The sequence below is a fragment of the Nonomuraea sp. NPDC004580 genome (assembly GCF_040609855.1).
GTDB lineage: Bacteria > Actinomycetota > Actinomycetes > Streptosporangiales > Streptosporangiaceae > Nonomuraea > Nonomuraea salmonea.
In genome coordinates, this window is the sequence record NZ_JBEXLH010000001.1 from 113,909 (window position 1) to 170,488 (window position 56,580).

Consider the following 56,580-nt stretch of genomic DNA (forward strand, 5'->3'; position numbering starts at 1 on the left):
CGTGCCGATCGCCCTGGCGGGTCTCGGCGGCCTGTGGGCCGAGCGGGCCGGCGTGGTCAACATCGGTCTCGAAGGCATGATGGTGCTCGGGACGTGGTTCGCCGGCTGGGCCGGATACCAGTGGGGCCCGCTGGCCGCGCTGGCCGCCGGGCTGCTCGGCGGCGCGCTCGGCGGGCTCCTGCACGCCATCGCGACCGTGACGTTCGGCGTCGACCACATCATCAGCGGCGTCGCCATCAACCTGCTCGGTCCCGGCATCACCCGCTTCCTGTCGGAGGTGCTCTACAAGGAGGGCACGCCCGCCGCCGAGGCGGGCGCGGGCATCACCAGCTCGCCCGCGGTCAGCGGGGACACGCTCACGATCAGCGTGCCGCTGCTGTCCTCGGGGCCCGACCTGCTCGGCAGGCTGGAGAGCACCCACTGGTTCCTGGTGGCCGACGTCGCGGGCGTGCTGCGCGGGCTCACCCACCAGATGAACCTGCTGGTGGTCCTGGCCGTGCTGCTGCTGCCGCTGACGTTCTTCGTGCTCTGGCACACCGCCTTCGGCCTGCGGCTGCGCTCGGCCGGTGAGAACCCGTGGGCGGCCGAGTCGCTGGGCGTCAACGTCTATCGGATCAAGTACGTCGCCGTGGTGCTCTCCGGCGCCTTCGCCGGGCTCGGCGGCGTGTTCCTGGTCTTCGTCTCCGACAAGTACGTCGAGGGCCAGACCCAGGGCCGCGGCTTCATCGGCCTCGCCGCCATGATCTTCGGCAACTGGCGTCCCGGCGGCCTGGCCGCGGGCTCTGCCCTGTTCGGCTACGCCAACGGCCTGCAACTGCGCAGCGCCCAGACCGTCACCACGTTCTTCCTGTTCGGCGCGGTGCTGCTGCTGGCCTACCTCGTCCTGCAGATCCGCCGCCTGACCGCGCCCGACCGGCCCGCCGAGCTGGCCGCGCCGGGCGTCAGGCAGTATGTGGTGATGGCAGGGGCCGTCGTGGGCGCGGCCGTGCTGTTCTGGCTCTGGCTGGTCATCGACGAGCTGCCGAACGACTTCGTCTTCATCACGCCACACGTGCTCACGCTGCTCGTGCTCCTGATCGCCTCCCAGCGGCTGCGGATGCCCAAGGCGGACGGCGTGAGCTATCGCCGGGGGGAACACCATTGAGCATCGACTGGGACGGCCTGCGCGACGAGGCCGCCGAAGCCATGCGGCACGCGTACGCGCCGTACTCGAAATTTCCCGTGGGGGCGGCGGCGCTGGTCGACGACGGCCGGATCGTCACCGGCTGCAACGTCGAGAACGCCTCCTACGGCGTGGGCCTGTGCGCCGAGTGCGGCCTGGTCTCGGCGCTGCAGCGTTCGGGCGGCGGCCGGCTGGTCGCCTTCACGTGCGTGGACGGCCACGGTGAGCTGCTGATGCCGTGCGGGCGCTGCCGCCAGCTCCTCTACGAGTTCGGCGGCGAGGACCTGCTCGTCGAGACCGAGGACGGTCCCAAGCGCATGGCCGAGATCCTGCCGTACGCGTTCGGCCCGCAGGACCTCAGCAGGAGCTCCTGATGGACGCCATCGAGGTCATCAGGGCCAAGCGGGACCGGCGTGAGCTGACCACGGCGCAGATCGACTGGGTCATCGACGCGTACACGCGCGGTGAGGTGGCCGACGAGCAGATGTCCGCGCTGGCCATGGCGATCCTGCTGAACGGCATGGACCGGCGCGAGATCGCCGACTGGACCCTGGCGATGATCCGCTCGGGCGAGCGCATGGACTGGTCCGCGCTCGACCGGCCCACCGCCGACAAGCACTCGACCGGCGGGGTCGGCGACAAGATCACGCTGCCGCTGGCGCCGCTGGTGGCGGCCTGCGGGGCGTATGTGCCGCAGCTGTCCGGGCGCGGGCTCGGCCACACCGGCGGCACGCTCGACAAGCTGGAGTCGATCCCCGGCTGGCGGGCCTCGCTGTCCAACGCGGAGATGCTGGACGTGCTGCGTGCCGCCGGCGCCGTCGTCTGCGCGGCCGGCTCCGGCCTCGCCCCCGCCGACAAGAAGCTGTACGCCCTGCGCGACGTCACCGGCACCGTCGAGTCGATCCCGCTCATCGCCTCGTCGATCATGTCGAAGAAGATCGCCGAGGGCACCGGGTCGCTCGTCCTCGACGTCAAGGTCGGCTCGGGGGCGTTCATGAAGACCGCGCCCGACGCCAGGGAGCTGGCCGAGACCATGGTCGCGCTCGGCACCGACGCGGGCGTGCGCACGGTCGCCCTGCTGACCGCCATGGACCGGCCGCTCGGCCGGGCCGTGGGCAACGCGCTGGAAGTCGCCGAGTCGGTCGAGGTGCTGGCGGGCGGCGGGCCCGCCGACGTGGTCGAGCTCACCGTACGGCTGGCCCGCGAGATGCTGGAGGCCGCCGGGATCACCGGGGCCAAGGACCCGGCCAAGGCGCTGGAGGACGGCTCCGCCATGGACGTGTGGCGGCGAATGATCTCCGCCCAGGGCGGCGACCCCGACGCGCTGCTGCCGCGGGCGGCCGAGACCATGACGGTCGAGGTGCCCGCCTCCGGCGTGCTGACCAGGCTCGACGCGTACGCGGTGGGCCTGGCCGCCTGGCGGCTGGGCGCGGGAAGGGCGCGCAAGGAGGACCCGGTGTCGTTCGGCGCGGGGGTCGTTCTGCACGCCAAGCCGGGCGACCTGGTACGCCAGGGTCAGCCCCTCATGACCCTGCACGCCGACGAGACCTGGCGCTTCGAGCGCGCTCTGGAGGCGCTGGAGGGCGCGTACGAGGTGGGCGAGGTGGCCGGGCAGCAGTTGCCGCTCGTCATCGACCGCATCACTCCCTGAGCGCACGACCCACCGGCTCCCGGTGGGTCGTGCGTCACGAGCGCCGGGACGCGAGGGACAGCCTGGTCCTGGTGAGCAGCGCCACCAGGGTCGCGAGCAGGGGCAGCCCCACCACGACGGCGGCCAGGAACGGCCAGGGCAGGGCGAGCGTGGCCGGGTCGCCTGAGCCCTGCGACGTCATCGGCCGGCTGAGCGCCACGCCCGTCACCCCTCCCGCCGCCAGCCCGATCAGCGCGCCGAGACCGGCGATGTAGAGCGCCTGCCAGGCCACGACCATCCGCAACGTCCTCGGCGGGGCGCCGATCGCCATCATCGTCGAGCGCTCGGGCCGCATGTCGGCGGCGGCCAGGCCGGTGGCGGCCAGCGTGCCGCCGAGGACCAGCACCAGAGCGCCCACCAGCCAGCCGCCCAGGCCGGTGCTCGGCAGGTGCTGGTAGCCGTCCTCCATGGCCACCGTCACGCGGGAGGTCACCTCGCGCAGGTCGCCGGCCAGCGTGTCCGGCGGCCGGTGCATGGCGTAGAGCTGGCGTTCCAGGGTCGTGAAGCCGGCCTGTTCGACCAGGCCGCGCGGCAGCAGCGCCCCGCCCTGGTGCTCGTCGGCGGGGGTGGCCGCCACCGCGGGCACCTCGAAGGTGCGCGGCGGGCCCGACGTCGAGCCGGCCCGCAGCCGCAGCTTGCCGTCGCGCACCGCGGCCGGGTCGAACACCACGGCCTTGCCGCTCGCCAGCGCCGCGGCCGCCCGCGGGTCGTGGCGTCCTTGAAGCAGCGTCAGCAGGGGCTGGTCGCCGACGGCCACCGTACGGCGGACGCGCGTGCCGTTCCAGCGCACCGAGTAGCGCAGGGCGTAGCGGCGGCCCTGGGCGTCCTGCACCTGGTAGCCCGAGGCGAGCGGCACTCCTGGAAGCCCCCGTACCGCCTCGGCGCGCAGCCTGGTCCAGGTCTTGTCGCTCATCACGCCGCCCCAGACGGCCAGCGTGCCGGTCGGGCGCGCCGAGGTGTAGGCGCGCCGCTGGTCGACGTACTCGCTCTGCGCGCTGATGCCCACGGCGACGACCGCGGCCGTGACCGCCGTGACGGCCGCCACCGCGCTCGCCGTCCTGGAGCGGTGGCGCACCGCGTCGCGGACGGCCACCCGCAGCGACACCGGCAACCGGCCGGCCACGCGCCCGGTCAGGCCGATCAGCCACGGCGTCAGCACCACCAGGCCGATCATGATCAGCAGCGCGGCGGTCCACACCGTCGCCGGGTCCTGCTGGCGGCGGGCCAGTACGGTCGCCACCAGCCCGGCCAGCACCAGCACGCCCCCGGCCGGCGGCCAGCCGCGCCGGATGGCCACGGCGGGCGGGCGGCCGGCCAGCACGCTCACGGTGTCCTGCCGGGCCGCCTGCACGGCGGGTACCAGCGCCGCCACGATCCCGGAGACCAGGCCCAGCACGGCGACACCCAGGACCGTGAGCCACGGCACGTCCAGCGGGCCGACCTGCCCGCCCCAGTGCGCCCCGATCTCGGCGGCCAGCCCTCCCGCGCCGACGCCCAGCGCCGTCGCCACCAGTGTGGCCGTGCCGCCGAGCACCACGCCGTCGGCCAGCACGATCAGGCGCAGGTGCCCGGCCGAGCCGCCCTGCGCCGCGATCTCGGCCAGCTCCCGCCGCCGTCGCCGCAGCCCGACCGCGAAGGCGGGGCCGGCCAGCAGCACGGTCTCCAGCACCAGCATGATCACCATCGCGCCGAGCGCGACCGTCTGGGGCAGGCCGCGAACCGCCGTCCTGTCGGGCACGTTCGTGAGCATGTCGCGGGAGGTGACGTGGATGCCGGCGGTGTTCAGCGCGGCCACGTCCGTCCAGGTGACCGGGGCGGGGGTGTCGACGAGCCAGGCGGCGCCGTACTCGATCCGGTAGTGGATCCGCTCCGACGGCACCAGCGGGAGATCGGGCCCGACGACCTGCCGCAGCGTCGGCCGGTACGGATGCCCGACCACGCCCACCACCTTCAGCGGCGTCGCGCCGGTCGGCCGCAGGAGGTCGCCGGGCCGCAGGCCGGTGGCGGGGGTCACCGCGACCTCGCCCGGCCCGGCGGGCAGCCGGCCCTCGGCCGGTGTCAGCATGCCCTTGGTGAGGGGGTCGCGCAGGTCGGTCTCCAGCGCGTCCATCCGCCCGGTGCCCAGCTCGATCTCGCCGGCGTTGCAGGGGATGACCCGGGTGCCCGGCGCGAGCAGCGCCGCCACCTCGGCGGCACTGCGCTCGGGGATGGTCCGCTTCTCGCCGTTCCCCTGCCAGGTCGCGCCGCGCGGGTCCTGGTGGATCGTCGTGCCTTCCGGGAACTGCACGAGGCGGGCGTCGGCCGTGCCCAGCTCGGTCCCCACCATCTCGGGCCCGGAGACGTTCCCGGTCGCGAACCAGGTGGCGACCCCCGTGATCACCAGGACGGGCAGCGCGATCATCACCATGATGAGCGCGCTTCGCCCCTTGGACCGCCACGCGCTGCGGCGGGAGATGCGCAGCGCGGCGCGCATCGCGCTCATCGGGCGCTCTCCAGCGGCACGTCCGTGGACTCGGCGAGCAATCCGTCGCGCAGGAACACCACCCGATCGGCCCAGCCGGCGTACCGCGGCTCGTGGGTGACGAGCAGCACTGCGGCCCCCGCGTCGCAGCGCGCCCGTAACGTGCGCAGGATCTCGTCGCCGGTACGCGTGTCGAGCGCGCCGGTCGGCTCGTCGGCCAGCAGCAGCCGCCGCTCGCCGATCAGCGCGCGGGCGATCGCGACCTGCTGGCGCTGGCCGCCGGACAACTCCTCGGGGAAGCGGTCGGCCAGGTCAGCCCCCTCGACCTCCGCCAGGGCGGCCATGGCCTCCTCGCGGGCCCGGCCTGAGCGCACGCCGTCGAGCTCGCGGGGCAGCATCACGTTCTCCGCCGCCGTCAGCGACGGGATCAGGTTGAGGTCCTGGAAGACGTAGCCGACGCTGCGCCGCCGCAGCGCCGCCAGGTCGCGCACGGTGGCGAGGTCCTGCCCGTCGAGGTGCACCGTCCCCGACGTGGGCCGGTCGAGGCCGCCCGCGAGGTTGAGCAGGGTCGACTTGCCGGACCCCGACGGGCCCATGACTGCGACCAGTTCCCCCAGCCCCACCTGAAGGCTCACGCCTTTCAGCGCGTGCACGGCCGCCGCCCCTTCGCCGTGCACCCTGGCCACATCGGCCAGTTGTACGAACGTCATCGCTCCTCCATCGACCGACATGCGTACTAAGTATGCATACTCGGTATGCACGCCTCAAGCGGAACGCACGAGCCTGACGGAAGACATGACGAAGGCCCGCCTTCGTAAGGAGGGCGGGGAGTGCGGGGTGCGGAGGTCAGCTCCTGAGGGCGGGGGCTTCGCTGAAGATCTCGGCGAGGACGGCGCGGTGGGTGGGCACGGCCTCGGCGTGGCGGGCGCGGCCCTGGTCGGTGATGCAGACGTAGACCCCGCGCCGGTCGTCGCGGCAGACGTCGCGTGAGACGAGCGCGGCCTTCTCCAGGCGGCCCACCACCCGCGACAGCGCGCTCTGGCTCAGGTGGACCTCGTCGCACAGCTCCTGGATGCGCAGCTTGCGGTCGTGATGGACGATCCGGTCGAGCACCTCGAACTCGCTGGGTCCCAGCCCGTGCCGCGCGCCCAGCTCGCGCTCCAGCGCGCACATCGCCTTGGCGTGCTTGGCCAGGACGTAGTGCCAGGTCTCGACCACGTCGTCCGCGTCCATGTCGCGGAGGTTACCACCAGCCCAACTCTCATGCAACGGCATTAAATGCGCTTGCATTAGATGCGAGTGCATGTATTGTTCTGGCTCATGACTTCTCCTTCTTCGCGCTGGGCGGCCTTGGCCGTGCTCTGCGCAGTGATCTTTCTTGACGCGCTTGACGTCTCGATGGTGGGTGTCGCGCTGCCCGCCATCCAGCACGACCTGGGGTTGACCACCTCCTCGCTGCAGTGGGTGGTCAGCGGCTACGTGCTCGGCTACGGCGGGCTGCTGCTGCTGGGCGGCAGGACCGCCGACCTGCTCGGGCGGCGCAGGGTGTTCCTGGTCGCCTTGGGCGTCTTCGCCGTGGCGTCGTTGCTGGGCGGTGTGGTGGACGACGGCGGGTTGCTGATCGCCGCGCGGTTCGTGAAGGGCGTGGCCGCTGCGTTCACCGCCCCGGCCGCCTTGTCGATCATCACGACCACGTTTCCCGAGGGCCCGCAGCGCAACAAGGCGCTGAGCTTCTTCACCGCCTCGGGCGCGAGCGGCTACTCGCTCGGCCTGGTGCTGTCGGGGCTGCTGACCGAGATCGGCTGGCGGTGGACGCTGCTGATGCCGGTGCCCGTCGCGGTCATCGCGCTGATCGCCGCGCTGAAGGTGCTGCCGCGCGGCCGTGAGGAGCGGGCCGAGGGCGGCCACGACCTCGTCGGCGCCGTGACGATCACCGGGTCCATGCTGCTGCTGGTCTTCACGGTCGTGCAGGCTCCCGAGGCCGGATGGGCGTCCGTGCGGACGATCGGCTCGCTCGCCGGGGTGGCCGCGCTGCTCGGGCTGTTCGTGTTCACCGAGCTGAAGGTCCGCCACCCGCTGGTGCGGCTGGGCATCCTGCGCTCCGGGCACATCGTGCGGGCCAACCTCGGGCTGGTCATCCTCATGGGCTCGTACGTGGCCTTCCAGTTCGTGGCCATGCAGTACTTCCAGAACCTGCTGGGCTGGTCGGCGCTCGGCACCGCGATGGCGTTCCTGCCCGCCGGCGTGCTGGTCGCGCTCACCTCGACCAAGATGGGCGACTTCGCCGACAGGTTCGGCACCGGCAAGCTCATCGTGATCGGCGCGGCGGCGCTGGCCGGCGGCTACGCGATCTTCCTCGGCATCGACCGCACCCCCAGCCTGGGCGGCATGGTGATCCCGGGTATGGTCCTGCTGGGCATCGCGTTCGCGCTGTCGTTCCCCGCGCTCAACATCCAGGCCACCAACGGCGTGGACGACGACGAGCAGGGCCTCGCCTCCGGCCTGCTGAACACCTCGGGGCAGGTGGGCGGCGCGATCGTGCTGGCCGTGGTGACCGCCGTGCTCACCTCAGGCGGCGGCGAGACGCTCTCGATCGGCTCGCTGCGCGCGGCGATCGTGGTGTCGCTGGTGCTGGCGCTGGCCGGGCTGGCGATCTCGGCGACGGGGCTGCGGGCGCGCAAGGCGGTCCCGGCGGCGGAGCCGGTGCGGACCTACGAAACGGTGTAATGTTCGCAAACCATTCAGTGGCCCTGGCCTGACATCAAAGAGGTTAATTCTCTGCTAACAGTGCCCGAATGTGACGTCGTGTCCGTTCTTGCCATATTACGATCCCTTTGATCATTCACAGGGGAGAGTGCTTCGGTGGCCGACGCGTTCGAGGCGACGATCGACGAGATGGCACGGGAGATCGACCGGCAGGTCGCCCGGCTGCGGGAGACGTACGCGGAGTACAACGCCGTCGAGCGTACATCGCGCTCGAAGGACGGGATGGTCAGCGTCACCGTCGGCCCCCACGGGCGGCTGCGCGGCATCGAGCTGAACCCGCGCGTCTACCGCAGCCTGTCGCCGTCCGAGCTGGCCGAGGCCATCATGCGGCAGGCCGAGGCGGCGGCGGGCGAGGTCGCCGAGCGGAGCAGGACGCTCATGGAGCCGCTCATGCCGGACCCCGAGCTCCTCGACGGGGTCTTCGGAGAGGGGCTCGACGCGTTCCTCCCCGGCCCGCAGGAGGGATCCCGGTGAGCGACGGATTCACCGTACGGGCGGCGGCGCTGCGCCGGCACAGCGGCGTCTACCAGGAGCTGAAGAGCAACGCCGAGGAGGCGAGGACCGCCCTGCGCGCCGCCTTCGACCTGGACAGGAAGACGCTCGGCGACGACATGTACGGCGCCGAGCTGGCCAAGAAGCTGCCCGGCATGGAGCAGGCCATCGAGGACGCCTTCAAGGACTACCTGGACGACCTCGACGACCTCACCTCCGGCCTGCACGTCTCCAGCCGCAACTACGAGGCCGCCGACCAGCCGCCCGCGCGCCGCTACTGAGCGATCATGGGCTTCGACGGGTTCCTCACGCCCGACTGGGCCAAGCCGTACGTGGGCTGGGCCGTGGGCATGGACTGGCCGGAAGGCGACGAGAGCGGCTGCTTCCGGATGGCCGACGCGTGCATCACGGCCGCGTACCGGATCGTCGAGGGCACCGACGCCCACCTGCCGGGCAGCGCCCGCCTCATCGGCGCCGACTGGGACGGTGACGCGCACCTCGCCTTCGTCGGCCACGTCAGGAAGACGGCCGACGAGAAGGTGGCCGATCTCGTCGAGCGGCTGGTCAACACCGCCGTCGCGCTCAACGGCGTGGGCGTGCAGATCCAGTACGCCAAGTACATGATCGAGGCCACCGTGTGGCTGCTGCTCGCGACCCTGGTCGTGCTGCTGCACCTCGCCATCACCAACCCCGCGGCCCTGGGCCTGATCCCGCCGCGCGTGCAGATCGCGCGGCTGACGGTCGCGCAGATCGCCCGGCGGACGCTGCGCAACATCGCCATCTTCGCCGGGATCATGGGCGGGATGGACGCGGGCATTCAGGCGCTGCAGCTGACCAACCGCAGGGACGAGTTCGACGTCAAGCAGCTCGCGATCTCGGCGGCGAGCGGCGGCGCGATGGGCGGCATGATGGGGCTGATGTCGGGCGCGTTGTCCCGGCTGGCCACGCCCGCCCTGCGGGCCGGGCTGACCAGGGCGGAGATGTCCACGTTCGAGAAGCTGCTCGCCGCGGCCGACTCCTCCCTGTACGGTCAGGCCGCCCAGTACGCCGTCACCGGCGGCCTCACCACGGCCGGCACCATGCTGGCGCAGGGGCACTTCAGCTGGGAGATGCTGGCCAAGGGCATCACGTCCAGCGCACTCGGCGCCGACGGCCAGCACCTGGTCAGAGGTCTGCCCGCGGACACCCCACCGACGACCTCAGGCGGCCTTCCCCCCACCCCCGACCCCGGGAGCCCGCGCCCGAGCTCCGGCGCGGGGGAGCCGGCCTCCGCTACCCCGGGCCCGCGCTCCGGCGTCCCCGATCCCGGCCCGGCAGCGGGCGGCGGTGAGCCCCGTTCCGGCGGGGCGGCGCATCAGGCCGGGCAGGTCCCCGCGACCACGCTCGCGTCGAACCCGGACCCCCAGCCCGCCCACCAGCAGGCGGGCCCGCAGCAGCCGAGCACCCACGCGCCCACGCCGACACAGGCGCCGGAGGGCGGCGTTCCCGCGCCTCGGGCGGAGGGAGCCGTCCAGGCGGCGCGCTCCGAGGGCGGCGTCTCAGCGGCACGTCCGGAGGGGGCCGCCTCAGCGGCGCGTCCCGAGGGCGGCGCCTCGGTGGCGCGGCCTGACGGGACCGGGCAGGCGGCGCGGCCGGAAGGGGCGGCGCGGCCTGATGGGAATGAGCCGGCGCGGGGGCCTGTGCGGCCGCCGCGTACCACCGAGATCGGGGCGCTCGGGGAGACGGCCGTGCATGACGTCAAGGTGCCGCAGGACGCCAAGGCGGCGGCGCGGACGCTGGCCGACGGGATCGAGGGCGCGACGAAGAGGGAGCGGGCGGCCGTCCGCGACTGGCTGGAGCAGGCGCTCGCCGACGGTGACCGCGACGCCTGGACCGAGCGCCTGGCGAAGGGCGCGGCCCTGGACGTCGGGGACAAGGCGATCTACGTCAAGCTGCGCCCCGAGGGGTTCACCCACGTGGAGCACCCGGACCTGGCGCCGGAGAAGCCGGTCGCGTTCGGCGGCGACGGCGTGGAGGGCAAGTCGGTACGCGCCACGTCAAGGGAGGTGAGCGCCGGCCTCGTCCGCAACCTGACCGAGTCGCCTGACGCGGCCGAGGAGTCGACGGCGCTGCCGCGCACCGGACTGCTCGACACCTCAAGGACCACGCACACCAGCAGCATCGAGCTGATGAGCGGCCACAAGGTCATCAGCCCCAAACACGACTACTTCCTCGCCGACGTCGCCGTGGACGTCTACCGCGACGGCACGAAGCTCGCGACCGCCGGCAAGATCCAGGACCTGGCGGTGACCCTGCCCTTCCCCGAGCAGTTCACCAGGGAGGGTCCGCCGCGCCCGTCCGACCACCCGCCGGCCCGCCCTCGCCACGAGGTGCCGCAGGGGGCGGCGGGCAGGTTCCGCGACCACGGCATCACCGTCAGTGGCCTCGACCTGACGCCGCTCGTGCTGGAAGTGCAGCGCCGCGCGCTCGCCGAGGGCGTGCCCGCCCGCGAGGTCGTCAAGATCATCGACCACCTCACCTCGACCATCCTGCACGAGCAGGGCATCAAGAACCGCAGCCAGGCGCTGCTGTCGAGCGGGGCGGTCACGGAGGCGGTCAGGTTCAGGACGTCGGCGCTGCGGTCGGCGGAGGAGTCGATCAGGATCACCGGCGAGGTGACCAGGATCGAGCGGGTGGACGGCGACGGGCGACCGCCGGTGGAGGGCATGCTCCGCGACGACCTCGGGCGGCGCAGCGCGGAGGGCGTGGCGTACCGGCAGGGCAGGGACCTCAACCTGCACGTGGGCGGCAGGCTGGGCGTGCGCGCCGGCCACTGGGCCGAGGCGATCGGGCGCGGCATCGTGGGCTTCGGCTTCGGCTCCGACCACGTCGCGACGGCGAACCGGGCCCACGGCAACCACACCGTGGTCACCAGCCGGGCCGACCTCACCATGTACGACGCCCACCTGCGCCTGAAGGTCGAGACGGAGACGATGGGCACGTTCACCGTGGACGTGCCGGCCGAGCTGGCCCTGCCGACGCGCGACGCGCCCGGCCTCGAACGGGACGTCTTCGGCCACGACCTGCATCCGCCCGGCGAGTTCAACAGGATCCAGCGGGAGCTGGCCGGCCTGCACCGCGAGATGGAGCGCGTACGCCAGGAGTTCGCACAGGACGCGACGGGCTACGACCCGCACCCGCTGGAGCCCAGGACGCTCGCCGCCGGTCGCGGGCCAGGACTCGGCACCGGCATCAGGGTCCACGCGGACGCGCGGCTGTTCGCCGAGCTCCGCCAGGCCGTCGAGGGGGCGCTGCCGGACCTGCCGCAGAACATCAGGCGGCAGATCGTCCGCGACCTGGAGCTCAGGTACGGGGGCGCCGCCCTGGAGGCTGACCTGACGTACGCGCTGCACGGCATCAGGTACGAGACGACGATGGCCGGCCACACGGTCGAGGTCGTGGCGCAGGGCGTGCTCGGCCACCGGCACGAGGTCGGCGCGACGGCCGTGACGATCAACGAGCGCAGGATCACCTCATGGAACGGCACCAGCCAGCGCGAGGTCTCGCACGGCGTGCGCGGCGAGGTGGCCGCCGTGGCGCGGGTGGACGTGGGCAGGGCGCTCAGGACCGGCGTGCCCGAGGGCGTGCTGAAGGTGGACGCCCCCAACATCGCGGGCATCGCGAGCGGCTCCAAGGCCGAGACGGTCGCGGTCGGCGCGGGGCACACGCGATACGACCGCACGGAGGCGGGCGGCGGCTTCACCTTCACCAGGGACCTGGCGTTCGACGTCCAGCTCCGGGTCTCGAAGGACGGCGCGGTGGTGGCCGACACGTCGTGGCGGGTGGACGGCAGCCGGGCGGAGATCGTCGTCCCCGAGCCGCACCTGCAGGAGACGCCGCTGCTGGCCGGCGACGTCACGACCGTGGGCCGCATGGAGCGGCTCGACGGGCCGCCCCGCGACGTGTGGGCGCACGACGACCGGCTGCACGCGATCGTCCGCCTGGGCGCGATGCCGGACCTGGCGCGGGCGGTGGCTTCGGTGCACGCCGCCTTCGCGGACGTGCCGGCGCCCGCGGGACGCCTGGACGTGCCGGTCACGATCGAGAACGTCGTGGACGTCATCACCCTGGAAACCATGATCACGTCGCATCCCGGCGGGCTGCGGCACGTGGTGGCCGAGCACGGCGGCCGGCGCTACGAGCTGCACGTGCAGGCCGACGTGGCGGGGCTGGCGTACGTGAAGTCGGAGACCGGGGTCGAGCACGAGGCGTACGCGAACAGCAACTCGCGCGTCGTCGAGGGGGAGCGGGGCGCGCGCGGCGTCGGCGGGCACGCGCGGGCCGGCGTGCGGGTCACGCTCGGCGGCTCCCCCGAGGGCGGCCACCCGGTGGCGGGGACCGAGCACAAGGTGCTGGCCCGGGTGGGCGGGCACGCCGCCGCCAAGCGGATGTCCATGGAGAGCTCCTACCGGGGCGGCGGGGACATCAGCCGGGTCACGTACGGGGACGGCGGCGCCTCGCACTGGTACCGGGGCGACCTGGTGCTGACCGTGACGCCCAGCAGGACTGCCGGGACGGTCGTCGAGCACGGGGAGCCCGTTCACCTGCGCGTGTCCGACATCATGGACGTCGTGCTGCCCGACGAGGTGGCCCGCCGCCACGACCTGGACGTCCCAGAGCCTCCCGCGCCCGAGCCGGCACACGCCCCGGAGCAGGCCCCCGAACAGGCCCCCCAGCAGCCCGGGGACGTCGCTCGTACCTATGTGGCGCCCGAGGCGGCGATGAGCACCGCTTCCGTGCACCACCTCGACGCGCGCGGCGTCCTGCCCGCGATCGTGGAGACGTTGCGCGGCGAGGGGCTGCTCTTCCCCGGCCAGGAGCTCACCGCCCACCCGGTGGCCGAGCAGCTGCGCGGCCACTTCGGTCAGGAGGCGCTCGGGACGAAGCTGGGCGAGCTGCGCGGGAACGGCGTGACGTCCTGGCTGTTCGTCACCGACGAGGCGGGCCGGGTCACCGAGCGCGTGGGGATCAGGGTCACGGCCAGGCTGGGCGACGGGGTGCACGTCGGCGAGCGGCCCGACACGGGGCTCATGCTGCGCAGCGAGCGGCTCGGCGGCGAGCTGAACCTCCAGGAGAAGGGGTCGGATCGCGGCAAGGAGGTGCTCGCCCGCTACATCAGGACCTCGGACGGCGACATCGCCGGCGGCGAGGCCGGGGCCACCACCTCCCGCGACGGTCACGCCGTGGACGCTCGCGGCACCAACGTCAAGGACATCAACCGTTTCCAGACCCGGGAGGCGCCGCAGGAGTTCCGGCATCCGGTCACGTACGACATCACGCTCGAACGCTCCAAGGTCAGCCCCGTCATGGAGCCGGTGCAGGGCGCGGCCCGCGGCGTGCTGCTCAAGGCGGGCGAGCTGACCGGCCACGACGGCGCGGTACGGCTCTTCGACCGGCACGTCGGCGTCACCACGACGTCCGGCGCGGTGGCGCACGGCGAGGTCGGCCTGCTGGTGGCGGGCCACCTGACCACGGAGGTCCCGCACGGCACGCCGGTCGCGGCGCACACGGAAATCGTCGCCACCCGGCCGCGCTGGGCGGAGCAGGGCGGGCCAGGCCCGCTGACCGCCATGCTCGGCGACGCGATGCCCAAGGGGGACGTCAGCCAGGTCGCCTTCCCCGCCGCCAGACTGGTCGAGGAGTGGGCGCCGCTGGCCACGGTGCCGCCCAGGCTGCGCGGCGAGGCGCCGGCGGTGGCCGACCGGCCCGGCGGGTTCGAGCTGTCCCGGCAGGACGGCATCGCGCTGACCGAGGCCACCAAGGAACGGACCATGCGGGCACACCTCGGGTCCCTGCTGGGGCACACGTACGAGCTGCCCGGCGTCGGCACGGTCGGCATCGAGGTCACCGGTGCCCGCGAGATCGCCGACGCGCGGGTCAAGCAGCGCGTCTACGCGCAGACCCTGGACACGGCAGGGCACGGCCAGGGCGAGGGCCGCGGCCTGGCCGCCCGCGCCGGGGTCTCCGGCAACCTGCGCAACCCGTCGGACGGGGGCGCGGACTCCGGCGGCGGGCACGAAGGGCCGCCGACGGTCGGGTACGGCGGCGTCGGCGGCGCCTCCAAGACCAGGGAGGAGGCCGGGTCGCGCAACGGCGACGTGCTCGAACGCAACTACCTGGAGCAGGAGCACGTCAACACCTACCTGGAGTGCGACATCCAGGTCGTGGTCAGGGGCAAGGGGACGCCGCTCGTGCTCGACGTGGACCGTGGGCTCTACCTGCGGCTCACGCCGGAGGGTCGTGCCGCGCTGGAGGAGGCGCATCCGGGAGTCGTCGGACGATGAGCGCTTGCAGGCTCGTACGCTGGGCAAATACCGATCATGCGCCCGTCGAGTGTCCGCCTGCTGCTCCCGCTCGTCCTGCTCAGCGTGCTCACCGCGTGCGGCACCGCGCAGCAGGCCACGCTGCCGCAGAGCCCGTCCTCCTCTTCCGGGCCGGCCGCGCAGCCGGGCCCGACGCGTACGGCCGAGGTGGAGGTCGATCGGGGCGGCATGGAGCCGGCGGTCGTGACGAACGTACGGTACGCGGCTCACGACACCTATGACCGGCTCGTGGTCGATCTGCGGGGCGGCATACCTGGATATGACGTGAAATGGGTGGACGGGTTCGTCCAGGACGGCTCGGGCAAGCCCATCAGCGTACGCGGCGGCGCGTACCTGCAGCTCACGCTCTTCCCCGCGCACGCCCACGACGACGAGGGCGAGCCCACCTGGGGCGGCGGCCCCGTCTACGCCGCCGGGCTCGGCAACCTCACCAAGGTCGTCAGGACCGGTGACTTCGAGGGCCGCGTCGGGATCGGGCTGGCGCTCGACCGGCGGGCCGGGTTCCGGATCACCGAGCAGGGGTCGCCGGACCGGCTCGTGCTCGACGTGGCACACTGACCGACGTGGTGAGAAAGATCGAGGGGGCCTCGCGCATCCCCGTACCCGGTGGCAAAGTGATCGACGAGCACGTGGGCCGCGTCAACAGCGGCGACGAGGCGGTGTCCATCGCCCACATGACCGCGCCGCCCGGGTGGGAGGAGCCCGCGCAGACGCCGGCGTTCACCGAGTACACCGTGGTCCTGCGCGGCACCGTGCTGGTCGAGCACGCCGAGGGCACCACGCAGGTCGACGCCGGGCAGTCGGTGGTGACCTCGCCGGGCGAGAAGGTCCGCTACAGCGTCGGCCCCGAGGGCGCCGAGTACATCGCGGTATGCCTGCCCGCCTTCACCCCGGACGCCGCCGGCCGCGACTGACGGGTCCTGCGGGGGCGAGTGGAAGACGGGTTGTCCTCATATCATGGCCTGATGAGCCCCACGCTTGACGAGATCCGGCGGGCTCCCAAGGTGTTGCTGCACGATCACCTCGACGGCGGGCTCCGCGCCGAGACGATCGTCGAGCTGGCCCGGGAGACCGACTACGGCCGGCTGCCCACCCACGACCCCGACAACCTGCGCCAGTGGTTCGAGGAGGCGGCCGACTCCGGCTCGCTCGAACGCTACCTCGAGACCTTCGACCACACGGTCGCCGTCATGCAGACCCGCGAGTCGCTCGCCAGGGTCGCCCAGGAGTGCGCGGAAGACCTGGCCGCCGACGGCGTGGTCTACGCCGAGGTGCGCTTCGCCCCCGAACAGCACACCACCCGGGGGCTGAGCCTCGACCAGGTGGTGGAGGCGGTGCTCGACGGGTTCGAGCGCGGCTCCCAGGGGCGCGGCATCCGCGTCGGCACGCTGCTGACCGCCATGCGCCATCAGGCGCGCTCCCGCGAGATCGCCGAGCTGGCGGTGCGCTACCGCGACGGCGGCGTGGTGGGCTTCGACATCGCGGGCGCCGAGGCCGGCTACCCGCCCACCCGCCACCTCGACGCGTTCGAATACCTGCAGCGGGAGAACGCCCACTTCACCATCCACGCCGGCGAGGCGTTCGGGCTGCCGTCGATCTGGCAGGCCATCCAGTGGTGCGGCGCCGACCGGCTCGGCCACGGCGTGCGCATCATCGACGACATCTCGGTCTCCGATGACGGCACGGCCAAGCTGGGGCGGCTGGCGGCGTACGTCCGCGACAAGCGCATCCCGCTGGAGATGTGCCCCACCTCCAACCTGCAGACCGGCGCCGCCGCGTCGATCGCCGAGCACCCCATCGGGCTGCTGCGGCGCCTGCACTTTCGCGTCACGGTCAACACCGACAACCGGCTGATGAGCTCCACCACCGTGTCGGACGAGTTCCGCAAGCTGGTCGAGGCGTTCGGCTACGGCTGGGACGACCTGCAGTGGTTCACGGTCAACGCGATGAAGTCGGCGTTCCTGCCGTTCGACGAGCGGCTGGCGCTCATCAACGGCGTGATCAAGCCCGGGTTCGCACAGCTCAAGTGGCAGCCGTGAAGCAGACCTACCGCTCCAAGACCGCCTACGTCCTGGCGTGGGTCTGGCTGGTGTTCGTCGCGCTCAACGTCGTCGACCTGGTCGTCCGCTTCAGCGGCAAGGCGTCGCTGGTGGCGCTGGCCGTGCTCGCCGTGCTGACCGCGCTGGTCTACGCGGTCGCGCTGCGGCCCGCCACCGTGCTCACCGAGGAGGGGCTGGTGGGGCGCAACCCGTTCCGCACCACGTTCCTGCCGTGGGCCTCCATCGAGGACGTCGGCGTCTCCCACTCGATCAACGTGCGCTACGGCGAGGACCAGGTGCTGCGGCTGTGGACGCCGATGAGCAGCGCGCGCGAACGGGCCAAGGCGCAGCGGCGCGGCACCCCCGCCCAGCAGCGGGGGCGCTTCGCCACCGAGCCGGCCCTGTCGAAGGGCGAGCAGGCGGCGGCCGAGGCGTTCGCGGGCAAGACGCACGCCGACTGGGTGGGCGACCAGATCCGCGACCGCGCCGAGTCCGCCAAGCGCCGCTCCAAGGAGGCCGGGCCCGCCCGGGTGACGTGGTCCTACGACTCGATCGCGGCGCTGGTCGTCGCGCTCGCTCTGGTGGCCGCCGCGGTCGTCGCGTAGCGTGCGATGAGTTTCGCGGGCCCGGCCGGTCTGACAGGGGAAAAGGAGGTTTCATCTATGCCTGAGATCGTGGAACTCCCCGACCGTCCGTACGTCGGGGTACGCGGCGCCATCACCATGAACACCATCCCGGTCATCGCGGACCGGATCGGCGAGATCGCCGGCTGGCTGCTGGGACGCGGTGCCGCCATCGCCGGGGCGCCGTTCCTGCGTTACGAGAGCTTCGACACGGAAGGCGACGGGCTGGTGATGCAGGCCGGGGTGCCGGTCGCGGGGCCGGTGGAGGTCGAGGGCGACTACTTCGCCGGGGTTCTGCCCGCCGGCCGCTACGCCACCCTCACCCACCGCGGCCACTTCGACGGCCTCATCGAGGCCACCCGTGTCCTGCTGGCGTGGGGCGAGGAGCAGGGCCTGAAGTGGGACATGACCGAGGGCGACGGCGCCGAGCACTGGGGCTGCCGCCTGGAGCTCTACGCAACGAACCCCCGCGAAGAACCCGACCCCGCCAACTGGCTCACCGACCTTCAAATCCGCCTGTCCTAACCTCACGAGGCGGTCAGTGCCCCCGCAGGAACGCGAGGTCCTCGTCCCACGAGTCGTAGATCTCGCCGTGTCCGGCCGCCCTGGCATGGGGTTCGAGGTCGTTGAGCAGCGCCCGTACGGCGCTGTCGGCCTCAAGGGTCAGGGCGGCGGCCAGCAGGGGCAGGAGCGCGTCGGCCGCCCACAGCGGCGCGCCCAGCGGATGCCGCCGCAGCTCCCACTCCAGGTACCGACCGCGTACACGTCATGGTCGGAGTGCGAGGTGGCGGTGCCCTCGCGGGCGTGCGAGCCGCTCAGCACCAGCCCGAGCACCTCCCGGTCCGCCAGGGCCCGGTCCAGGAAGCGCTCGAACTCCGTCACCCCAGCCCCAGCCGCGCGGCGAGATCGGACTTGACGGCCTCAAGCCGCCGCGCGGCATCCGCGCGCGCCTCGCCCGGCGTCGTGGTGACCGGCACGACCACCTCCAGGTAGCACTTGAGCTTGGGCTCGGTGCCGGACGGCCGGACGACCACGCGGGCGTCGTCCGCCAGCCGGTAGCGCAGCCCGTCGGTCGGCGGCAGGCCGCCGTCGCCGCGCGCGAGGTCGTCGGCGGCGGTCACCTCAAGGCCGCCGAGGCCGGCGGGCGGCTCGGCCCGCAGCCGGGACATGGCGTCGGTGATGAGCGACAGGTCGGCCACCCGGAAGGAGAGCTGGGTGGTGGCGTGCAGGCCGTAGCGGCGGGCCTGGTCGTCGAGCAGGTCGAGCAGCGTACGCCCGTCGCGCTTGGCGGCGGCGGCGATGCCCGCCACGGTCAGCGCGGCGCCGATGCCGTCCTTGTCCCAGACCGGCAGCCCCGCGTCGGACCCGACGCTGTAGCCGATGGCCTCCTCGTAGCCGAACACCAGCCCTGGCCCGGCCTTGATGATCCACTTGAAGCCGGTCAGCGTCTCGCCGTACCGCACGCCGTGGGCTCGGGCGATCTTGGCGAGCAGGGTGGAGGAGACGATGGTGGTGGCGACCATGCGGTCGCCGGTGGTGTGCGTGATGACGTGCTCGGCCAGCAGGCCGCCGACCTCGTCGCCGGTCAGCATCCGTACGCCGCCGCCCGGCAGCGGCACCCCCACCGCGCACCGGTCGGCGTCGGGGTCGTTGGCCAGCACCAGGTCCGCGCCGATCTTGCCGGCCAGCGCGGCGGCGAGGTCCATCGCGCCCGGTTCCTCCGGGTTGGGGAAGGCGACGGTGGGGAAGTCGGGGTCGGGATTGCGCTGCTCCTCGACCGCCATCGGGCTCTCGAACCCGGCGGCGAGGAACGCGCCGGTCAGCGTGGCCGCGCCGACCCCGTGCAGCGGCGTGTAGGCCACCCGCAGCTCGCGCGCGTCACCGAGGGGCAGCGCGGTGACGGCCTCGATGTAGTCGTCGACGATGTCCTCGCCCAGCTCCGTCAGCGTTCCAGGGCCGCCGAGCGGCAGCTCGTCCACCCGGCCGACGGCGTCGATGGCGGCCGAGATGCCGGCGTCGACGGGCGGCACGATCTGGGACCCGTCGCCCCAGTAGACCTTGTAGCCGTTGTCGCGCGGCGGGTTGTGGCTGGCCGTGACCGTCACCCCGGCGTCGGCGCCCAGGTGACGGACGGCGAAGGCGAGCACCGGCGTCGGCAGCGGGCGCGGCAGCAGGGTGGCGTGCACCCCGGCCCCGGTCAGCACGGCGGCGGTGTCGCGGGCGAACACGTCGGACTTGTGCCGCGCGTCGTAGCCGATGACGACGTGCCGGCCGGGACCGAGCACGGCCGCGAGGCCCGCGGCGGCGCGCATCACGGTGACCCGGTTCATCCTGTTGGGACCCGCGCCCAGCTCGCCGCGCAGGCCCGCGGTGCCGAACTCCAGCCGCGCCCCGAACCGCTCGCGCAGCGCGTCCAGGTCGTCCCGCTCGATCAGCCCGGCCAGCTCGGCCCTGGTGTCGGGGTCGGGGTCCTGCACCAGCCAGGCGCGGGCCTCGTCCACGAGGCTCCCAGATGGGCTCACAGCCGGGCTCACAGTCGGTCCACCACCTTGGCGAGCAGTACGCCCATGCGGGCGGCCGTCGTCCGGCCCACCTGCAGGACCTCCTCGTGGTCGAGCGGCTCGCCGGACAGCCCGGCGCCCGGATTGGTGACCAGGGAGATGCCGAGCACCTCCACGTTCGCCTCGCGGGCGGCGATGGCCTCCAGGACGGTGGACATGCCCACCATGTCGCCGCCGAGCGTGCGCAGCATGCGGATCTCGGCCGGGGTCTCGTACGTCGGGCCCCTGAAGGCGACGTAGACGCCCTCGGCCAGGGTCGGGTCCACCTCGCGCACCAGCGCGCGCAGCCGCCGCGAGTAGACCTCGGTGAGGTCGATGAAGGTGGTGCCGGTGATCGGGTTGGCCCCGGTCAGGTTGATGTGGTCGCTGATCAGGACCGGGTCGCCGACGTTCTGCGTCTCGGGCCGCAGGCCGCCGGCCGCGTTGGTGAGCACCAGCGTGCGTACGCCGGCCGCGGCCGCCGTGCGTACGCCGTGGACGACCGCGTCGACCCCGAGCCCCTCGTACAGGTGGGTGCGGCCGAGGAAGATCAGCGCGTGCCGGCCGGACGGGGTGCGCACGACGCGGATCTTGCCGCCGTGCCCGGCGACGGCGGGGGCGCGGAAGCCGGGCAGATCGGTGAAGGGGATCTCGCTCACCGTCTCGCCGAGCGCGTCGGCGGCGGGCACCCACCCCGACCCCATGACGAGCGCCACGTCGAGCGGCACGTCGAGCTTGTCGAGGCCCGCGGGGCTGGGCAGCGCCGCGGCGGCCTCGCTGGCCAGGGTGTATGCGTCTTTGGTCACCTTCAGTAGTTTAGGAGCAGCTTGTCCAGTACCCGCACGCCGAACTGGAGGGCGTCCACCGGCACCCGCTCGTCCACGCCGTGGAACATCGAGGCGAAGTCCATGTCGGCGGGCAGCCGCAGCGGCACGAATCCGAACCCGCGCACGCCGAGGTCGGCGAAGAACGTCTTGTTGTCGGTGCCGCCCGACATGCAGTACGGGATCGCCCGCGCCGCCGGGTCCTCGGCCTTCAGCGCCGCGATCATCGACTCGACCAGCGCGCCGTCGAACGAGGTCTCCAGCGCGATGTCGTGGTGCACGAACTCGCGGCGCACCTTCGGCCCGAGCAGCCCGTCGATGGTCTTGAAGAACTCCTCCTCGTGCCCCGGCAGGAACCGCCCGTCCACCACGGCCGTGGCCTGGCCGGGGATGACGTTCGACTTGTAGCCGGCGCCGAGCTGGGTCGGGTTGGTGGTGTTGCGCAGCGTCGCGCCGACGAAGCGCACCAGCGGCCCTATCTTGTCGAGGATGGGCTGCGGGTCGTCCTCGTCGAACGGGATGCCGAAGGCGTCGGCCACCTCGGTCAGGAAGCGGCGCACGGTCTCGGTGTAGGTCAGCGGCCAGTCGTGGGCGCCGATCCTGGCCACCGCCTTGGCGACCTCGGTGACGGCGTTGTCGTCGTTCAGCATGGAGCCGTGGCCGGCGGTGCCGTCGGCGATCAGCTTCATCCAGGCCAGGCCCTTCTGGGCGGTCTCGATGAGGTAGAGCCGCAGCGACGGGTCCACTTCCAGGGAGTAGCCGCCGACCTCGCTGATCGACTCGGTGACGCCCTCGAACAGCTCGGGGTGGTGGGCGGTGAGGTATTTGGCGCCGTACACGCCGCCGGCCTCCTCGTCGGCCACCCAGGCGAAGACGATGTCGCGGCGCGGCCTGATGCCCTCGCGCTTGAAGCGGCGCAGCACCGCCAGCATCATCGCGTCCATGTCCTTCATGTCCACGGCGCCGCGGCCCCAGATGTAGCCGTCGCGCACCTCGCCCGCGAACGGGTCGACCGACCAGTCGGCGGCGTTGGCCGGCACGACGTCGAGGTGGCCGTGCACGAGCAGGGCGGGCAGCGAGGGGTCGGTGCCCTCGACGCGGGTGATCACGTTGCCGCGGCCGGGCTCGCTCTCGATGTACGTCGGCTCGATGCCGACCTCGGCCAGCCTGGCCATGACGACCTCGGCGGCGGCGCGTTCACCGGGGCCGCTGCCGTCGCCGTAGTTGCTGCTGTCGGCGCGGATCAGCTCCACGCACAGGTCGGCGACTTCCCTCTCAGCAGGGGTCATGGTGTGTTCTCCCAACGGTGGTCGAGCGTGAGCAGTCCGGACTTGTGGAGGTGACCGCGCTTGTAGGCGCGGGTGATCAGGGTGAGGTCGACGTCGGTGATCTCGTCGTACCGGCCGACGACGCCGGTCATGAAACGGTAGAGCGCCGCCTCGTGCGCCGCCACGACCTGCACGATGAGGGAGTGCGTGCCCGTGGTCGCGGCGCAGTAACGGACGTTGGGGTGCGCGGCCAGTTGCCGGCCGACCCCGTCGAGGCCGTGGGGGCGGGCCTTGAGCCAGAGCATGGCCTCGACCTCCAGGCCGAGCAGCGCGGGCTCGACCTCGGCGCGGGGCAGTAGCAGCCGCCGCTCGATGAGCGAGGTGACCCGTCTGCGGGCGGTCGGCACGGAGATGTCGAGACGCTCGGCGACCGCGGTGAACGCGATGCGCCCGTCGCCGGCGAGCAGTTCGGCGATCTCCTGCTCCAGCGGCGTCAGGCCCTCCTCGTCGGGCGGCGGCTCCGGCTCCGACTCGGGGAGCGGGCCCGGCCGTAGCTCGGCGACCTCGCGCTCGGTGAGGTAGGGAGCGTGCCACTCGGCGACGGTCCTGAACGTGTGCAGCACCACCTGGGTCTGCGTCTGGAGCACGCCGTCGATGCCGGTGACCTGGGAGGACAGGATGTGATGCAGGTCCTCCCTGGTGGGGGCGACCAGCTCGCAACCGATGTCGGCGGCTCCGGTCAGCGCGTAGACCGAGCGGGTGTCGGCCCGGCCGGCCAGCGCCTTCGCCACCTCGGGCACGGTGCCGGGACGCACCTGGACGTGCAGGTGCACGGGACGGCCGTGGCCGGTGCGCAGGTCGTCGTAGATGGCGGTGACGCGGACGACGCCGTCGGCGATCAGCCGCTGCAGCCGCCGCGCGACCGTGCGCTCGTGCTCGCCCACGGCCCGGCCGAGCTCGCCCCACGACGCCCGAGGGCTGACTTGCAGGGCGGCGACGAGGCGCCGGTCGAGAACATCCACCTAGGGCCGTTTCTATGTCTGGTTTGTAAATGTTTGCCGAGATATTTGACTGTTTCGGTCGTCCGAATGCACAGTAAGCCATCTCTGCAGTTGTCAGCAAAGGAGCCCACGTGGCGACCTCCCCGGTGGCGCAATCACCACTCGGCATCCCCAAGAGCCGTGTCCGCCAGCTCACGGCGGCCAGCATCGGCAACGTCGTCGAGTGGTACGACTGGTACGCCTACAGCTTCCTCGCTCCCATCTTCTCCGCCCAGATCTTCGCCGAGAGCTCGGGCAACAGCCTGGTGCCGCTGCTCAGCTCGTTCGCCGTCTTCGCCGTGGGCTTCTTCATGCGCCCGCTCGGCGGCCTGGTGGTCGGCGCGTTCGCCGACCGCTACGGACGTAAGGCCGCGATGACGTTCACCATCATGCTGATGGGCGTCGGTTCGCTGATCGTCGGCCTGACCCCCACGTACGAGTCGGTCGGCCTGCTCGCGCCCGTCATCCTGACCCTGGCCAGGCTCATCCAGGGCCTGTCGGTCGGCGGCGAGTTCGCCGCCGCCACCACGTTCCTCGTCGAGTCGGCCCCGCACGGCCGCCGCGGCCTCTACTCGAGCTTCCAGTACGTCAGCACCACGATCGGCCAGCTGCTGGCCTCGGGCCTGGCCGCCCTGCTGGCGACCCTCCTGATCGAAGCCGACATGGACTCCTACGGGTGGCGGATCCCGTTCTTCGTGGGCGCCCTGCTCAGCCTCGTGGGCCTGTGGATCCGCAGGGGCGCCGACGAGACCTCCGCGGTCGCGGGCGAGATCCAGAGCGGCAAGGCCGAGCGGCCCAAGATGTTCGAGTTCCTCAAGAATTATCCGAGGTCCGCGGCCACCATCGTGGGCATCACGGTCGCCGGCACCGTCGCGTACTACACGTGGACCACGTTCCTGCCCACGTACGCGCAGATCACCGTCGGCTTCGACGTGGCGGACTCGCTGCAGATCGGCACGATCTCGCTGGTCTTCTTCATGATCCTGCAGCCGCTGCTCGGCATGCTGTCCGACAGGATCGGGCGCAGGCCCATGCTGATCACGTTCGGCATCGGGTTCGTCGTGCTGCCGGTGCCGATGCTCGGGCTGCTGACCGACGCCTACGCGAGTCTGCTGGTCGTCCAGCTCATCGGCATGGTCTTCCTCGGCTGCTTCACCTCGATCTCGGCGGCGGTCAACGCCGAGCTCTTCCCCACCCGGGTGCGGGCGGCGGGCGCCGGGTTCCCGTATTCGCTGACCGTGGCGATCTTCGGCGGCACCGCGCCGCTGATCGGGACGGCGCTGAAGGACGCGGGCAACCCCGGGCTCTTCCCCTGGTACATGTCGGCGCTGGCGCTGATCTCGACCCTGGTCTACCTCTTCGTGCTCAGGGAGACCAAGGACAAGCCGCTCAGCTAACCGCCGTAGGAGGTGCAGGGGCGCTCTCGCAGCTCTTTGACGTAGTCGTCGGGAGCGCCCGCCCGTTCGGCCGCCTCGGCCAGGCTGCCGAGGTAGCGGGCCGACGGCAGGCCGCCCTCGTAGCCGTCGAGCACGTAGAACCAGGCCACGACCTCGCCGTCGAGCGTCTGCACCCGCAGCCGCACCTTGTGGTAGGCCCCGCGTACGGCGCCCTCCCACTGGTCGAGCGAGGTCTCCTCCCACTCGGGCACGTCGTAGAGCACCACGAAGACGTGCTCGTCGGGATCTTCGACGATGGTGGCGACCGCGCCCTCCCAGGCGAGGTCCATGCCGCCGAACGTCAGACGCCAGCCCGGCAGCCATCCGACGCCCCGGATGGGGGAGTGCGGGGCACGCATGGCCATCTGCTCAGGGTCCATGTTGCTGCCGTAGGCGGCGTAGACAGGCACAGCTGACAAGCGTAGCGCCTGAGACCGCGCCCCGTTTCGACCTCGGGCCGGGGCATGCGGGACAATGGGTGACGTGACGAGGATCGTGATCATCGGCGGCGGACCAGGCGGCTACGAGGCGGCGCTGGTGGCCGCTCAGCTAGGCGCGCAAGTCACGATGGTCGAGCAGGACGGCCCAGGCGGCGCGTGCGTGCTGACCGACTGCGTGCCGTCGAAGACCCTGATCGCGACCTCCGTGCGTAAGCAGGCGCTGCTCGACGCCCCCTCCTTGGGCGTGTCGTTCTCCGGCGGGCCCGACGGCGAAGCCGGCACGGTGGGCGTCGATCTGCCGCTGGTCAACAAGCGGGTCAAGGAGCTGGCGCAGGCGCAGTCGGCCGACATCGCGACGCGGGTCGAGGCCGAGGGCGTCGAGATCGTCAGGGCGCGGGGCCGGCTGGTCGATCCGCAGGTGGTGCGGGCCGGCGACCGGACGATCAGGGCCGACGTGGTGCTGGTGGCCACCGGGGCGACGCCCCGGGTGCTGCCCGGCGCCGAGCCCGACGGCGAGCGCATCCTCAACTGGCGCCAGCTCTACGACCTGGAGGAGCTGCCCGAGCACCTCATCGTCATCGGGTCAGGGGTGACCGGCGCCGAGTTCGCCGGGGCCTACCGGTCGCTGGGGTCGGAGGTCACGCTGGTCTCCAGCCGCGACCGCATGATGCCCAACGAGGACGCCGACGGCGCCGAGGTGCTCGAAGAGGTCTACCGGCGGCGCGGCATGAACGTCATGGGCCGCTCCCGGGCCGCCTCCGTCAAGCGCACCGCCGACGGCGTGGTGGTGACGCTGGAGGACGGCCGCACGGCCGAGGGGTCCCACGCGCTGATGACGGTCGGCATGGTGCCCAACACCTCCGGCATCGGCCTGGAGGAGGCCGGGGTGCAGCTCGACCGGGGCGGCTTCATCAAGGTCGACAAGGTCTCGCGCACGTCCGCGCCCGGCGTCTACGCGGCCGGCGACTGCACCGGCGTGCTGATGCTCGCCTCCGTCGCCGCCATGCAGGGGCGCATCGCGGTGTGGCACGCGCTGGGCGAGGCCGTGCAGCCGCTGCGGCTGGCCACGGTGGCCTCCAACATCTTCACCGACCCCGAGATCGCCGCGGTCGGCGTGGCGCAGCGGGCCATCGAGGCGGGCGAGATCGAGGCGAACGTGGTCAAGCTGCCGCTCGCCACCAACGCCCGCGCCAAGATGCAGGGCTTCAACGACGGGTTCGTGAAGGTGTTCTGCCGGCCGCACACCGGCATCGTGCTGGGCGGCGTCGTGGTGGCGCCCCGGGCGTCCGAGCTGATCCTGGCCGTGTCGGTGGCGGTGCAGCAGCGGCTGACCGTCGACCAGCTCGCCCACACGTTCGCCGTCTACCCGTCCCTGTCGGGCTCGATCACCGAGGCCGCCCGCCGCCTGATGCAGCCGGGCGTGTCCATCTAGCCGTCCCGCGCTCCACCGGGGCGCTCGCACAGGCCGAGGCAACCGCCTCGGCCTTTTTCTTCGCGCCTTCCCGCGGGCCGGCACCGTTGACGTTTGTTGGTATGGACAGCAAACTAATTCACGAGTTTGGCGCCCGCGTTGAAGGAGCTTCCATGCCCTATCGCCCTCCCTTGGTCGCGCACGAGTACTTCGTCGCGGACCCGCCCGAGTTGCCGGTCCGCGAGCGGGGCGAGGGCGGCCTGTCGGCGCTCGCCTCGGCGGAGCTGCTCGCGGCCGACGGCGCGGAGGTGCTGCTCAAGGCGGTGACCACGGCCCAGGAGACGCTGGTCGTGCAGGTGGGCGTGGCGGGCGAGGGCGTGATCAGGGTCAGGTTGTCGGAGGACGCGACCGCGCGCCCCCGCTCGGAGGGGGCGATCGCGCTGGTGACGCCCGGCACGTACGCGCAAGCGCGGGCGGTGACCGAGCCGGGCGAGCCGATCGTGATCGACGCGGGCCCGCTGCGCGCCGAGATCGGCCTGTCGCCCTGGCACCTGCGCTTCACCGACGCCTCCGGCGCCACGCTGGTCGAGCAGGACCGCGGCCACACCGACATCAGCGGCCGGCTGCGCACGCTGCCGTTCGGCCGCTCCCGCGCCGCGGGCACCCCGGTGGCCTACCACGAGAGCTTCGCCGCCGCGCCCGACGAGGCGTTCAGCGGGTTCGGCGAGTCGTTCACCCGCCTGGACAAGCGCGGCCAGCGGCCGGTGATGTGGAACTTCGACGCCTTCGGCGCCGAGTCGCAGCGGGCGTACAAGAACGTGCCGCTCTACCTGTCGAGCCGCGGCTACGGCGTGCTGGTGGACAGCGGCGCGCCGGTGGAGTTCGACGTGTGCCAGTCCACGCACAGCGTCGTGCAGATCGTGGTGCCCGACGACGTGCTCGACTACTACGTGATCGCCGGGCCGACGCCGCCCGAGGTGCTGGAGCGTTACGACCGGCTGACCTGCCGGCCGTCGCTGCCGCCGAAGTGGGCGTTCGGCACGTGGATCTCGTCGGGGTTCTGCGTGGACAGCCAGGAGCGGGTGCTGGCCCGGGCGCGCACGATCAGGGAGCGCGGCATCCCGTGCGACGTGCTGCACCTGGACACGTACTGGCAGACCGACGGGCACTGGTCCGACCTGCGGTGGGACGCGAAGAACTTCCCGGACCCCGAGCGCATGCTGGCCGAGCTGGACACGATGGGGTTCAAGGTCTGCCTCTGGATGAACCCGTACGTCTCGCATCTCAGCCCGATCTTCCGCGAGGCCGCCGAAGCCGGATATTTCCTGAAGAATCAGGCGGGGCTCGTCTACGTCGCCGACTGCTGGCACGGCTCCTTCCCCGCCTGCGGCATCGTCGACTTCACCAACCCGGCCGCCGTCGCCTGGTTCAAGGACCTGCTGCGCCCGCTGCTGCGCCAGGGCGTGGCCGCGTTCAAGACCGACTTCGCCGAGGGCGTGCCCGCCGACGCGGTCGCCTTCAACGGCATGTCGGGCACCGACCTGCACAACGTCTACACGCTGCTGTTCAACGACGTCGTGGCCGAGGTCACCCGCGAGGTCAACGGGCACGACCTGGTGTGGGCGCGCTCGTCGTACCTGGGCGGGCAGCGCCACAGCGCCCAGTGGGGCGGCGACACCTACACCAGCTACGCCGCCATGGGCAGCACGATCAGGGGCGGCCTCGCGCACGGCCTGTCGGGCGTGCCGTTCTGGAGCCACGACGCCGGCGGCTTCACCGGCCGCCCGACCGACGACCTGTACGTCCGCTGGACCCAGTTCGGCGCATTGTCCCCGCTGGTGCGCCTGCACGGCACCACCACCCGCGAGCCGTGGGAGTTCCCCGCCGTGGAGGCGGAGGCGGTGGCCGCGCTCAGGCTGCGCTACCGGCTGATGCCCTACCTCTACTCGGCCGCCGTCGAGGCCGCGCGTACGGGGGCGCCGATGATGCGGGCGCTGTGCGTCGACCACCCTGACGACCCGGTGGCCTGGCAGGCCGACCTGGAGTACCTGCTCGGCCGCGACCTGCTCGTGGCCCCCATGACCGCGCCGGACGGCGTCAGGCAGGTCTACCTGCCGCACGGCCGGTGGGTGGACTACTGGACGGGCGAGGTGCTGGAGGGCGCCCGCTACGTCCGGATCGGCACGCCGCTCGACCAGATCCCGCTTTTCGTCCGCTACGGCGCGCTCATCCCGGTCCAGGAGGAAGGGGACACGGTGGACGTGCCGCCCGAGATCACGCTCGTCGCCTTCGGGGGCGGCGACGGCACGGTCCACATCCACGACGCCGACGGCCTGACGGTCGCGGTCGCCACCAGGGACGGCGACGAGCTGCGCGTCGCCGTCACCGGCCCGAAGCGCGTCACCGGGGTGGACATCGTCCCGGTGGCCGGAGCTCCCGCGCGGGCCGTCATCTCGTAACACCCCCTGGAGGGATCATGGTCAGATCACGAGGCGCGGCGGTGCTGGCCGTCGCCGTGCTCGCCCTGTCGGCATTGTCGGCCTGCGGCTCGGGCGGCTCGGAGAGCCCCGCTCCGAGCGGCACGGAGCCGCGCGTGCTCAAGCTCTGGCACTACGAGAGCGCCGAAAGCGCGATGGGCAAGGCGTGGGCGGAGGCGATCAAGAAGTTCGAGGCGTCGCATCCGAACGTGAAGGTCGAGTTCGAGGAGAAGGGCTTCGAGCAGATCCAGAAGACCGCGAGCATGGTGCTCAACTCGGACGAGGCGCCCGACCTCATGGAGTACAACAAGGGCAACGCCACGTCGGGGCTGCTGTCGAAGCAGGGCCTGCTGAGCGACCTCAGCGAGGAGGCCACCAAGCGGGGCTGGGACAAGCTGCTGCCCGGCGGTCTGCAGACCACCGCCAAGTACGACGACCGCGGCGTGATGGGCTCCGGCAAGTGGTACGGCGTGCCCAACTACGGCGAGTTCGTGATGGTCTATTACAACAAGGACCTTTTCGCCAAGCACAAGGTCGAGGTGCCGGCCACGTACGAGGAGTTCACCGCCGCGCTGGACACCTTCGTCAAGGCCGGGGTGACCCCGCTCGCCAACGCCGGCGCCGAGTACCCGGCGCAGCAGATCCTCTACCAGCTCGCGCTGACCAAGGCGCAGAAGCCGTGGATGGAGGCGTACCAGCTCTACAAGGGCAGGGTCGACTTCCACGGGCCCGAGTTCACCTACGGCGCGCAGACGTTCGCCGACTGGGTGAAGAAGGGCTACATCGCGAAGAACTCGGCCGGACTCAAGGCGGAGGACATGGGTGTGGCCTTCATGAAGGGCGAGTTCCCCATGGTGATCAGCGGGAGCTGGTGGTACGGCCGCTTCGCCTCGGAGATCAAGGACTTCGAGTGGGGCCACTTCCTGTTCCCCGGCGCCGCCATGTCGCCGGGGTCGAGCGGCAACCTCTGGGTCGTGCCGGAGAACTCCGAGAACAAGGACCTCGCCTACGACTTCATCGACATCACGATGAGCAAGGACATCCAGAACCTGCTCGGCAACTCCGGCGGCGTCCCCGTGGCCGCCGACCCCGGCGCGATCACCGACGAGAAGAGCAAGGAGCTCATCGAGACCTTCAACAAGCTGACCGCCGCCGACGGCCTGGCCTTCTACCCCGACTGGCCCGCGCCCGGCTACTACGACGTGCTGGTGGCCGGCGTCCAGAACCTCATCAACGGCAGCAAGACCCCTGCCCAGGTGCTGGACGAGATCGCCGGGCCGTACGAGGACAACCTCGCCGACCTGGGCAACTAGATGAGCGTTCGTACGAGTGGCAGGCGAGGTTACTGGCTCTACCTGGTGCCCAGCCTGCTGCTGTTCCTCGCCGTCATCGTCGTGCCGTTCGTGATGAACGTCGGGACGAGCTTCACCCGCTGGTCGGGGGTGGGCACGCCGCGCTGGATCGGGCTCGACAACTACACGCGGCTGCTGGCCGACGAGCGGTTCTGGGAGTCGTTCCAGCACAACGTGGGGCTGATCGTGGCGATGGCGATCGTGCCGACCGCGATCGGGCTGGTGCTGGCGGCGGCCCTGTTCGACTACATCGGCAGGAGGTTCGGCGCGCGCACGGCCTCGGCGCTGCGCGCGATGTACTACCTGCCGCAGGTGCTGCCGGTGGCGGTGGCCGGCGTGGTGTGGGGCTGGATGCTGCACCCCTCGTACGGCGCCGTCAACCAGATGCTCGGCCTCGACCTCGACTGGCTCGGTGACCCCGACCTGGCGCTGGCCACGGTCATGGGGGTCATGGTGTGGTTCCAGCTCGGCTACCCGGTCGTCATCTTCATGGCCGGGCTGCAGCGGGTGGACCCGTCCTACTACGAGGCGGCCGAGATCGACGGGGCCTCGTGGTGGCGCAAGTTCTGGCACATCACGATCCCGCAGATCCGGCCGGAGATCTTCGTGGTGCTGCTGACCTGCACGATCGCGGCGCTGAAGGTGTTCGGGCCGATCTTCGTGCTGACCCGCGGCGGGCCCGGCAACGCGACGATGGTGCCGTCGTACTTCTCGTACCTGAACTTCTTCCAGAAGAGCAACGTCGGCTACGGCTCGGCGATCGCCACCGTGCTGGCGCTGATCATCATCATGGTGACGTTCCTGTTCCTGCGGGTGCAGGAGCGTGAGTCATGAGGGGCCCCGGGCGGTGGGCGGTGCTGTTCGCGCTCGTCGTGCTGGCCGTGGTGATGATCTTCCCGTTCGTCATCGTGGCGATGAACGCGATCAAGTCGCCGGCCGAGTACAGCTCGCAGGGGCCGCTGAGCCTGCCCGACGGGCTCTACCTGCAGGGCATCGTGGACTTCTGGAACCGGGCGGAGTTCGGCACCAAGCTCTGGAACAGCTTCCTGATCAGCGCGTCCGTGGCGGTGCTCGCGGTCGTGCTGTCGGTGCTCAACGCGTACGCGCTGGGCATCGGCCGGGTGAGGGGCCGGCTGTGGATCCTCGTGCTCTTCCTGGTGGCCAACACGCTGCCGCAGGAGTCGCTGGCCTATCCGCTGTACTACCTGGCCAAGGCCGCCGGCCTGTACGACACCCAGCTCGCGGTGATCATCGTGATGACCGCGATCCAGGCGGCGTTCGGCACCTATCTGCTGAGCGCGGTGCTGGGCCAGTTCCCGAAGGAGATCCTGGAGGCGGCGGCGATCGACGGCGCGGGGCGGCTGCGCGCGCTGCTGAGGATCGTGGTGCCGATCAGCCGGCCGACGATCAACGTCCTGCTGATCTTCTTCTTCATCTGGACCTGGAACGAGTTCTTCCTGCCGCTCATCTTCCTGATCTCGAACGACACCCAGACCGTGCCGGTGGCGCTCGGAATCCTGCAAGGGGAGCGGTACATGGACGCCACCATGTCCAGCGCGTCGGCGCTGCTCGGCGTGCTGCCGGCGGTCGCCTTCTTCCTGATCTTCCAGCGCACGCTGACCCGAGGTGTGACGGTCGGCGCCATCAAGTGATGGAGACCCCAAGATGCGAAAAGTCCCGTTATTAGCCACCCTTACCCTGGCCGCGTCCCTGCTCGCCGCGCCCGCCCAGGCCGACCCGAGCCACCCCTTCCAGAATCCGGCGCTCCCGCTCGACCAGCGGGTCTCCGACCTGCTCGGCCGGCTCACGCTGGACGAGAAGCTCAGCCTGCTGCACCAGTCGCAGCCCGCGATCCCCCGGCTCGGCATCGGCTACCACAAGAACGGCACCGAGGCCCTGCACGGCGTCGCCTGGTCCAACCACCTCGACGACAACTGGAACCAGAAGTTCGCGAGCGGCACGGTGTTCCCGCAGGCCGTGGGTCTGGCCAGCACGTGGGACCCGGAGCTGGTCAAGCGGGTCGGCTCGGCCGTGGGCGACGAGGCGCGCGGTTACAACGCCACCGACCCCGTCCTGTGGGGGCTGCAGGTCTGGGCGCCCGTGGTGGACCTGCTGCGCGACCCCAGGGCCGGCCGCAATGAGGAGGGCTACTCCGAGGACCCGCTGCTGACCGGGGCCATGTCCACCGCGTACGGCAGGGGCCTCCAGGGCGACGACCCCTTCTACCTCAAGACCGCGCCCGTCCTGAAGCACTACCTGGCCTACAACAACGAGACCGACCGCAGCCTCACCTCCTCCAATCTGACGCCCAAGCTCAGGCACGAGTACTACGAGCCGGCGTTCAAGGCGGCGATCTCGGCCGACGCGGCGACCGGGGTGATGGCGTCGTACAACCTGGTCAACGGGCGGCCCAACCACGTCAACCCCGACCTGGACACCGTCGTCAGGTCGTGGACCGGCAAGACGCTCTACAACGTCAGCGACGCCTGGGGACCACACGCGCTCACCGATCTGGAGCACTACTACGAGGGCAAGCCCGAGGCGTTCGCGGCCGTGCTGAAGGCGGGGCTCGACAGCTTCACCATCGACGGCAGCGACATCGGGCCCCTGGTCACCAACCTCAAGGCGGCGCTCGACCAGGGCCGCATCACCGAGGCGGACGTGGACAAGGCCGTCGGGCGGGTGCTGTCGATCAGGACCAGGCTCGGGCACTTCGACCCGGACGGCGGGCCGTACAAGAAGATCGGCGCCGATGTGATCAACAGCGCCGCCAACCAGAAGCTGAACCGCGAGACCGCGGCGAAGGCGGCCGTGCTGCTGAAGAACTCCGGCGTGCTGCCGCTGGGCAGGCCGAAGTCGGCGGCCGTGGTCGGGCCGCTGGCCGGCAAGCTCTACCGGGACTGGTACTCGGGGCAGTTGCCGTACCAGGTGACGCCGCTCGACGGGATCAAGGAGCGGGTGCCCGGCGTGACGACCGGCGAGGGGCTGGAGCGCATCGCGCTCAAGCACGTGGACAGCGGCAAGTACCTCACCGCCACCGGCACGGGGCCCGACGACAACGCCGCGCTCACCGACACCGCGCCCACCGCGCCCACCGTGGCCTCCCAGTGGGACCTGACCGACTGGACCGGCGGCGTCTCCACACTGCGCAACGCCGGCAACGGCCGGCTGCTCGGCGGCGACTGGCGCTCGCTCGACACCGACGACGCCGAGCCCGACGGCTGGTACGTCTCCCAGCAGTTCGCCCTGGAGAAGCAGCCCGGCGGCGCCTACCTCATCAGGTACGCCGGCTACGAGACGGTCGAGAGCTGGTTCGCGCTGCCCGACGCGTACGTGGGCGTCACCCCGGAAGGCACGCTCGGCCTGGTGCCCAAGGCGCAGGCCGCCGCGTTCACCAAGGAGGTCGTCTCCGACGGCATCGCCGAGGCCGCGGCGCAGGCGAAGAAGGCGCAGGTCGCGGTCGTGGTGGTGGGCAGCCACCCGTTCGTGGCCGGCCGCGAGTTCCACGACCGCGACACGCTGAAGCTGGGCGAGGGCCAGCGGCGGCTGATCGAGGCCGTGCGCAGGGCCAACCCGCGCACCGTGGTCGTGCTGGAGACCAGTTACCCGGTCATCGTGGACGCGCCGACGCTGCTGTGGACCACGCACGCGGGCGCCGAGACCGGGCACGCCATCGCCGACGTGCTGTTCGGCGACGTCAACCCGGGCGGGCGGCTGCCCCAGACCTGGCCGGCCGGCGACGACCTGCCGGACCTGCTGGACTACGACCTGGTCAAGACCGGCATGACGTACCTGTACAACAGGGACAAGCCGCTCTACGCCTTCGGCCACGGCCTCAGCTACACCACGTTCGGCTATCAGGGCCTACGCGTGCAGGGCGAGCAGGTGAGCGTGAAGGTGACCAACACCGGCAAGGTGACGGGCGACGAGGTCGTGCAGCTCTACACCCACCAGCGCGGCTCGCGCTTCGCGCAGCCGGTCAAGCAGCTGCGCGGCTTCCAGCGGGTGACGCTGAGGCCGGGGGAGAGCCGTACGGTGAGCTTCCCGTTGACGAAGGCGGACCTGGCCGTCTGGGACCACACCCGGAACAAGTGGACGGTCGAGAAGGCCACCCACGACGTGCTCGTCGGCTCCGCCTCCGACCGCATCCGCCAGTCCACGACGCTGCGCGTCTCCGGCGAGACGATCCCCGTACGCGACCTGACCAAGCCGACCAGGGCCATGGACTTCGACGACTACGCGGGCGTCGCCTTCGCTGACGCGAGCAAGGTGAGCGGTGAGGTCGTCGAGGGCTCGGCCGGCGGCTGGCTGGCCTTCACGCGCGCGTCGTGGGGCTCTCGGTTCACGGCTTCGGTGGCCTCGACGGGCGGCGGCTCGTTCGAGGTGCGGCGCGGCTCGCCGACCGGCGCGCTGCTCGCGACCGTGCAGGTGCCCGCCACGGGCGGGATCTACCAGTACGCGGACGTGACCGCGACGGCGAAGGCGGGCTCGGGCGACCTGTACGTGGTGTTCAAGGGCGACCTGCGGATCAAGGATTTCGCGTTCACCAGGTCGTGATCAAGGTTCGGCAGACTCTGCGATCTCCCGAAGGAAGGAAACTCCATGCGGAAGATCGCAGTAGCCGCCGTGGCGGCCATGAGCGTGTCCATGAGCGTGTCCATGGCCGCCACCCCCGCCCTGGCCGCCCCTGCGGACCCGGTCAAGGCACTCCAGAGGACGCTGAAGCCGGGCAAGGGCGTCAAGTTCCGCGACGCCACGGCCCTGGTGGGCGACTCCGGGACCACGACGTTCTTACGGCGCACCGGTAAGTGGCGGTTCGGCAAGAAGGGCATCGCGGCCTCCGATATCACCGCCCAGGTCAAGAAGTACTCGGGCGGCGTCTTCAACCGCCTGTACGCCGTGGACGGCGGCCGTACGATCTGGATCGGCGGGAAGAGCTGGACCACGCACCGGGTCGACGTGTTCAGCCCGGGCGACGGCACCTTCGCCAAGGAGCCCCTGGGCTCGACCGGCTCCTACACCGGCACCTACGGGCAGCTCGTGAACCCGGCGGAGCCGGCCACGCTGAAGGTCCTGCTCAAGGGCAGGAAGAAGGGCCGCACCTACTCCGGCAAGATCGGTTACGCCACGCTGCGGAAGGTGTCGCCGTGGTTCCGGGCGAGCATGCCCTTCGGCGGCGGGGCGGGGGACGCCGTGCTGACGTACGCGCTCACGCTCGGCCCCGACAACCTGCCGCGCAGGCTCGTCACCGCGCGCCAGGCCGTCGACAACGTGCCCACGGACGGCCGGTTCCAGATGGTGACCAGCTATACCGGGTGGGGGTCGCGGGTGAGCGTCGCGCCGCCTGCGAAGAGCCGGATCCGTTGAGGAGTTGCGTTCTGCTGGATAGTGCTGTTATCTAACAAGTAGTTAGTAGCACTATCCAATGGGGGCTCTCGTGACAATGATCGTTCTGCTGGTCGCCACGCTGGCGTTCCGGGGGCTCGGCGCGCTCGGCGTGGGCCGGTTCGGCACGTGGCGGGTGAGCGCGGCGCACGGGCTGGCCGTGATGCTGGTCATGACGGCGAGCGCGCACTTCGTCCCGGCAGGGGTGACCTTCATGCCCGACTACGGGGACATGGTGGCCATGGTGCCGCCGTTCGTGCCGTTCCCCGGGTTCGTGGTGTATCTGACCGGGGTGCTGGAGCTGGCCGGGGCGGCCGGGCTGGTGCTCGCCCGCTTCAGGCGGCCCGCGGGCATCTGCCTGGCGCTGCTGTTCGTCGGGCTGCTGCCGGCCAACATCTACGCGGCCATCGCCGGCGCCTCGATCGCCTCGCCCCTGGCCGAGCGCATCCCCGAGCAGGTGCTCTACATCGCGATCGCGCTGTGGGCGGCGCTTGATGCGCGCTCTGAACGGCCGGTGAACAGCGTTCCCGTCGCCAGTTAATTCGTCGTGCGTCCAAACTATTGACCGTCGGTGCGCGGGTGTGTGAGCCTTCTTGAAAGCTCATGCGCGAAGGCGCGGCGACGGTCAGGGTCTCGCATTCTGCTCGTGCATGGCGGTCATCGACGCCTTCGGGGCGCCCTCCAGCGGGCGCCAGGAAAGGAAGAGCCGCGCATGCGAAAAAGGCTCTTGGTCATGCTCACGGCCGCCGCCGTCCTGCTCGTGGCGGCCGTGGTGCGGATGTCCCCGGTCTCGGCCGTCGCCTCCGATCCGTACGCGTTCAAGAACGTACGGATCGACGGCGGCGGCTTCGTCCCCGGCATCGTCTTCAACCCGACGGAGCGCAACCTCATCTACGCCCGCACCGACATCGGCGGCGCGTACCGGTGGAGCCAGTCCACCAAGTCCTGGACCCCGCTGCTCGACTGGGTCGGCTGGGACAAGTGGGGCTACAACGGCGTGATCAGCCTGGCCACCGACCCCGTCCAGACCAGCCGCGTGTACGCCGCCGTCGGCATGTACACCAACAGCTGGGACCCCAACAACGGCGCCATCCTGCGCTCCACCGACAAGGGCGACACCTGGCAGGTCACGCCGCTGCCGTTCAAGCTGGGCGGCAACATGCCGGGCCGCGGCATGGGCGAGGCGCTGTCGGTCGACCCCAACGACAACCGCGTCCTGTACTTCGGTGCGCCCAACGGCAACGGCCTGTGGCGCAGCACCGACTACGGCGCCACCTGGTCGAAGGTGACGAGCTTCCCCAACGCCGGCAATTACGCCCAGGACCCGAACGACCCCAACGGCTACCTCAGCCACCGGCCCGGCGTCGTCTGGGTGACCTTCGACAAGCGCTCGTCCACCTCGGGCAGCGCCACCAGGACCATCTACGTCGGCGTCGCCGACAAGGAGAACACCGTCTACCGCACCACCGACGGCGGCGCCACCTGGTCGCGCCTGGCCGGGCAGCCGACCGGCTACATCGCCCACAAGGGCGTGCTCGACACGGTCAACGGCTACCTGTACATCGCCACCAGCGACACCGGCGGGCCATACGACGGGGGCAAGGGCGACGTGTGGCGTTACGCCACCGCCACCGGCGCCTGGACCCAGATCAGCCCCGTGCCGTCGTCCAGCTCCGACGACTACTTCGGCTACAGCGGCCTGACCATCGACCGGCGGAACCCAGGGACGATCATGGTCGCCACGCAGATCTCCTGGTGGCCTGACGTCATCTTCTTCCGCTCCACCGACTCCGGCGCCACCTGGACCCGGGTGTGGGACTGGACCTCCTACCCCGACCGCTCGTTCCGCTACACCATGAACATCTCCGAGAACCCCTGGCTGACCTTCGGCACCAACCCGCAGCCGCCCGAGGTCACGCCCAAGCTCGGCTGGATGACCGAGTCGCTGGAGATCGACCCGTTCGACTCCAACCGGATGATGTACGGCACCGGCGCCACCATCTACGGCACCGAGAACCTCACCCAGTGGGACTCCGGCGGCAAGTTCACGATCCGGCCCATGGCCAGGGGTCTGGAGGAGACCGCCGTCCTCGACCTGATCAGCCCGCCCAGCGGCGCCCCGCTGATCAGCGGCCTCGGCGACATCGCCGGCTTCCGGCACACCGACCTGGACGCCGTCCCGCCGATGATGTTCACCCAGCCGACCTTCACCTCCACGACCAGCCTCGACTACGCCGAGAAGGCGCCGTCGGTCATGGTCAGGGCCGGGAACTTCACCGACGCCGACCGCCCGAACGACAGCCACGTCGCCTTCTCCACCGACGGCGGCGCGAACTGGTTCCAGGGCACCGAGCCGGGCGGCGTCAACGAGGGCGGCACGGTCGCCGCGGCGGCCGACGGCTCCCGCTTCGTCTGGGCGCCCAAGGGCGTCACGCCCGTCTACTCCGTCGGGTACGGCAACTCCTGGCAGACCGCGTCCGGCCTGCCCACCGACGCGGTCGTGGAGTCCGACCGGGTCAACCCGATGACGTTCTACGGCCTCAGCGGCGGCCGCCTCTACCGCAGCACCAACGGCGGCGCCACCTTCACCGCCACCGCCGCCACCGGGCTGCCCACGACCGGCAAGTTCAAGGCCGTGCCCGGCGTCGAGGGCGACCTGTGGGTGGCCGGCGAGGGCGGCATCTGGCACTCCACCAACGGCGGAGCCTCCTTCACCAAGCTGTCCGGCGTCACGAAAGCGGTCAACGTCGGCTTCGGCAAGGCCGCGCCCGGGGCCGCCTATCAGGCGGTCTTCGCCGTCGCCACCATCGACGGCGTCACCGGCCTGTACCGCTCGGACGACGGCGGGTCGAGCTGGCTGCGCATCAACGACGACGAGCACCAGTGGGGCAACATGGGCGAGGCGCTGACCGGCGACCCGCGCGTGTACGGCCGGGTCTACCTGGGCACGAACGGCCGCGGCATCATCTACGGCGACCGCACCGGCCCTCCGATCACCGTCACGCCGACGGTCTCGGTCACGCCGACGGTCTCGGTCACGCCGACGGTCTCGGTCACCCCCACGGTCAGCCCGGAAACCGGCTGCACCGCCACCTACGAGCCCGGCAACTCCTGGCCGGGCGGCTTCCAGGCGAACGTCAGGATCAAGAACACCGGCACCAGCGCCATCTCGGGCTGGAAGGTCACCTGGACCTGGCCGGGCAGCCAGCAGATCACCAACTTGTGGGGCGGCACCCCCACCCAGTCAGGCACGTCCGTCACGGTGACCAACGCCGGCTACAACGGCGACGTCGGCCCGGGCGCAACCACGTCCTTCGGCTTCAACGCCACAGGCACCACCACCCAACCCACGGCGACCTGCACCCCGGCATAGGGAGTGCCCCTCCTGACCGGCTGGGGTCCTTGGGGAAAGAGGGGGGCGGGACCCGCTCGCCGGGCCCTCCCCTCCCGCTCGATTGAGGTTTCGGGACTGCTCTGAGCGGGGCTGTCCCCCTGAAGCGCCCCTCCTGGAGGGGCTGGTCCTCCTGTCTGGCTGGGGTGTTTCCGGGCAGGAGGGCCTTCTTTGCGGGGGATGGGTAGGTGGGGGTGCATGCGGACACTCGTCAAAGGGCTCATCGCCGGGGCGGCTGGGACCAGTGCGCTCAATCTCGTCACCTACCTCGACATGGCGGTCAGGGCGCGGCCGGCCAGTAGCACGCCGGCCGAGACCGTGGGGAGGCTGGCTGAGATGGGCGGGGTGGGGCTCGGGGAGAAGGAGCAGGCCGAGAACAGGAAGGAGGCGCTCGGGGCGTTGACGGGGTATGCCACCGGGGCCGGGGCGGCGGTCTGCTACGGGGTGCTCGCGTCCAGGCGGCGGGTTCCGTGGCCGGTCGGGGTGCTGGCGTTGACGGCGCTGGCCATGGTCGGGTCCAACGCGCCCATGACGGCGCTCGGGATCACGGATCCGCGTGAGTGGTCCGCGTCCTCCTGGGCGTCCGACGTCGTGCCGCACCTCGCGTACGGCGTGACGGCGTACATCGCGTACGAGCTGATGAAGTGAGTCAGGGGCGGGCGGCTTCGATCACGCGGCTCAGCACCGCGTGCAGGTCCTGGAGCTCGGACAGGCTCATCCCCAGACGCTCGACGATCGCGGGCGGAATCTTCTCGGCCTCGGCCCGCAGCCGCCGCCCCTCGGGAGTCAGGGTGACGACCAGGGAGCGCTCGTCCCTGGCGTTGCGCTCGCGGTTGACGTAACCGAGCGACTGGAGCCGCTTGAGCAGCGGCGACAGCGTCCCGGCGTCGAGCTGGAGCAGCTCGCCCAGCTCCTTGACCGACAGCGGCTCGTGCTGCCACAGCGCCAGCATGGCGAGATATTGCGGGTGGGTCAGGCCCATGGGCTGCAGCAGCGGCCGGTAGAGGGCGATGACGCTGCGGGAGGCGATGCTGAGGGCGAAGCACACCTGACGGTCCAGCGCGAGGAGATCTGTCGGCTCTGTCACAGGCTCCATGCGGTGGGACCTCCGGGGACGTCTGATAAATTACTTTGTGTACCAACTAATAGCCCACTAAGGATACCCCTCCGCCCCTGAAGGGACGTCACCCGTGTTCCACCGCAAGCCGATCGAGGAGCGCATCGCCGAGCGCCAGGCCAAGCTGCGCCCCTTGGAGGAGGGCAAACACTTCGAGCACGGCCCGGCGAAATTCGTGTTCGTGTCATTGATCACGATCGTGGTGCTCGTGCACTTCGGTGGCCTGGCCCTGGTCATGCACTTCTACTCCTGACCCGCGGGCTCAGCCCTTGACCGCGCCCACGATCACCCCCTTGGTGAAGTGGCGCTGCACCAGAGGGTAGAGGACGAGCGCGGGGATGACCGCGATGACCACGATGGCCATCTTGATGGCCAGGGTGGGCGGCGCGTCCCCCGTCACCCCCGCCGTGGCGGCCGGAAGGGGATTCGAGTCGACCACGTACTGCCGCAGGATGAGCGCGAGCGGCCACTTGCGGGTGTCGTCGATGTAGAGCATCGCGTTGAACCACGCGTTCCAATAGCCGACCGCGTAGAACATCGCCACCACCGCCGTGACCGCCTTCGACATGGGCAGCACGATCCTGAACAGGATGCGGAACTCACCGGCCCCGTCGATGCGGGCGCTGTCCAGGATCTCCTTCGGGATGTTCATGAAGAACGAGCGCAGCACCACCACGTTGAACGCCGACACGGCCGTCGGCAGGATCAGCGACCAGTAGCTGTCCTTCAGCCCGAGCCCGCTGACCATCAGATAGACCGGGATGATGCCCGGGAAGAAGACGAACATCAGCAGCACGCTGAACAGCAGCGGCCGGTGCAGGAACGAGCCGGGCCGCGACAGCGAGTACGCCCCCAGCACGCTCACCCCTGCGCTGATCAGCGTTCCGACGACGGTGACGCCGGTGCTGACGAGGATCGCCCGGCTGACCACCGTGTCGGAGAAGATCTGCCGGTACGCCTCGAACGTGATGCCGTCCGGCACCAGCACCAGCCCTCCGGCCGCGGTCACCGTGGCCGACGAGCTGAGGCTGGTGAGCACGATCGTGTAGAGCGGGCCGAGCACGGCCACCAGGATCAGCGTCACCAGCGTGCCCTTGCCGAGCTGCCCGACCGGTGACGGGCGTTCCTCCCAGGGGGCCAGCCGGGCCGGACGGCCCTTGCCGCGTGTGAACGTCGAAGCCGTCATGATCGCGAATACACCCCTCGTTCCCCCATGGCGTGCGCGACCCGGTTGGCCGCCAGGATCAGCAGCAGCCCCACCAGGCCCTTGAACAGCCCGGCCGCCGCCCCGTACCCGAGGTCCCCGGTACGCAGGCCCGACCAGTACACGAACGTGTCGAACACCTCGGACGCCTCGCTGCCGACCGCGCTGCGCTGCAGCATGAACTGCTCGAACCCGACATTCAGCGCGTCGCCCAGGCGCAGGATCAGCAGCAGCACGATCACCGGGCGCAGGCCGGGCAGCGTGATGTGCCACATGCGGCGCCAGCGGCGGGCGCCGTCCACGGCGGCGGCCTCGTACAGGTTGGGGTCGATGGTGCTGAGCGCGGCCAGGAAGATGATCGCGCCCCAGCCGGCGTCCTTCCAGATCGTCTGCGAGGTGATGAGCAGGATGAACGTGTCGGAGTTCGTCATCCAGTCCACCGCCTCGCGGCCGTTCTCCCGCAGGATCTGCGCGAGCAGGCCCGCGCCGCCGAACATCTGCTGGAAGATGGCGACGACCAGCACCCAGGAGAAGAAGAACGGCATGTAGACCACGCCCTGCACGAACGCCCGCAGCCGGGCCGAGACGATGCTGTTGAGCAGCAGCGCCAGCATGATCGGCACGGGGAAGTAGAAGACGAGCTGGAACGCCGTGATCGACAGGGTGTTGGTGATCGCGCGCAGGAACTGCGGGTCCTCGAAGAGCAGCGCGAAGTTGGTGAAACCGATGACGGGGCTGCCGAGGATGCCGTCGGTGTACGGGTTGTAGTCCTGGAACGCGATGACGTTGCCGAGCGCCGGGATCCACCAGAAGGCGACCACGACGAGCAGCATCGGCAGGTTCATCACCAGCAACGGCCAGTCCCTGCGCAGCTTGGCCCGCCACGACGGCTTGTACGCGGCGTGGGTGCCCGCGCCCGCGCCCGTGGTCCTGCCTGCGTCCATGTCCGCGCTTGTCCGTAGCGTCGTCACAGCCGCCCGTTCTCGCGCGCGACCTTCATGTAGAACTCGCGTGCCTCGTTGCCGCCCTGCTCCTGCCAGTCCTTGAGGATCTTCGGCCACTCGGAGATCGGCCGCTTGCCGCGGAAGATCTCCTGCATCTTGTCCTCGGTGGGCGTGACCAGCCCGGCCATCTTCGACGGCCGCTCCACCCTGATGCCCACGAACGGGTCGTCCTCCAGGATCGCGGCCGCCTTGGTCTGCCAGTCCCACATGGACTGCACGAGCCCGTCGTACTGGCTCATCGCGTTGGCGTTGGGCCGGCCGGACAGGAACAGGTAGGTCGGCGCGACCTCCTTGCGGCCGAGCGCGGTCTGCTTGACCTTGCCGTCCTCGACCGTGTAGTGCTTGCCCTCGACGCCGTTGTAGCACAGCTCGTACTCCTGGGTGCCGAACGGCCCCGAGGCCCAGTTCGACAGCGCGAGCAGCTCACGGGTGCGGGCGTCGCCGAGCCCCTTCTTGATGAAGATGAACATGCTGGCGGGCTCGTTGCGCCACATGATGAGCCGGCCGCCGGGCTTGGCCGGGTACGGGTCGACGATCTGCATGTCGAAGCCGGGGTTGTCGGCCTGGAAGCGGCCGAGCGCCTCGTGCCAGGCGCCGAGCCCGTCGCGGTAGATGACGATCTCGCCGCTGCCGAAGATGGCCTTGTTGTCGGCGTCCTTGTTGGCCACGACGTCGGGGTGCACGTGGCCGGCCTCGAAGAGCTTGGCGACGAACTCGATGTGGGCGGCCCACTCCTCGGTCTCGTACTTGTACTCCAGCGTGCCGTCGCTCTTCTTGCGCCACTCGCGCGGCACGCCGAAGGCCCGCTGGATCTCCTGCTCCATGCCGCCGCCGAACGCCCAGCGCTTGCCCTTGGCGTCGGTGATCGCCGCGCCGAGCGTGAGGAGGTCGTCGGCGCTCTTGGGGTGTTCGAGGCCGAGTTTCTTCATGATGTCCTGGCGGACGAAGGTGGCGAACGGGTACGGGTCGTTCTGCCACGGGATGCCCTGGAGCACGCCGCCGAAGACGCCGTACTGCCAGGCCGCGGTGTCGTAGTTGGCCAGCAGCGGGAACTCCTTGGCCTTGTCGCCGGCCAGGTAGGGGCCCAGGTCGGCGAAGAGCTTGTTGGCCGCCTCGGTGAAGCGGCCGATCTTGATCAGCTCCCATTCCGGGACCATCACCATCTCCGGCACGTCGCCGCTGGCCAGGACGGTGCTGAGCTTCTGCCCGTAGGTGTTGCCGTCGGAGATGTTGAAGCGGACGACGCCGCCGAGCCGCTTGTTGACCTCTTCGTAGTAGGAGTTGCTGCCGAGCCCCGGCGGCACCGTGCCCCACAGCGGCGTCATCGCGGTCACCTCCTTGCCGCTGGTCAGCGGCGGCGTGGTGACGGCCTGCACCATCTGGGCCGGCCGGGTCAGGAAGCCCGCCTGCACGAACTCGGAGGCGGGCAGATCGGGCTTCAGCCCGGGGATCTCGAACGGCACCCGCGTCGGCACCAGGCTCTTGAGCTTGTCGGCGGCCACGGCCGTGCCCTGGGGCGCCTGTCTCTTCTCGGCGCAGCCCGCCACCAGGACGCTTGCGCCGACCAGGCCGAGGAACGCGCGGCGGGTCGGGTCGGGTGTCGGCATGAGGGGGTCACTCCTCGGGATGGGATGGGATGGGATGGGCGCTGGGGCGCGGAACGCCGCTGCCCGCGGTGGACCGCGGAACGCGCCCCACCTACAATTAGTTGGTATTTCGACCAAACAAATTAGTAGAGTGTGACTGCAGCCACAAGGGATCGCGACGGTCACAGGTTGGTGCCGATGAGCAACCCGCATGACGGACCGCCGCAGCGGCGGGTCTCCGGTTGGTGGAGGAAGCCGGCGATGCGGCATGCTGGGATCACTTCTTGGCGGGAACGGGGCTGATATTGATCACTTCTACGACCGGCCCTCAGCCGGCCGACTTCGCCGACGTACGGGCCACCAACCTCGCGGTCGTGCTGCGCTTCGTCCGTGAGCACGCGCCGTGCTCGCGCGCCGACATCGCGGCCTCCACGGGGCTGAACAAGGCGACCGTCTCCAGCCTGGTCGCCGACCTCATCGACCGCCGGCTCGTGCGCGAGACCGGGCTGACCGAGAACCGCGTCGGCCGGCCGGCCACGATGCTCGTCCTCGACGGTTCGCCGTACGCGGCCATCGGGGTCGAGATCGGCGTCGACACCGTCTCGGCCGTCGCCACCGACCTCGCGGGCGGGCGGCTGCTGACCTGGCGGCGGGCGTTCTCGGGCGGCGACTCGGTCAGTCAGAGCGTGGCGGGCGTCGGCGCGATCGTCCGGCGCGTGGTCAACCGCATGGCCAAGGAGGAGCGCCAGGTGCTCGGCCTCGCCGTGGCCGTGCCCGGCCTGGTCGACGTGCAGGGCACCGTACGTCTCGCGCCCAACCTCGGCTGGCACGACGCCGACCTCGGCGGCGACCTTGCCAAGGCGCTGCGCGACCCCGGCTTCCCCATCCAGGTCGACAACGACGCCAACCTCGCGGCCCTGGCCGAGCAGCGCTTCGGCCCTTACGCGGGCGCCGCCGACCTGGTCTACCTCAGCGGCGGCGTCGGCGTGGGCGCCGGCATCATCCTCGACGGCCGGCTGCGCAGGGGCGGGCTCGGCTACAGCGGCGAGATCGGCCACGTGCAGCTCGACCCGGAAGGGCCCGTCTGCCACTGCGGGCGGCGCGGCTGCCTGGAGGCGGTGGCCGGCATCGGCGCGGTGCTGCGCAAAGACCTGTCGCCGGCCGAGACGCAGGCCGAGATCGAGGAGGTCGTCCGCCAGGCGCGCTCCGGCGACCCCGGCACGCTGGCCCGGCTCACCTCGGTCGGCACGGGTCTCGGCCAGGGCGTGGCGATCCTGGCCAACCTGCTCGACCCCGCGGTGGTGATCCTCGGCGGCTATTACGTCCCGCTGGCGCCGTGGGTGCTGCCCGCAGTCCACGACGAGCTGGGCAGGCGGGTGGTCGCTCCGGGAGCGCCCGAGGTCGTGGCCTCGACGCTGGGGCACGACGCGGCGGCGCTCGGGGGCGCGGCGCGGGTGCTCGACTCGATCGATTCGGGAAGATTGCCGGGAGGATTGGCGCGAATCCCTTGACCTTGGTCACATCGGCGTGCACCCTTCAGTCAATCCACTGAAATTTCCGCGTAACTTCCCCAGGCCGGTCGTCGAAGCGCTTCGACACTCTCAGAGGGATGATCATGCAAGAACCCCCCTTCCGCGACCCAGCGGCCCCCCTTCACGACCGGATCGGCGACGTGCTGCGCAGGCTCACCATCGAGGAGAAGCTGAGCCTGCTGCACCAGTACCAGGCGCCGGTGGAGCGGCTGGGGATCGGCCCCTTCCGTACGGGCACCGAGGCGCTGCACGGCCTGGCCTGGCTCGGCCCCGCCACCGTCTTCCCGCAGGCCATCGGGCTCGCCTCGACCTGGGACCCTGACCTGCTGCACCGGGTGGGCGCGGCGGCCGGCGACGAGGTGGTGGCCTGCCACCACAAGGACCCGGCGGGGGCGGGGCTCAACGTGTGGGCGCCGGTGGTCAACCTGCTGCGCGACCCGCGGTGGGGGCGGAACGAGGAGGGCTACTCCGAGGATCCGTGGCTGACCTCGGTCCTCGCCACGGCGTACGCGCGCGGACTTGGTGGGAGCGCTCCCGGCGAGGACGGGCCGCCCGCCGTGCTCAAGACCGCGCCCACGCTCAAGCACTTCCTCGCCTACAACAACGAGACCGACCGCTGCACCACCTCCAGCAACCTGCCGCCCAGGGTGCTGCACGAGTACGAGCTGCCCGCCTTCAAGCAGCCCATCGAGTCGGGCGCCGCGGTGGCCGTCATGCCGTCGTACAACCTGGTCAACGGGCGGCCCGCGCACCTCAGCCCGCTCATCGGGCAGGTGCTGCGCGCCTGGGCCCCCGGCGACCTGCTGCTGGTCAGCGACGCGTACGCGCCGGGCAACCTCACCGGGCTCCAGGGCTACCACGACACGCTGCCCGAGGCGTACGCGCACGCGGTCAAGGCCGGTCTCGACAGCTTCACCCAGGACGACGACCGCGCGGAGGCCACCCTCGGCCACCTGCGTGCCGCGCTCGGCCAGGGGCTGCTCACCGAGCAGGACATCGACCAGGCCGCCGGGCACGCGCTCGCCATCAGGTTCCGGCTGGGGGAGTTCGACCCGGCGACGCCGTACGACGACGTCACCGACTCCGTCGTCAACTGCCCCGAGCACCGGGCGCTGGCCAGGGAGGCGGCGCGGCGCTCGTTCGTGCTGCTGGAGAACGACGGGCTGCTGCCACTGCGCGACGTCCGCAAGGTCGCGGTGCTCGGGCAGCTCGGCGACACGCTGATGGAGGACTGGTACAGCGGCACGCTGCCGTACGCCGTCACCGCCCGCGCCGGGCTGGCCGAGCGCTGCGAGACCGTGTTCTGCGAGGCGGTGGACCGGGTGACGCTGACCGCCGAGTCCGGCCCGGTCGCCGCCGACCCGGCCGGCGGGCCGCTCAGCGTGGGAGCGCAGGAGGCGGGGCTGTTCGACGTCTTCGACTGGGGCGGCGGCGCGTACGCGCTGCGCTCCGTGACCACCGGCCGGTTCGTCTCGGTGGACGGCACCACCCTGGTCAACGACCAGCCTGGGCCTAACGGGTGGGAGGTGCGCCAGACGTTCCGCATGGAGGAGCGGCCGCGCGGCACGCTCGCCCTGCGCCACATCTCGACCGGCTGCTACGTGGGCGCCGCCGACGACGGCGTGCTGCGCCTGGTGGACGACGCCGACCAGGCCGTCTGGCTGGCCATGGACGTCGTCAGGAGCGGCACCGCCGAGGCCGCCAGGCTGGCCGCGGAGGCCGACGTGGCGATCGTGGTGGCCGGCGACCATCCGCTGGTCAACGGCAGGGAGACCGAGGACAGGCTGACGCTGGCGCTGGCCCCCGCGCAGGACGCCGTCGTACGCGCCGCGCGCGAGGCCAACCCGCGCACCGTGCTCGTCCTCACCAGCGGCTACCCGCTGACCTGGACCACCGGTGACCTGCCCGCCGTGCTTTGGTCGGCGCACGGTGGCCAGGAGTACGGCCACGCGCTGGCCGAGGTGCTGTTCGGCGACGCCGACCCCGAGGGCAGGCTGACCCAGACCTGGTACCGCTCCGAGCACGAGCTGCCCGACCTGCTCGACTACGACATCATCGCCTCCGACGCCACCTACCAGTACTTCCGGGGCGTCCCCCTGCACCCCTTCGGCCACGGGCTGAGCTACACCACGTTCGGCTACACCGGGCTGCGCGTCCGCCTCGACGGCGACGTGGTGCACGCCCAGGTGACGGTGACCAACACCGGGCCGCGGCCCGGCGTCGAGGTCGTGCAGTTCTACACCCACCAGCAGCGCTCCCGGGTCAAGCAGCCGCTGCGCCGGTTGCGCGGGTTCGAGAAGGTGCGGCTGGGGCCGGGCGAGAGCCGTACGGTCGAGCTGCGGCTGCCGGTCTCCGAGCTGGCGTTCTGGGACGTCACCAGGGGCAGGTTCGTCGTCGAGCGGGCACCGCACCGGCTCATGGTCGGCCGCAGCGCCACCGACCTGCGGCTGAGCGCGGGCTTCGAGGCCGAGGGCGAGGTCGTGCCGCCGCAGCGCGGGCCGCTGCGCGCAGCCTGCCACGACGAGTACGACGCGATCACGTTCGTGGACGCGAGCCGATCGGACGGCGACGCCGTGCGCTCCGACGCCGAGGGCGCCTGGATCCTGTTCCGCGAGGTCGACCTGACCGGCGTCACGACCTGCCTGGCCAGGGCGGGCAGCACCGAGGGCGGCATGATCACCGTACGGCTCGGCGACCCGCTGCACGGCCCCGCGCTGGCCGGCTTCCCCGTGCCCAGGACCGGCCGGTACGACCATCAGGCCATTCCGGTCTCCCTCGAAGGCGTGGACGGGGTGCACGATCTGTACGTGGTGTTCGAGGACGAGGGCGTGACGCTGACGGTGATCGAGTTCGGAGCCGGGGCTTGAGCGGGCGCACGGTCACCATCGCGGAGGTGGCCAAGCACGCCGGCGTGGCCGTGAGCACGGTGTCGTACGTGCTGAGCGGCAAGCGTACGATCTCGGCTGACACCCGGCGGCGGGTGCTCGACAGCGTTCAAGCCTTGGGCTACCACCCCAACGCCGGCGCCCGCGCGCTGGCCAGCAAGCGCTCCAACGTGATCGCGCTCGTGCTGCCGCTGCGGGCGGGCATGCACGTGCCGGTGCTGATGCGCTTCGCCAGCGCGGTCGTGACCGCGGCCCGCCGCTTCGACCACGACGTGCTGCTGCTGACCGCCGACGAGGGCACCGCGGGCATCCGCAGGGTGGCCGCCAGCGCGCTCGTGGACGCGCTCGTCCTGATGGACGTCGAGCTGGACGACCTGCGGGTGCCGCTGCTGCGCGAGCTGCCCGAGCCGAGCGTGCTCATCGGCTTTCCCGCCGAGCCCGCCGGGCTGACCTGCGTCGACCTCGACTTCCGCGCCGCCGGCGCGCGCTGTGTCCAGCACCTGGCCGAGCGCGGGCACGAGGAGATCGCGCTGCTCGGCGCCCCCTCGGTCGTCTACGACCGCGGCACCGGCTTCGCCACCCGCACTCGCGAGGGCTTCGTCGAGGCGTTGGGCACGCACGGCATCGAGGGCGTCGCGCTGCCCTGCGAGGAGACGTTCGACGAGGTGTACGAGACCGTCCGCGACCTGCTGCTCGACCACCCCGGCCTGTCCGGGCTCGTCGTGCACAACGAGTCGGCGGTGGGCCACGTGCTGGCCGCGCTGCGCCAGCTCGGCCGCCGGGTGCCGGACGACGTGGCGGTGGTGGCGATCTGCCCCGACGACGTGGCCGAGCGGGCGAGCCCGCCGCTGACCTCCGTGCTGATCCCGGCCGAGGAGGTGGGCAGGGAGGCGGTCAGGCTGGTGATGGACAAGCTGGAGGGCCGCGTGGCGCCCGACTCGACGCTGCTGCCGCCGCAGCTGGCCGTACGCGCGAGCAGCTGAGGTAAACACCCGCGCGCCTCAATATTTGCGGTGAGTAATCACCCGTAAGCGAGGCGTATCCCAAATCTGTCCGGTTTTCGATCGTATGTGGTTCCGTGTCGGTTTCACCGGGCAGGCCGGGTGAGGCGGAGGGAGAACCACACTATGACTACGTCAGTGCAGCCGGCGTCGGCCGGGCAGGGCGGCGGGCGGGGCCCCACCGGCCTCGCCGACGTCATCGACACGATCCTCGACCGGGGGCTCGTGATCGACGCCTACGTCCGGGTGTCCCTCGTCGGCATCGAGATCCTGACCATCGACGCGCGCGTCGTCGTGGCCAGCGTCGACACCTACCTGCGCTTCGCCGAGGCCGCTAACCGGCTGGACATGTCCCAGAGCGAGCAGAGCCTGCCCGAGGCCATCGGCCTGGCCAAGGGCGGCGGCTCCGGCCAGGACGCCTCCAAGGAGGTCATCCAGGGCATGGTCGAGGGCGACGAGCAGCGCGAGCTGAGCGGGTCGGACGAGGAGACCGGGCAGGCCGAGGAGGAGAAGGAACCCCGGAGCGCCCCCACCAGGAAGATGCGGCTCAAGTGAGAGGAAGAGCAAGCGCCATGGGACGCTCGACCAACGTCTCCGGGTCCGGCCAGGCCACCCAGGAGATCCAGAATCTCGCCACGTACGTCTACGGCATCGTCCCGGCGGAGACCGAGGTGAGCCGCGACCAGAAGGGGCTGGGGGAGCCTCCTGGCGAGGTGCGGCTCGTCAAGCACGGCGAGATCGCGGCCGTCGTCAGCGGCGTGAACGTGGACAAGCCGCTCGGCCGTCCCGACGACCTGCTGGCCCACGAGGAGCTGCTGGACAGCATGGCCGCCAAGGGGCCCGTGCTGCCGTTCCGGTTCGGGGCGGTGCTGTCCGACACGGGCGCCGTCGTGGACGAGCTGCTCGCGCCGCACCACGACGACTTCGTGGCCGCCCTCGACGAGCTGGCCGGCAGCGCCCAGTACGTCGTCAAGGGCCGCTACGCCGAAGGGTCCGTCCTGACCGAGATCCTCGCCGAGAGCCCGGAGGCCGCCGGCCTGCGCGACGCCATCCGCGGCACCTCCGAGGACGCCACCCGCAACGAGCGCATCAGGCTCGGCGAGATCATCACCGCCTCCGTCGAGGCCAAGCGGGACATGGACACCCGCCTGCTGCTCGACGGCCTGTCCGGGTACTACCTACAGGCCTCGCTCAGGGAGCCGTCCCACGAATGGGACGCCGCGCACGTCGCCCTGCTCGTCAAGTCGGACCAGCGCAAGGACCTGGAGCAGGCGCTGAAGGAATTCGGCGAGCGCTGGGAGGGCCGCGTGGAGCTGCGGCTCATCGGGCCGATGGCGCCGTACGACTTCGTCGTCGCGCAGAGCTGAAGGGGGTACGGCGCGTGGGGCTGATTTCGTTGATCTTCACCTGGCCGCTCGCGCCGATGCGCGGGCTGGTCAGGCTCGCGGAGATGATCCAGGACCAGGCGGAGCGCGAGCTGCGCAACCCCGCCGCCGTACGCCGGCGGCTTGAGGCGATCGAGGCGGCCAGGAGGGCCGGCGAGATCTCGGAGGAAGAGGAACGCCGGGCCACCGAAGAGGTCCTGCGGCTGGCGATGGGGAGGTGAGCCGGAGGTGAGCGCCGAGGGATCGGACACCGAGGAGCTTGACGAAACGGATGTCGTCGAGGTGCTGGACGCCGCGTCGGCGGGCGAGGCGGGCATGCGGCACATCGCCGAGCTGACAAAGAAGGAACCGGAGGGCGTCACCTCGGTCGTCCCGGCGGACGACGGCTGGCGGGTGGACGTCGAGCTCGTCGAGGACCGCCGCATCCCGTCGTCGGGCGACATGCTCGCCCTCTATCGGGTGGAGATGGATATGGAGGGCACCTTGCTGTCATATCGCAGGATCCGGCGCTACCGGCGGTCGAACGCCGACTTCGGGGAGGCGTGATGACCTCCGGTCCCGTCGTCCGCCCCACGTATGGGTCGGGCCCCGCCAACCGCGAACCCGCCAACCTCGGCGACATCCTCGAACGCGTCCTCGACCGGGGCATCGTCATCGCCGGCGACATCCGGGTCAACCTGCTGGACATCGAACTCCTCACGATCAAGCTCAGGCTGCTGATCGCCTCCGTCGACACCGCCAGGGAGCTGGGCATCGACTGGTGGGCGCACGACCCCTGGCTGTCCGGACGCGACCGCGAGCTGGTCGAGGAGAACCGCCGCCTGCGCCGCCGCCTGGCCGTCGCCGAGGGACGGGAGGAAATCGGTGGCTGAGGGAACGTACCTGTACGCGGTCGCCCGTGAACCCCTCTCGACCCCGGCCGGCGTGGCAGGGGCACCTGTCCGCACGATCGAGCACGGCGGTCTGGTGGCGTACGTGAGCTCGGTCCCGCTCGACACCTTCGGCGAGGAGCCGCTGCGCCGCAGCCTTGAGGACCTCGACTGGCTGGCCGAGACCGCCCGCGCCCACCACCGCGTGGTGGACACGATCGCCGCCGCCACCACCACCGCCCCGGTCCGCCTCGTCACGGTCTACGCCGGCGACGAGCAGGTCCAGGACCTCCTGACCCGCCGCGGAACAGCCTTCCACCGCGTCCTGTCGCACGTCGCAGGCCGCAACGAATGGGGCGTCAAGGTCTACACCGCCCTCTCCGACCCCGGGCAGGAGCCGGCACCTGAGGCCGCCGGAACGCGCTCGTCCGGGCGTGCGGCCGAAGGGGCCGGCCACCTCGCCGGGACCCCGGACACGGGGTCGCCCGCCCACCCAGCGCCGTCGGGGGCGGCGAGCGGAAGGCATGGCCGCGACGACGGGACGTATGGGCGTCCGGGGCGGGCGTACCTGGAGCGGCGAAGGGCGAGCCTGCGCGGCCGGGAGCAGCTCCGCAAGCAGGCGCTGCGCCGCGCCGACCACATCCACCGCACGCTGTCCGCCCTGGCCGCCGACGGCTGCCGCCACCGCCCCCAGGACCCGCGCCTGTCCGGCCGCCACGACTGGATGCTGCTGAACGGCGCGTACCTGGTGGACGAGGCGCGCGCCACGGAGTTCGCCGAGCTGGCGGGCACCCTCGGCGGCGACGGCGTCGAGATCCGCCTGACCGGCCCGTGGGCGCCGTACTCGTTCACGGTCATGGAAACGACGTGATCATGCACGTACGGGACGTGGTGGCCACCGACGACCTGCCGCCCGAACGGATCGCCCTGGTGGACCTGCTGGACCGGCTGCTGGCGGGCGGCGTGGTGCTGACCGGCGACCTGGTCCTGTCGATCGCCGACATCGACATCGTCCGCATCTCCCTCAATGCCCTGCTCGCCTCGGTCGACGAGCTCGAAGGGAGGACCTGACGTGACCGCGGACAAGCCCCGCTGGCGCATCGCCGCCGACTCGGAGACGGTCGAGCGCGACCTGTCCCGCCTCGTCCTGACCCTCATCGAGCTGATCCGCCAGCTCGTGGAACGCCAGTGCGTCCGCCGCATGGAGGAGGGCAACCTGACGGACGAACAGATCGAGACCTTGGGCGTCACCCTGATGCGCCTGGAAGAGGCCATGAAGGACCTCTGCGACCGGTTCGACCTCACCCCTGAGGACCTCAACCTGGACCTCGGCCCCCTGGGCACCCTCCTCCCGTCGAGCTAGAGCGCGCGGGTGGCGAGGCCGGGGTAGTCGAGGACGAGGGCCGAAGGGTCGTAGTGGAGGCGGCAGGCGACCTCGAAGGCCGGTGCCGCGTAGTCGTAGGTGTCGTCGCCCGCGCGGGTGTAGTGCTGGCCGAGGCGTTCCGCGGACAGGTCCAGGGCGCGGACGTACGCGGCCGGGGCCGGGGCGCCTGAGCCCGTCGCCAGGCGGAGGCGGTGCACAGGGAACGTGTTGGTCATCGCCGAGGACTCCAGGTCGACGTCGAGGCAGCCGTCCAGGTCGGGGGCGGGGGAGCCGTCCACCTGCCAGCGGCCCCTGCCGTCGGACTCCAGGAACGTGCGGCGGGTGCCGGTCACCGTGCGGCTGGTGACCCTGGCCAGGCGGGTGGTCCACGAGGTGTCGACCTCGATCGTGTAGTCAGCAGCAGCCCGCGGTACAGCAGGATCCTGTCCGCCCCGTCGAGCAGCAGGACGCGCGCCGTCTCCCTCACGTCATCTCCACGGTGATCGCCCACCGCTCGTGGTCGCGCCAGGCGCCGTCGATGTACTGGAAGTTCGGCGAGAACCCCTCGCGCTGGAACCCCACCCTCTTGATCAGATTGATGGACGGCTGGTTGTGCGGCTGGATGTCCCGCATCCCGGCGGCCCGCCTCGGCCGCCTGGCCGCGGCCGCGCGGGGTCAGCTCGGCGTGCGGCAGGGCGCCGGAGGTGCGGGTGACGATGTTCTCCGACTCGGCGTGCCGCAGGCACCACAGGCGCACGCTCACTCGCTCTCCTCAGCGCGGTCGTAGATGCCGACGGCCCAGCGGCCGGGGCGCTCGCCGACCTCGGCCGCCAGCCGCTCGACCACCTCCTCGAACAGCAGCGGCGGCTTCCTGCGCAGCACCGCGCAGCCACTCTCGCTCATGTCCCGCGTGCACGCCTTGACCTCTGCGGTCACGCGCTCGATGGGGGCGTCCGCGGGGAAGACCCAGATCTGCATCTTCTGCGGGCGTTCGAGCCAGCCTTCGGGGACCGACAACTTGTCGTGATGCCCGCCCGACCCCTTGCCGCACCTGCCGGCGCCGCCGCCCATCTCCCCGCCTTTGAGCCGGCTTCTGGTGACGACCCACGCCCGCGGGTCATCGCAGACCACCAGGTGCGCGGTGTCCTTGCTGGTCGGGGAGAAGGTCACCGTCCGGGGGACGCCCATGGTCGCGTACCGCTCGGCGTGGAGGAGGGGCAGGGTGAAGTCCTTGTCGCCCAGCTTCACGCGGAACGTCTCCGGCAGCGGGAGCTCCGGCTGGAGACTGACCGTGTCCGTGGGCCGGCGCGCGACCGGGGCCGGCGACGGGGCCGGCGGGAGGCCGTACATGAGGACGGCCGCCGCGACCGCGAGCGCCGCTCCCGCCGACGCCGCCCGCCTGCCGCGCCGGATCCGCCTGCCGCGCCGCACGATCGCCCCCAGGTCCGGGGACGGCGGCGCGCTACGGCTCCGCTCGTCCAGCAGCCACTCCAGCTCGCTCTCGGTGTGCCTCATCGCCGCGCCCCTTCCACGTGCACGCTTCGTACGTCAGGATCGATCCGGAGCTTGTTGAGCGCCCGGTTGAGCTGGCTCTTCACCGCCCCCGGCGAGCAGCCGACGATGCCGGCGACCTGGGTCAGCGTGTGCCCCTCGAAGTAGTGCAGGACGACCACCGCCCGCTGGCGCGGCGACAGCGCGCCGATCGCGCCCCACAGCGCCGCCCGGTCGTCCGCCTCCGCGGCGCGGTCGCGCGGGTCCGCCGTCTCCGGCAGGCTCTCCGCGGGCACCTCACCGCGCCGGCGCCGCCGCCACCAGGAGGCGTGCGTGTTGACGATGATGCGGTAGACGTACGGGTCGGGGTCGCCCTCGACCCGCCGCCATGCCAGCCAGGCCCGCGCCAGCGCGGTCTGTACGAGGTCCTCCGCCGCGCCCCAGTCCCGGCACAGGAGGTAGGCCATCCGGCACAGGCGTGCGTGCCGGTGTGCCACGTACTCCGCGAACCCGTCGTCCATGCAGCGTCTCCATCTCGTCGCCTCCGCTGATGAATACCGGCCGGGAGGCCCGTACGGTTGACAGCGGTTCCGAGATGTCTCAGCCGCGCCCGAGCACGCGCAGCAGCTCGTCCGCCGACTCCTCGGGGCCGCGGCCCGCGGTGTCGACCGTCACGTGGGCGCGGTCCCACGGTTCGTACGCGCGCTCCACGATCTCCCGCCAGCTCGGCGGGCGCAGGCCCGGGATGTCCAGCCGGCGCGACTCCGCCCGCCGCCGGTGCTCGTCCTGGTCGGAGCAGACGACCTCCACCTCCGTGACCGGCACCCCGGCGCGTACGCCCACCTCGCGCCACGCGTCCCTGGTGACGGCCAGCGGGTTCACCGACTCGGCCACCACCGTGAGGCCCTGCCGCAGGTGGTCCTCGGCGAGCGCGTACGCGACGACGTACCCGGCGGGCCCGATCGGGTGCTCGGCGAGGCCCGAGCGGACGATCGCCTGCTCGATGGTGTCGACCCGCAGGTGCACCGCAGGCAGCCGCCCGGCCAGCAGCCGCGACAGCGTGGTCTTGCCGGTGGCGGGCAGACCGCCCATGACGACGAGCGCCACGTCAGGAGGGTTCATGGAGGTGCCTTCCTCGGTGATCGTCAACCGGTCAGGTTTCGAGAAGCCGGGCCGGGGTGGTGCGGCCTAGCGTGACGGTCATGACTTTCGCACTTCAGTACTGCCACATCACGGTCGACGACATGAACGAGGCGGTCGCCTTCTACCGCGACGGGCTCGGCTTCGAGGTACGCAGCGACGTCGGGGGCGGGCAGCAGCAGTGGGTGACCCTGGGCGACCCGGTGCACGGCGGGCCCGAGATCGTGCTCTCCAGCGCGTACGCGGGGCGCTCGGAGGCCGAAGGTGACGCGCTGCGCGAACTGCTCGTCAAGGGCCTGCTGCCGATGATCGTCTTCAGCAGTGACGACCTCGACGCCGACTTCGAACGCGTCCGTGCCACCGGCGCCGAGGTCCTCCAGGAGCCCATCGACCGGCCCTACGGCGTCCGCGACGCCGCCTTCCGCGACCCCGCGGGCAACACCGTCCGCTTCCACCAGCCTTTGAAGGGGTGACCCGCGCCCCCGCCGAGGAGGGCCACGGAGAACGAGAACCGGCGGCCGGGTCACCGGTCAGCGGGAAGCGAGAAGCCCCGGCCAGGAAACCTGGTCCGGGGCTTCTCGGTAGTGGTCAGGGACCGGTGGTCACCAGTCTCCGCCGCCGAAGTCTCCGCCGCCGAAGTCGCCACCGCCGCCGAAGTCACCCCAGCCGCCGGAGTCTCCGCCGCCGAAGTCTCCGCCGCCGCCCGCGTCGGAGTAGCCCTCGGCGTAGCCGGCGCCGTAGCCGCCCATGCCCCAGCCGCCGCTGAGCATGCTGCCCATCATGGTGCCGATGAACATGCCGGTCATGATGTCGCCGAAGCCGCCGTAGTAGCCGTAGGCGTAGG

The 56,580-nt window shown here is 71.4% G+C and carries 53 protein-coding genes and 2 pseudogenes (2 of these 55 only partly in view); 36 read left to right on the forward strand and 19 right to left on the reverse strand.

Annotated features, from left to right (window positions below; translation table 11 throughout):
* The 3 genes in view from ABZW11_RS00505 to ABZW11_RS00515 are tightly spaced (each overlapping or abutting the next) and all read left to right on the forward strand, a layout consistent with a single transcriptional unit that may run on beyond the window.
* On the forward strand, positions 1-1,144 hold the 3' portion of the coding sequence (locus ABZW11_RS00505) for an ABC transporter permease (RefSeq protein ID WP_355411062.1). It extends 137 nt beyond the left edge of the window; 1,144 of the gene's 1,281 nt are visible here — the last part of the coding sequence; its start codon lies off the left edge, out of view; its stop codon occupies positions 1,142-1,144.
* On the forward strand, positions 1,141-1,536 hold the full coding sequence (locus ABZW11_RS00510) for a cytidine deaminase (protein WP_355411064.1): 396 nt from the start codon (positions 1,141-1,143) through the stop codon (positions 1,534-1,536). The genes ABZW11_RS00505 and ABZW11_RS00510 overlap by 4 nt, the downstream gene beginning before the upstream one ends.
* Positions 1,536-2,813, forward strand: a complete 1,278-nt coding sequence (locus tag ABZW11_RS00515) for a thymidine phosphorylase (RefSeq protein ID WP_355411066.1) — start codon at positions 1,536-1,538, stop codon at positions 2,811-2,813. The genes ABZW11_RS00510 and ABZW11_RS00515 overlap by 1 nt, the downstream gene beginning before the upstream one ends.
* 34 nt (positions 2,814-2,847) lie before the next feature.
* Here the strand turns inward: ABZW11_RS00515 and ABZW11_RS00520 are convergent, their stop codons facing one another.
* The 3 genes from ABZW11_RS00520 to ABZW11_RS00530 all read right to left on the reverse strand — a co-directional run bounded on the left by ABZW11_RS00520 (position 2,848) and on the right by ABZW11_RS00530 (position 6,546).
* Positions 2,848-5,334, reverse strand: coding sequence for an FtsX-like permease family protein (locus ABZW11_RS00520; RefSeq protein ID WP_355411067.1), 2,487 nt, complete (start codon positions 5,332-5,334; stop codon positions 2,848-2,850).
* Positions 5,331-6,023: an ABC transporter ATP-binding protein gene (locus tag ABZW11_RS00525; RefSeq protein ID WP_355411069.1), complete on the reverse strand. Its 693-nt coding sequence runs from the start codon at positions 6,021-6,023 to the stop codon at positions 5,331-5,333. The genes ABZW11_RS00520 and ABZW11_RS00525 overlap by 4 nt, the downstream gene beginning before the upstream one ends.
* Positions 6,024-6,159: 136 nt before the next feature.
* Positions 6,160-6,546, reverse strand: a complete 387-nt coding sequence (locus ABZW11_RS00530) for a MarR family transcriptional regulator (protein ID WP_355411071.1) — start codon at positions 6,544-6,546, stop codon at positions 6,160-6,162.
* Positions 6,547-6,681: 135 nt separating this feature from the next.
* Here ABZW11_RS00530 and ABZW11_RS00535 point away from each other — a divergent pair, with 135 nt between their 5' ends.
* From ABZW11_RS00535 to ABZW11_RS00575, 9 genes are all read left to right on the forward strand, one after another.
* On the forward strand, positions 6,682-8,040 hold the full coding sequence (locus ABZW11_RS00535) for an MFS transporter (protein ID WP_355411073.1): 1,359 nt from the start codon (positions 6,682-6,684) through the stop codon (positions 8,038-8,040).
* 135 nt (positions 8,041-8,175) lie between these two features.
* A complete protein-coding gene (locus ABZW11_RS00540; protein WP_355411075.1) occupies positions 8,176-8,553 on the forward strand; it encodes a YbaB/EbfC family nucleoid-associated protein in 378 nt (125 codons plus the stop codon).
* Positions 8,550-8,852: a type VII secretion target gene (locus ABZW11_RS00545; RefSeq protein WP_355411077.1), complete on the forward strand. Its 303-nt coding sequence runs from the start codon at positions 8,550-8,552 to the stop codon at positions 8,850-8,852. Before ABZW11_RS00540 ends, ABZW11_RS00545 begins: the two co-directional genes overlap by 4 nt.
* Before the next feature lie 6 nt (positions 8,853-8,858).
* Positions 8,859-14,894 carry a hypothetical protein gene (locus ABZW11_RS00550; RefSeq protein ID WP_355411079.1) on the forward strand — a complete coding sequence of 2,012 codons (6,036 nt, stop codon included), beginning with the start codon at positions 8,859-8,861 and terminating at the stop codon, positions 14,892-14,894.
* 36 nt (positions 14,895-14,930) lie between these two features.
* The gene (locus ABZW11_RS00555; RefSeq protein WP_355411081.1) at positions 14,931-15,491 is read left to right on the forward strand and encodes a hypothetical protein; all 561 of its coding nucleotides are present in this window, start codon (positions 14,931-14,933) and stop codon (positions 15,489-15,491) included.
* Positions 15,492-15,496: 5 nt separating this feature from the next.
* A complete protein-coding gene (locus tag ABZW11_RS00560; RefSeq protein WP_355411083.1) occupies positions 15,497-15,847 on the forward strand; it encodes a cupin in 351 nt (116 codons plus the stop codon).
* A 51-nt stretch (positions 15,848-15,898) separates the two neighbouring features.
* Positions 15,899-16,972 carry an adenosine deaminase gene (locus ABZW11_RS00565; protein ID WP_355411085.1) on the forward strand — a complete coding sequence of 358 codons (1,074 nt, stop codon included), beginning with the start codon at positions 15,899-15,901 and terminating at the stop codon, positions 16,970-16,972.
* On the forward strand, positions 16,969-17,577 hold the full coding sequence (locus ABZW11_RS00570; RefSeq protein WP_355411087.1) for a PH domain-containing protein: 609 nt from the start codon (positions 16,969-16,971) through the stop codon (positions 17,575-17,577). Before ABZW11_RS00565 ends, ABZW11_RS00570 begins: the two co-directional genes overlap by 4 nt.
* Before the next feature lie 57 nt (positions 17,578-17,634).
* Entirely contained in the window at positions 17,635-18,120 is a 486-nt protein-coding gene (locus ABZW11_RS00575; protein WP_355411089.1) for a GyrI-like domain-containing protein, read from the forward strand.
* Positions 18,121-18,258: 138 nt separating this feature from the next.
* On the opposite strand, the gene ABZW11_RS00580 is transcribed toward ABZW11_RS00575, so the two are convergent.
* Genes ABZW11_RS00580 through ABZW11_RS00600 form a run of 5 tightly spaced genes read right to left on the reverse strand, consistent with a single transcriptional unit; the run spans position 18,259 to position 23,249 of the window.
* The gene (locus ABZW11_RS00580) at positions 18,259-18,477 is read right to left on the reverse strand and encodes a hypothetical protein (protein WP_355411091.1); all 219 of its coding nucleotides are present in this window, start codon (positions 18,475-18,477) and stop codon (positions 18,259-18,261) included.
* Positions 18,474-20,129, reverse strand: coding sequence for a phospho-sugar mutase (locus ABZW11_RS00585; RefSeq protein WP_355411093.1), 1,656 nt, complete (start codon positions 20,127-20,129; stop codon positions 18,474-18,476). Before ABZW11_RS00585 ends, ABZW11_RS00580 begins: the two co-directional genes overlap by 4 nt.
* A complete protein-coding gene (locus ABZW11_RS00590; protein ID WP_355411095.1) occupies positions 20,126-20,941 on the reverse strand; it encodes a purine-nucleoside phosphorylase in 816 nt (271 codons plus the stop codon). Before ABZW11_RS00590 ends, ABZW11_RS00585 begins: the two co-directional genes overlap by 4 nt.
* Before the next feature lie 2 nt (positions 20,942-20,943).
* Positions 20,944-22,248, reverse strand: coding sequence for a M20/M25/M40 family metallo-hydrolase (locus tag ABZW11_RS00595; protein ID WP_355411097.1), 1,305 nt, complete (start codon positions 22,246-22,248; stop codon positions 20,944-20,946).
* Positions 22,245-23,249, reverse strand: a complete 1,005-nt coding sequence (locus tag ABZW11_RS00600; RefSeq protein ID WP_355411099.1) for an Lrp/AsnC family transcriptional regulator — start codon at positions 23,247-23,249, stop codon at positions 22,245-22,247. The genes ABZW11_RS00595 and ABZW11_RS00600 overlap by 4 nt, the downstream gene beginning before the upstream one ends.
* A 110-nt stretch (positions 23,250-23,359) precedes the next feature.
* On the opposite strand from ABZW11_RS00600, the gene ABZW11_RS00605 reads away from it, so the two are divergent.
* Positions 23,360-24,664, forward strand: coding sequence for an MFS transporter (locus tag ABZW11_RS00605; protein WP_355411101.1), 1,305 nt, complete (start codon positions 23,360-23,362; stop codon positions 24,662-24,664).
* On the opposite strand, the gene ABZW11_RS00610 is transcribed toward ABZW11_RS00605, so the two are convergent.
* Positions 24,661-25,113, reverse strand: coding sequence for a gamma-glutamylcyclotransferase (locus ABZW11_RS00610; protein WP_345396149.1), 453 nt, complete (start codon positions 25,111-25,113; stop codon positions 24,661-24,663). The two genes, ABZW11_RS00605 and ABZW11_RS00610, sit on opposite strands and share 4 nt — an antisense overlap.
* A 73-nt stretch (positions 25,114-25,186) precedes the next feature.
* Between ABZW11_RS00610 and ABZW11_RS00615 the strand changes: the two genes are divergently transcribed.
* From ABZW11_RS00615 to ABZW11_RS00660, 10 genes are all read left to right on the forward strand, one after another.
* Positions 25,187-26,575, forward strand: coding sequence for an NAD(P)H-quinone dehydrogenase (locus tag ABZW11_RS00615; protein ID WP_355411104.1), 1,389 nt, complete (start codon positions 25,187-25,189; stop codon positions 26,573-26,575).
* A 152-nt stretch (positions 26,576-26,727) separates the two neighbouring features.
* Positions 26,728-29,013, forward strand: a complete 2,286-nt coding sequence (locus tag ABZW11_RS00620; protein ID WP_355411106.1) for a TIM-barrel domain-containing protein — start codon at positions 26,728-26,730, stop codon at positions 29,011-29,013.
* A 17-nt stretch (positions 29,014-29,030) separates the two neighbouring features.
* Entirely contained in the window at positions 29,031-30,344 is a 1,314-nt protein-coding gene (locus ABZW11_RS00625) for an extracellular solute-binding protein (RefSeq protein ID WP_355411108.1), read from the forward strand.
* Positions 30,345-31,217 (forward strand): sugar ABC transporter permease, encoded by an 873-nt coding sequence (locus ABZW11_RS00630; RefSeq protein WP_355411110.1) that lies wholly within the window; start codon positions 30,345-30,347, stop codon positions 31,215-31,217.
* Entirely contained in the window at positions 31,214-32,035 is an 822-nt protein-coding gene (locus ABZW11_RS00635) for a carbohydrate ABC transporter permease (protein ID WP_355411112.1), read from the forward strand. The genes ABZW11_RS00630 and ABZW11_RS00635 overlap by 4 nt, the downstream gene beginning before the upstream one ends.
* A gap of 13 nt (positions 32,036-32,048) precedes the next feature.
* On the forward strand, positions 32,049-34,940 hold the full coding sequence (locus ABZW11_RS00640; RefSeq protein WP_355411114.1) for a glycoside hydrolase family 3 C-terminal domain-containing protein: 2,892 nt from the start codon (positions 32,049-32,051) through the stop codon (positions 34,938-34,940).
* Between the two features lie 45 nt (positions 34,941-34,985).
* Positions 34,986-35,750, forward strand: coding sequence for a hypothetical protein (locus ABZW11_RS00645; RefSeq protein WP_355411116.1), 765 nt, complete (start codon positions 34,986-34,988; stop codon positions 35,748-35,750).
* 76 nt (positions 35,751-35,826) lie between these two features.
* Complete coding sequence (locus tag ABZW11_RS00650; RefSeq protein WP_355412008.1) at positions 35,827-36,309, forward strand: hypothetical protein; 483 nt, start codon at positions 35,827-35,829, stop codon at positions 36,307-36,309.
* A gap of 171 nt (positions 36,310-36,480) precedes the next feature.
* Entirely contained in the window at positions 36,481-39,141 is a 2,661-nt protein-coding gene (locus ABZW11_RS00655; protein ID WP_355411118.1) for a cellulose binding domain-containing protein, read from the forward strand.
* Between the two features lie 216 nt (positions 39,142-39,357).
* Positions 39,358-39,807: a hypothetical protein gene (locus ABZW11_RS00660; RefSeq protein WP_355411120.1), complete on the forward strand. Its 450-nt coding sequence runs from the start codon at positions 39,358-39,360 to the stop codon at positions 39,805-39,807.
* Between the two features lies 1 nt (position 39,808).
* Here ABZW11_RS00660 and ABZW11_RS00665 read toward each other — a convergent pair whose 3' ends face one another.
* The gene (locus ABZW11_RS00665) at positions 39,809-40,255 is read right to left on the reverse strand and encodes a MarR family transcriptional regulator (RefSeq protein WP_355411122.1); all 447 of its coding nucleotides are present in this window, start codon (positions 40,253-40,255) and stop codon (positions 39,809-39,811) included.
* A 94-nt stretch (positions 40,256-40,349) separates the two neighbouring features.
* On the opposite strand from ABZW11_RS00665, the gene ABZW11_RS00670 reads away from it, so the two are divergent.
* Positions 40,350-40,529 (forward strand): hypothetical protein, encoded by a 180-nt coding sequence (locus ABZW11_RS00670; protein ID WP_345396182.1) that lies wholly within the window; start codon positions 40,350-40,352, stop codon positions 40,527-40,529.
* 9 nt (positions 40,530-40,538) lie between these two features.
* On the opposite strand, the gene ABZW11_RS00675 is transcribed toward ABZW11_RS00670, so the two are convergent.
* Genes ABZW11_RS00675 through ABZW11_RS00685 form a run of 3 tightly spaced genes read right to left on the reverse strand, consistent with a single transcriptional unit; the run spans position 40,539 to position 44,091 of the window.
* The gene (locus ABZW11_RS00675) at positions 40,539-41,462 is read right to left on the reverse strand and encodes a carbohydrate ABC transporter permease (protein WP_355411124.1); all 924 of its coding nucleotides are present in this window, start codon (positions 41,460-41,462) and stop codon (positions 40,539-40,541) included.
* Positions 41,459-42,424 carry an ABC transporter permease subunit gene (locus ABZW11_RS00680; RefSeq protein ID WP_355411126.1) on the reverse strand — a complete coding sequence of 322 codons (966 nt, stop codon included), beginning with the start codon at positions 42,422-42,424 and terminating at the stop codon, positions 41,459-41,461. The genes ABZW11_RS00675 and ABZW11_RS00680 overlap by 4 nt, the downstream gene beginning before the upstream one ends.
* Before the next feature lie 23 nt (positions 42,425-42,447).
* A complete protein-coding gene (locus ABZW11_RS00685) occupies positions 42,448-44,091 on the reverse strand; it encodes an extracellular solute-binding protein (RefSeq protein ID WP_355411128.1) in 1,644 nt (547 codons plus the stop codon).
* Positions 44,092-44,375: 284 nt separating this feature from the next.
* Here ABZW11_RS00685 and ABZW11_RS00690 point away from each other — a divergent pair, with 284 nt between their 5' ends.
* From ABZW11_RS00690 to ABZW11_RS00740, 11 genes and pseudogenes are all read left to right on the forward strand, one after another.
* Positions 44,376-45,581 carry an ROK family transcriptional regulator gene (locus ABZW11_RS00690; protein ID WP_355411130.1) on the forward strand — a complete coding sequence of 402 codons (1,206 nt, stop codon included), beginning with the start codon at positions 44,376-44,378 and terminating at the stop codon, positions 45,579-45,581.
* A gap of 98 nt (positions 45,582-45,679) precedes the next feature.
* The gene (locus tag ABZW11_RS00695; protein WP_355411132.1) at positions 45,680-48,469 is read left to right on the forward strand and encodes a glycoside hydrolase family 3 C-terminal domain-containing protein; all 2,790 of its coding nucleotides are present in this window, start codon (positions 45,680-45,682) and stop codon (positions 48,467-48,469) included.
* Positions 48,466-49,470 (forward strand): LacI family DNA-binding transcriptional regulator, encoded by a 1,005-nt coding sequence (locus tag ABZW11_RS00700; protein ID WP_355411134.1) that lies wholly within the window; start codon positions 48,466-48,468, stop codon positions 49,468-49,470. The genes ABZW11_RS00695 and ABZW11_RS00700 overlap by 4 nt, the downstream gene beginning before the upstream one ends.
* Positions 49,471-49,614: 144 nt before the next feature.
* A pseudogene (gene gvpJ / locus ABZW11_RS00705) lies at positions 49,615-49,821 on the forward strand (gas vesicle protein GvpJ); the annotation flags it as partial.
* Between the two features lie 239 nt (positions 49,822-50,060).
* Positions 50,061-50,855 carry a GvpL/GvpF family gas vesicle protein gene (locus ABZW11_RS00710; protein ID WP_355411136.1) on the forward strand — a complete coding sequence of 265 codons (795 nt, stop codon included), beginning with the start codon at positions 50,061-50,063 and terminating at the stop codon, positions 50,853-50,855.
* Between the two features lie 14 nt (positions 50,856-50,869).
* Positions 50,870-51,094: a gas vesicle protein GvpG gene (locus ABZW11_RS00715; protein ID WP_355411138.1), complete on the forward strand. Its 225-nt coding sequence runs from the start codon at positions 50,870-50,872 to the stop codon at positions 51,092-51,094.
* A 7-nt stretch (positions 51,095-51,101) separates the two neighbouring features.
* Entirely contained in the window at positions 51,102-51,419 is a 318-nt protein-coding gene (gene gvpO / locus ABZW11_RS00720) for a gas vesicle protein GvpO (RefSeq protein ID WP_355411140.1), read from the forward strand.
* The gene (gene gvpJ, locus ABZW11_RS00725) at positions 51,419-51,745 is read left to right on the forward strand and encodes a gas vesicle protein GvpJ (protein ID WP_355411142.1); all 327 of its coding nucleotides are present in this window, start codon (positions 51,419-51,421) and stop codon (positions 51,743-51,745) included. Before gvpO ends, gvpJ (ABZW11_RS00725) begins: the two co-directional genes overlap by 1 nt.
* On the forward strand, positions 51,738-52,613 hold the full coding sequence (locus ABZW11_RS00730) for a GvpL/GvpF family gas vesicle protein (RefSeq protein WP_355411144.1): 876 nt from the start codon (positions 51,738-51,740) through the stop codon (positions 52,611-52,613). The genes gvpJ (ABZW11_RS00725) and ABZW11_RS00730 overlap by 8 nt, the downstream gene beginning before the upstream one ends.
* Before the next feature lie 2 nt (positions 52,614-52,615).
* Positions 52,616-52,813: a gas vesicle protein gene (locus ABZW11_RS00735; RefSeq protein ID WP_355412010.1), complete on the forward strand. Its 198-nt coding sequence runs from the start codon at positions 52,616-52,618 to the stop codon at positions 52,811-52,813.
* A 1-nt stretch (position 52,814) separates the two neighbouring features.
* Positions 52,815-53,105, forward strand: coding sequence for a gas vesicle protein K (locus ABZW11_RS00740; RefSeq protein ID WP_355411146.1), 291 nt, complete (start codon positions 52,815-52,817; stop codon positions 53,103-53,105).
* Here the strand turns inward: ABZW11_RS00740 and ABZW11_RS00745 are convergent.
* The 5 genes and pseudogenes from ABZW11_RS00745 to ABZW11_RS00765 all read right to left on the reverse strand — a co-directional run.
* Positions 53,102-53,530, reverse strand: a pseudogene (locus tag ABZW11_RS00745) (putative glycolipid-binding domain-containing protein); the annotation flags it as partial. The gene ABZW11_RS00740 and the pseudogene ABZW11_RS00745 overlap by 4 nt on opposite strands.
* 58 nt (positions 53,531-53,588) lie before the next feature.
* Complete coding sequence (locus ABZW11_RS00750; RefSeq protein ID WP_355411148.1) at positions 53,589-53,738, reverse strand: hypothetical protein; 150 nt, start codon at positions 53,736-53,738, stop codon at positions 53,589-53,591.
* 126 nt (positions 53,739-53,864) lie between these two features.
* Positions 53,865-54,620: a hypothetical protein gene (locus ABZW11_RS00755; protein ID WP_355411150.1), complete on the reverse strand. Its 756-nt coding sequence runs from the start codon at positions 54,618-54,620 to the stop codon at positions 53,865-53,867.
* Positions 54,617-55,117, reverse strand: a complete 501-nt coding sequence (locus ABZW11_RS00760) for a SigE family RNA polymerase sigma factor (protein ID WP_355411152.1) — start codon at positions 55,115-55,117, stop codon at positions 54,617-54,619. Before ABZW11_RS00760 ends, ABZW11_RS00755 begins: the two co-directional genes overlap by 4 nt.
* 79 nt (positions 55,118-55,196) lie before the next feature.
* A complete protein-coding gene (locus ABZW11_RS00765; protein WP_355411154.1) occupies positions 55,197-55,718 on the reverse strand; it encodes an AAA family ATPase in 522 nt (173 codons plus the stop codon).
* Positions 55,719-55,798: 80 nt separating this feature from the next.
* Here ABZW11_RS00765 and ABZW11_RS00770 point away from each other — a divergent pair, with 80 nt between their 5' ends.
* Complete coding sequence (locus ABZW11_RS00770) at positions 55,799-56,209, forward strand: VOC family protein (RefSeq protein WP_355411156.1); 411 nt, start codon at positions 55,799-55,801, stop codon at positions 56,207-56,209.
* A gap of 129 nt (positions 56,210-56,338) precedes the next feature.
* Here ABZW11_RS00770 and ABZW11_RS00775 read toward each other — a convergent pair whose 3' ends face one another.
* Positions 56,339-56,580: the end of a hypothetical protein gene (locus ABZW11_RS00775; RefSeq protein WP_355411158.1), read on the reverse strand. Its footprint extends 1,126 nt past the window's final position; the window shows 242 of its 1,368 coding nt (coding positions 1,127-1,368); its start codon lies off the right edge, out of view; it ends in the stop codon at positions 56,339-56,341.

What these genes read in the sequence shown, in the direction of transcription:
- ABZW11_RS00515 (WP_355411066.1), top strand. Translation starts at nt 1,536, where the DNA reads ATGGACGCCATCGAGGTCATCAGGGCCAAGCGGGACCGGCGTGAGCTG.
- ABZW11_RS00520 (WP_355411067.1), bottom strand. Translation starts at nt 5,334, where the DNA reads ATGAGCGCGATGCGCGCCGCGCTGCGCATCTCCCGCCGCAGCGCGTGG.
- ABZW11_RS00525 (WP_355411069.1), bottom strand. Translation starts at nt 6,023, where the DNA reads ATGACGTTCGTACAACTGGCCGATGTGGCCAGGGTGCACGGCGAAGGG.
- ABZW11_RS00530 (WP_355411071.1), bottom strand. Translation starts at nt 6,546, where the DNA reads ATGGACGCGGACGACGTGGTCGAGACCTGGCACTACGTCCTGGCCAAG.
- ABZW11_RS00550 (WP_355411079.1), top strand. Translation starts at nt 8,859, where the DNA reads ATGGGCTTCGACGGGTTCCTCACGCCCGACTGGGCCAAGCCGTACGTG.
- ABZW11_RS00555 (WP_355411081.1), top strand. Translation starts at nt 14,931, where the DNA reads ATGCGCCCGTCGAGTGTCCGCCTGCTGCTCCCGCTCGTCCTGCTCAGC.
- ABZW11_RS00565 (WP_355411085.1), top strand. Translation starts at nt 15,899, where the DNA reads ATGAGCCCCACGCTTGACGAGATCCGGCGGGCTCCCAAGGTGTTGCTG.
- ABZW11_RS00575 (WP_355411089.1), top strand. Translation starts at nt 17,635, where the DNA reads ATGCCTGAGATCGTGGAACTCCCCGACCGTCCGTACGTCGGGGTACGC.
- ABZW11_RS00595 (WP_355411097.1), bottom strand. Translation starts at nt 22,248, where the DNA reads ATGACCCCTGCTGAGAGGGAAGTCGCCGACCTGTGCGTGGAGCTGATC.
- ABZW11_RS00620 (WP_355411106.1), top strand. Translation starts at nt 26,728, where the DNA reads ATGCCCTATCGCCCTCCCTTGGTCGCGCACGAGTACTTCGTCGCGGAC.
- ABZW11_RS00625 (WP_355411108.1), top strand. Translation starts at nt 29,031, where the DNA reads ATGGTCAGATCACGAGGCGCGGCGGTGCTGGCCGTCGCCGTGCTCGCC.
- ABZW11_RS00630 (WP_355411110.1), top strand. Translation starts at nt 30,345, where the DNA reads ATGAGCGTTCGTACGAGTGGCAGGCGAGGTTACTGGCTCTACCTGGTG.
- ABZW11_RS00635 (WP_355411112.1), top strand. Translation starts at nt 31,214, where the DNA reads ATGAGGGGCCCCGGGCGGTGGGCGGTGCTGTTCGCGCTCGTCGTGCTG.
- ABZW11_RS00640 (WP_355411114.1), top strand. Translation starts at nt 32,049, where the DNA reads ATGCGAAAAGTCCCGTTATTAGCCACCCTTACCCTGGCCGCGTCCCTG.
- ABZW11_RS00645 (WP_355411116.1), top strand. Translation starts at nt 34,986, where the DNA reads ATGCGGAAGATCGCAGTAGCCGCCGTGGCGGCCATGAGCGTGTCCATG.
- ABZW11_RS00650 (WP_355412008.1), top strand. Translation starts at nt 35,827, where the DNA reads ATGATCGTTCTGCTGGTCGCCACGCTGGCGTTCCGGGGGCTCGGCGCG.
- ABZW11_RS00655 (WP_355411118.1), top strand. Translation starts at nt 36,481, where the DNA reads ATGCGAAAAAGGCTCTTGGTCATGCTCACGGCCGCCGCCGTCCTGCTC.
- ABZW11_RS00660 (WP_355411120.1), top strand. Translation starts at nt 39,358, where the DNA reads ATGCGGACACTCGTCAAAGGGCTCATCGCCGGGGCGGCTGGGACCAGT.
- ABZW11_RS00665 (WP_355411122.1), bottom strand. Translation starts at nt 40,255, where the DNA reads ATGGAGCCTGTGACAGAGCCGACAGATCTCCTCGCGCTGGACCGTCAG.
- ABZW11_RS00675 (WP_355411124.1), bottom strand. Translation starts at nt 41,462, where the DNA reads ATGACGGCTTCGACGTTCACACGCGGCAAGGGCCGTCCGGCCCGGCTG.
- ABZW11_RS00680 (WP_355411126.1), bottom strand. Translation starts at nt 42,424, where the DNA reads ATGGACGCAGGCAGGACCACGGGCGCGGGCGCGGGCACCCACGCCGCG.
- ABZW11_RS00685 (WP_355411128.1), bottom strand. Translation starts at nt 44,091, where the DNA reads ATGCCGACACCCGACCCGACCCGCCGCGCGTTCCTCGGCCTGGTCGGC.
- ABZW11_RS00695 (WP_355411132.1), top strand. Translation starts at nt 45,680, where the DNA reads ATGATCATGCAAGAACCCCCCTTCCGCGACCCAGCGGCCCCCCTTCAC.
- ABZW11_RS00710 (WP_355411136.1), top strand. Translation starts at nt 50,061, where the DNA reads ATGGGACGCTCGACCAACGTCTCCGGGTCCGGCCAGGCCACCCAGGAG.
- gvpJ (WP_355411142.1), top strand. Translation starts at nt 51,419, where the DNA reads ATGACCTCCGGTCCCGTCGTCCGCCCCACGTATGGGTCGGGCCCCGCC.
- ABZW11_RS00735 (WP_355412010.1), top strand. Translation starts at nt 52,616, where the DNA reads ATGCACGTACGGGACGTGGTGGCCACCGACGACCTGCCGCCCGAACGG.
- ABZW11_RS00750 (WP_355411148.1), bottom strand. Translation starts at nt 53,738, where the DNA reads ATGCGGGACATCCAGCCGCACAACCAGCCGTCCATCAATCTGATCAAG.
- ABZW11_RS00755 (WP_355411150.1), bottom strand. Translation starts at nt 54,620, where the DNA reads ATGAGGCACACCGAGAGCGAGCTGGAGTGGCTGCTGGACGAGCGGAGC.
- ABZW11_RS00760 (WP_355411152.1), bottom strand. Translation starts at nt 55,117, where the DNA reads ATGGACGACGGGTTCGCGGAGTACGTGGCACACCGGCACGCACGCCTG.
- ABZW11_RS00765 (WP_355411154.1), bottom strand. Translation starts at nt 55,718, where the DNA reads ATGAACCCTCCTGACGTGGCGCTCGTCGTCATGGGCGGTCTGCCCGCC.
- ABZW11_RS00770 (WP_355411156.1), top strand. Translation starts at nt 55,799, where the DNA reads ATGACTTTCGCACTTCAGTACTGCCACATCACGGTCGACGACATGAAC.